The following is a 54,185-nucleotide window of genomic DNA, read 5'->3' on the forward strand; positions in this document are numbered from 1 at the left end:
GATAAGATCGATCGGATCCGTGGTCTGGATGTCACCATCACCACCACCGCCAAAACCGATGAAGAAGGTCGTGCGCTTCTGGGCGCGCTGAACTTCCCGTTCAAGCAATAAGGGTGGGATCATGGCAAAGAAAAGCATGGTAGAGCGCGAGCTCAAGCGCACCAAGATGGTGGAGAAGTACGCCACCAAGCGTGCCGAGCTCAAGGCGGTCATCCAGGACGTGAACGCTTCTGACGAAGAGCGCTTCGACGCGCAGCTCAAGCTGCAGCAGCTGCCGCGTGACTCAAGCCCGGTGCGTCAGCGCAACCGCTGCCGCATCACGGGTCGTCCGCACGGCTACTACAACAAGTTCGGCCTCGGCCGCAACAAGCTGCGTGAAGCCGCCATGCGTGGCGACGTGCCCGGACTCAAGAAGTCCAGCTGGTAACGCCACGTAGAATCATCAGGAGCGCAACGTAAATGAGCATGCAAGACACTCTGGCGGATATGTTCACCCGTATCCGCAATGCGCAGATGGCCACCAAGGAGACGGTTTCCATGCCGTCCTCCAACCTGAAGGTCGAGGTGGCCCGCGTGCTGAAAGAAGAGGGCTACATCGGCGATTTCGCCGTCAGCGAGTCCGCCAAGCCCGAACTGACCGTGACCCTCAGGTACTTCGAGGGCAAGCCGGTCATCGAGCACCTGCAGCGGGTTTCCAAGCCGTCCCTGCGCCAGTACAAGGGCAAGGACGCGCTGCCGAAGGTCGCCGAAGGTCTGGGCGTCGCCATCGTCACCACCTCCAAGGGGGTGATGACGGATCGCGCGGCTCGTCAGGCGGGTGTCGGTGGTGAAGTCATCTGCACCGTATTCTAGGAGTTTGGAATGTCCCGCGTAGCCAAATATCCGGTCAAATTGCCCGCAGGCGTCGAGATCAAGCTCGACGGTGACCAGCTGTCCGTCAAGGGCAGCCAGGGCACCCTGTCCATGACCGTTCACCAGGACGTGGTGATCGGTCAGGAAGAGGGACAGCTGACCTTCCAGCCGAGCGAAAGCGCGAAGAGCTGGGCAATGGTCGGTACCACCCGTGCCCTGGTTCAGAACCTGGTCACCGGTGTCAGCGAGGGCTTCACCAAGACCCTCGAAATCATCGGCGTCGGTTATCGTGCCCAGGCCAAGGGCCAGACGCTCAATCTTACACTGGGCTTCTCGCACCCGGTCGACTACCAGCTGCCTGAGGGTGTCACGGCGGAAACGCCGAAGAACACCGTGATCGTGCTGAAGAGCGCGGACAAGCAGGCGCTGGGCCAGTGCGCCGCGGAAATCCGCGCCTTCCGTCCGCCCGAGCCCTACAAGGGCAAGGGTGTCCGGTACGCCGACGAGCTGGTGCGTCGCAAAGAAGCCAAGAAGAAGTAAGGCAGGGTTATGAACGCGAAGAAAGAATCTCGTCTCCGTCGTGCCCGCCGTGCTCGCGCCAAGATCCGCGAGCTGGGCGTGTATCGCCTGTGCGTCAATCGTACCCCCCGCCACATCTACGCGCAGATCATCTCGCCGGATGGTGGCAAGGTCCTCGCCAGCGCTTCCACGCTGGACAAGGCCCTTCGCGAGGGTGCGACCGGCAACTCCGATGCCGCCTCCAAGGTGGGCGCGCTGATTGCCGAACGCGCCAAGCAGGCTGGCATCACCCAGGTGGCCTTCGATCGTGCCGGCTTCAAGTACCACGGTCGAGTGAAGGCCTTGGCTGACGCCGCTCGTGAAGGCGGCCTGGAATTCTAAAGGGTTTTACGATGGCGAAGAACGAACAGCAAAACGGCGATCTGCAGGAAAAGCTCGTGCAGATCAACCGTGTCGCCAAGGTGGTCAAGGGTGGCCGAATCTTCGGTTTCACCGCCCTGACCGTCGTGGGTGACGGTAACGGTCGTGTAGGCTTCGGTCGCGGCAAGGCACGTGAAGTGCCGGTCGCGATCCAGAAGGCCATGGACCAGGCCCGCCGCAACATGGTCAAGGTGAACCTCACCGGTGGCACCCTGCAGTACCCCGTCAAGGCCCGTCACGGCGCCTCCAAGGTGTACATGCAGCCGGCCTCCGAGGGTACCGGGATCATCGCCGGTGGTGCCATGCGCTCCGTGCTCGAGCTGGCCGGCGTGCACAACGTCCTGGCCAAGTGCTACGGCTCCACCAACCCGGTGAACGTGGTGCGGGCGACCGTCAATGGTCTGGCCTCCCTGCAGTCGCCGGAAGACGTGGCCGCCAAGCGCGGTCTGCCTGTCGAAGCGATCACGGGGTAAGCACGATGTCAGCAACGATCAAGGTTACCCAGACCCGCAGCACCATCGGCGTACTGGCCAAGCACAAGGCCACCATGAATGGCCTCGGCCTGCGTCGCATCGGTCACACGGTTGAACTGGAAGACACCCCTGCCGTCCGCGGCATGATCCACAAGGTCAACTACCTTGTGCGTGTTGAGGGAGAGTAATCCATGAAACTCAATAGCCTGAGCCCGGCACCGGGCTCCAAGCACGCCGAGAAGCGCGTCGGCCGTGGCATCGGCTCCGGTCTGGGCAAGACCGGTGGCCGCGGCCACAAGGGTCTGAAGTCGCGCAGCGGCGGCAGCGTGAAGCCCGGTTTCGAGGGCGGTCAGATGCCGCTGCAGCGGCGCCTGCCCAAGTTCGGCTTCACTTCGGCGAAGTCGCTGGTATCCGAGGAAGTCCGCCTGGCCGAGCTGGCCCGGGTCGCGGGTGACGAAGTCACCCTGGACACCCTCAAGGACGCCAACGTGCTCAAGGATGCCACCAAGCATGCGAAGGTCATCCTTTCCGGCGAACTGAACAAGGCGGTCACGGTCCGCGGCATCAAGGTCACCAAGGGTGCCCGCGCCGCGATCGAAGCCGCCGGCGGCAAGGTAGAGGACTAAATGGCCAAGTCAGGAAACATGCCGGCGATGGGCAGCGGTCTGGGTGAACTCTGGGCGCGTCTGCGCTTCGTGCTCCTCGCCATCGTGGTCTACCGTATCGGTGCCCACATCCCCGTTCCCGGTATCAATCCTGACCAGCTTGCTGCCTTGTTCAGGGAGCAGCAGGGTACCATCCTGGGCATGTTCAACATGTTCTCGGGGGGTGCCCTGGAGCGCATGAGTATCATGGCGCTGGGCATCATGCCCTACATCTCGGCGTCGATCATCATGCAGCTGATGACCGCGGTCTCGCCGCAGCTCGAGCAGCTGAAGAAGGAAGGTGAGGCCGGCCGTCGCAAGATCAGCCAGTACACGCGCTACGGCACGGTGCTGCTGGCCCTGGTCCAGGCCACCGGCATGTCGGTGGGCCTGGCCAGCCAGGGGATCGCCTACTCGGCCGACTTCAGCTTCTACTTCACCGCCATCGTGACCTTCGTCACCGGGGCGGTGTTCCTGATGTGGCTGGGCGAGCAGATCACCGAGAAGGGGATCGGCAACGGCATCTCGCTGCTGATCTTCTCCGGGATCGTCGCCGGCCTTCCGGGCGCCGTGGGGCAGGCCTTCGAGCTGGCCCGCAACGAGGGTGCCTGGAACGTCCTGCCGCTGCTGGCCCTGACCGTGCTGGGCATCGCCACCGTGGCCTTCGTGGTGTTCATCGAGCGCGGCCAGCGTCGCCTCACGGTGAACTATCCGCGTCGCCAGGTGGGCAACAAGATGTATGCCGGCCAGAGCAGCTACCTGCCGCTCAAGGTCAACATGGCGGGTGTGATCCCGGCGATCTTCGCCTCGAGCATCCTGCTGTTCCCGGCCTCGCTGGGTCAGTGGGTCGGGGCCGGCGACGGGATGGAATGGCTGCAGAGTGCCTCCCAGGCCCTCGGGCCGGGGCAGCCGCTCTACATCTTGCTTTTCGCCGCGGCGGTGGTATTCTTCTGCTTCTTTTACACAGCGCTGGTCTTCAACCCCAAGGATGTCGCTGACAACCTCAAGAAGTCAGGGGCCTTCCTGCCGGGCATCCGTCCCGGCGAGCAGACCGCTCGCTACATCGACAAGGTCATGACCCGTCTGACCCTGTTCGGCGCGCTTTACATCACTGCGGTTTCCCTGATGCCCCAGTTCCTGATCGTGGCCTGGAACGTGCCGTTCTTCTTCGGCGGTACCTCGCTGCTGATCGTGGTGGTGGTCATCATGGACTTCATGGCCCAGGTGCAGTCGCACCTCATGTCGCACCAGTACGAGTCGGTGATGAAGAAGTCCAACCTGAAAGGCTACGGTAGCGGCGGCATCATGCGCTGAGGCGCGCCGCTGGCGATTTGGAGAGAACGATGAAAGTTCGAGCTTCCGTGAAGAAAATGTGCCGCAACTGCAAGATCATTCGTCGCAATGGCGCCGTGCGCGTCATCTGCACCGAACCGCGGCACAAGCAGCGCCAGGGCTGAGACCTGTCGCTGCACTGAACCGGGTGCCGGCATGCCCCTTGTCCTCGAGCGAGGAAAGGGGTATGCTGTTGCGCCTTTTGTAGATGATTAATCGAGCAAGCCGCTCAAATTTCGGAGTAAGCTGATGGCCCGTATTGCAGGCGTCAATATCCCGGACAACAAGCATGCGGCGATCTCGCTGACCTATATCTTCGGGATTGGCCGTACTCGCGCGCAGGACATCTGTGCCGCGACCGGCATCGCGCCGACCACCAAGATCCAGGAGCTCTCCAGTGAAGATCTGGACAGCCTGCGGTCTGAAGTCGGCAAGTACACCGTGGAAGGCGACCTTCGCCGTGATGTCACGCTTAACATCAAGCGTCTCATGGACCTGGGTTGCTATCGTGGTCTGCGTCATCGTCGTGGTCTTCCGCTGCGTGGTCAGCGTACCAAGACCAATGCGCGTACCCGTAAGGGCCCGCGCAAGCCGATCCGCAAATAACACGCACGTTCTGGCGTAAAGACAGGAATAGACATCAACATGGCTAACCCGCGTAGCAACCGTAAAAAGGTTAAAAAGCAGGTAGTGGATGCCGTTGCGCATATCCACGCCTCTTTTAACAACACGATCATTACGATCACAGACCGCCAGGGCAATGCCCTTTCCTGGGCAACTGCCGGTGGTTCGGGTTTTCGTGGTTCTCGCAAGAGCACCCCGTTCGCTGCTCAAGTGGCAAGCGAGCGTGCAGCGACCGCTGCAGCCGAGTATGGTGTGAAAAACGTCGACGTGCTGGTCAAGGGCCCCGGTCCTGGCCGTGAATCCGCCGTGCGCGCGCTCAATGCCGCCGGCTTCCGCGTGCAGAGCATCACCGACGCGACGCCCATTCCCCACAATGGCTGCCGTCCGCCGAAGAAACGCCGCGTTTAAGGAGACAGATTCATGGCTCGTTACATTGGACCGAAGTGCAAACTGTCTCGTCGTGAGGGGACCGATCTCTTCCTCAAGAGCGGTGTCACTCCCTTCGAGAAGAAGTGCAAATCCGAGCAGATCCCGGGTGTGCACGGCCAGCGCCGTCAGCGTCTTTCCGACTACGGCTTGCAGCTTCGCGAGAAGCAGAAAGTACGTCGCATGTACGGCGTGCTCGAGAAGCAGTTCCGCAACTACTACAAGGAAGCGGCCCGCCTGAAGGGCGCGACCGGTGAGCTGTTGCTGCAGCTTCTCGAATCCCGACTGGACAACGTCGTCTACCGCATGGGCTTCGGCTCCACGCGTTCCGAGGCACGTCAGCTGGTCAGCCACAAGGCGATCGCCGTCAACGGCAAGACCGTCAACGTGGCGTCCTACCAGGTCAAGCCCGGTGACGTGGTCTCCATTCGCGAGAAGGCGAAGAACCAGGCGCGCATCCAGACCTCCCTGGCCATCGCCGCCAACCGCGGCGACGTGGTCTGGGTCGAGACAGATGCCAAGAAGATGGAAGGCACTTTCAAGGCCCTGCCTGAACGCGGTGACCTGTCTGCCGACATCAACGAAAACCTGATCGTCGAGCTGTACTCCAAGTAAGCGGCGCCCGCGTCGTGCCGCTCCCCGCCCGCGGGGAGCGGCCTGGAGTACCGACAATCCGTTTGGCAGCCTGATAGGTGTTCATATGCAGCGTTCAGTGACAGAGTTTCTCCGTCCTCGCGACATCAAGGTCGAAGAGATCAGCGCACATCACGCGAAGATCGTGCTCGAGCCCTTCGAGCGTGGCTTCGGCCACACGCTGGGGAATGCCCTGCGTCGCATCCTGCTCTCGTCCATGCCCGGCTGTGCCGTGGTGGAAGCCGAGATCGCGGGTGTGGAGCATGAGTACAGCGCGATCGAGGGCGTCCAGGAAGATGTCATCGAAATCCTCCTGAACCTCAAGGACGTGGCACTCCGGATGCATAGCCGCGACGAGGCAGTGCTCTCGCTGAACAAGCAGGGGCCGGCCGTCGTGACTGCGGGGGATATCGCGCTCGACCATGATGTCGAGATCGTCAACCCCGAGCATGTCATCGCCCACGTCAATGAGGGATCCGAGCTGAAGATGCAGCTCAAGGTCGCTCGCGGCCGCGGCTATGAGCCGGCGGACGTCCGTGGCGAGGCCGACGACGAGTCCCGCGCCATCGGTCGCCTGCAGCTGGATGCTACCTTCAGCCCCGTGCGCCGGGTTTCCTACTCGGTCGAGGCCGCGCGTGTGGAACAGCGTACCGACCTCGACAAGTTGATCATCAACCTGGAAACCGACGGCACCCTGGATCCGGAAGAGGCGATCCGTCGCAGCGCCACCATCCTGCAGGAGCAGCTGGCCGCGTTCGTCGACCTGGAAGCCGACAAGGAACAGGAAGTGGTGGAGGAAGAGGATCACATCGATCCGATCCTGCTGCGCCCCGTAGACGATCTCGAGTTGACCGTTCGCAGCGCCAACTGCCTGAAGGCCGAGAACATCTACTACATCGGGGATCTGATCCAGCGCACCGAGGTGGAGCTGCTGAAGACCCCCAATCTCGGCAAGAAGTCCCTGAATGAGATCAAGGACGTGTTGGCCGCCCGCGGGCTTTCCCTGGGCATGCGGCTGGAGAACTGGCCGCCGGCAAGCCTGAAGGACGACAAGGCCTCCGCGTGAGCCTCGACTCGAGTCCCAGTTTGGTAAGGAATCACAACCATGCGTCATCGTAAGAGTGGTCGTCACCTGAATCGCAACAGCTCGCACCGCCAGGCCATGTTCAAGAACATGTCCGTCTCGCTGGTCGAGCATGAAGTGATCAAGACAACCCTGCCCAAGGCCAAGGAGCTGCGTCGCGTCATCGAGCCGCTGATCACCCTGGCCAAGCAGGACAGCGTCGCCAATCGTCGTCTGGCCTTCAGCCGCACCCGCTCCAAGGAAGCGGTCGGCAAGCTCTTCAATGAGCTGGGTCCGCGTTACGCCGAGCGTCCGGGCGGTTACGTCCGTATCCTCAAGTGCGGTTACCGCACCGGCGACAACGCCCCCATGGCCTTCGTCGAACTGGTCGACCGTCCGGTCGTCGAGGAGACCGCCGCCGAGGAGTGATCCTCGTCCGGTGACCCTCGCGTCGCGACACCCAAGCCGGCTCCCTCAGGGAGCCGGTTTTTTTTCGTCTGTGGGGGACGGGTCTTGTGCTGGCGGGCCGTTCCGCGGCTGTCCCGGCGACACCTCTCCCCTACGCGGGGCCGCGTGCCAGGCGGGCGCTGTGGCCCGGTTCAGGGGGCGAGCGATGCCTTCCCTGGCATCGGCCTCGCCGCGAGCGGTCACCGGCGACGCTCGCCCTCTCGTCGGCCTTCGGCGTAGCGGTTCAACGCAAGGTCAGGCCGTGGTCTCCGGCTCGTCCTGCCGGGCCCTGGGGCGTTCCAGCAGCGGCTTGAGGAAGCGACCGGTATGCGACGCCTCGAGGCGCGCCACCTGTTCCGGCGTGCCCTCGGCGATGATCCGCCCGCCGCCGGAGCCGCCCTCGGGGCCGAGGTCGATCAGCCAGTCGGCGGTCTTGATCACGTCGAGGTTGTGCTCGATCACCACGATGGTGTTGCCGTGGTCGCGCAGCCGGTGCAGGACCGTGAGCAGCTGGCGGATGTCCTCGAAGTGCAGGCCGGTGGTCGGCTCGTCGAGGATGTAGAGGGTCTTGCCGGTGTCGCGCTTGGCCAGCTCCCGAGCCAGCTTGACCCGCTGGGCCTCGCCGCCGGAGAGCGTCGTGGCGCTCTGGCCCAGGCGGATGTAGGAGAGCCCCACGTCCAGCAGGGTCTGCAGGCGCCGGGCGATGGCCGGCACCGGGGAGAAGAACGCCAGCGCCTCCTCGACGGTCATCTCCAGCACCTCGTGGATGCTCTTGCCCTTGTAGGCGATCTCCAGGGTCTCCCGGTTGTAGCGCTTGCCCTTGCAGACGTCACAGGGCACATAGATGTCCGGCAGGAAGTGCATCTCCACCTTGATCATCCCCTCGCCCTGGCAGGCCTCGCAGCGCCCGCCCTTGACGTTGAAGGAGAAGCGGCCCGGCTTGTAGCCCCGGGAGCGCGCCTCCTGGGTCCCGGCGAAGAGCTCGCGGATCGGCGTGAAGATGCCGGTGTAGGTGGCCGGGTTCGAGCGCGGCGTGCGCCCGATGGGGCTCTGGTCGATGTCGATGACCTTGTCGAGATGATCGAGCCCCTCGATGCGGTCATGGGCCTCGGGCGTCAGGCTGGTGGCGCGGTTGAGCTCCCGGGCGGCGATGGGCATCAGGGTGGCGTTGATCAACGTCGACTTGCCGGAGCCGGAGACGCCGGTGATGCAGACGAAGAGGCCCAGCGGCAGCTCCAGGGTGACGTCCTGGAGGTTGTTGCCACGGGCGCCGGTGAGGCGCACTACCTTCTCGGGGTTGCCGGGAATGCGCCATGGCGGCACCTCGATGCGACGGGTGCCGGACAGGTACTGGCCGGTGAGGGAGTCGGGCGTCGCCATGATGTCCTGGGGCGTGCCCTGGGCGACGACCCTGCCGCCGTGGACGCCGGCGCCGGGGCCGATGTCGAGCACGTGGTCGGCGGCGCGGATGGCGTCCTCGTCGTGCTCGACCACGATCACGGTGTTGCCCAGGTCGCGCAGGCGCTCCAGGGTCTGCAGCAGGCGGTCGTTGTCGCGCTGGTGCAGGCCAATGGAGGGTTCGTCGAGGATGTACATCACGCCGACCAGGCCGGCGCCGATCTGGCTGGCCAGGCGGATGCGTTGGGCCTCCCCGCCGGAGAGGGTCTCGGCGCTGCGCTCCAGGTTGAGGTAGTCGAGCCCCACGTTGACCAGGAACTCCAGGCGCGCGTGGATCTCGTTGACGATCTTCACGGCGATCTCGCCGCGACGGCCCGGCAGGGTGAGATCGCCAAAGTAGGCCAGGGCCTCGCCGATGGGCAGGTGGACGAGCTGGGGCAGGGTGTTGTCGTCGATGTAGACGTGCCGCGATTCCCGGCGCAGCCGCGAGCCGTGGCAGGTCGGGCAGGGCTGTACGGCGATGTGGCGGGCCAGGTCCTCGCGCACCATGCTCGACTCGGTCTCGCGGTAGCGGCGCTGCATGTTGGGCAGCACGCCCTCGAAGGGGTGCTCCCGGGTGACCTTGCGGCCGCGGTCGTTGACGTAGTGGAAGGCGATGTGGTCGTTGCCGGTGCCGTACAGGATGATCTCGCGCTCGTGGCGCGCCAGGTCCTGCCAGGGCGTCTCCAGGGTGAAGCGGTAGTGGTCGGCGACGGCCTGGAGCTGGTTGAAGTAGTAGACGCTGCGACGGTCCCAGCCCTTGATCACCCCCTCGGCCAGGGACAGCTCGGGATGGCTGATCAGCTTGTCGGGGTCGAAGAACTGCTGCACGCCCAGGCCGTCGCAGGTGGGGCAGGCGCCGGCCGGGTTGTTGAAGGAGAACATGCGCGGTTCGAGCTCGGCGATGGAGTAGCCGCACACCGGGCAGGCGAAGCGCGACGAGAAGGCCAGGTCCTCCGCTTCGCCGTCCATGAAGTGGATCATGGCGGTGCCGTCGGCCAGGTTGAGGGCCGTCTCGAAGGACTCCGCCAGGCGCTGCTGGAGCCCCTCGCGGACCTTGATGCGGTCGACCACCACGCTGATGTCGTGCTTCTTGTTCTTGTCCAGCGGGGCGATGTCGTCGAGCTCCAGCACCTGGCCGTCGACCATGGCGCGCACGAAGCCCTGGGCCCGCAGCTCGGCGAGCAGCTGCAGGTGCTCGCCCTTGCGTCCCTTGACCACCGGCGCCAGCAGCATCAGCTTGCTGCCCTCGGGCAGGGTCAGCACCTGGTCGACCATCTGCGAGACGGTCTGGGCCTCCAGGTCCTCGCCGTGCTCGGGGCAGCGCGGGGTGCCGGCCCGGGCGAACAGCAGGCGCAGGTAGTCGTAGATCTCGGTGATGGTGCCCACGGTGGAGCGCGGGTTGTGCGAGGTGGACTTCTGCTCGATGGAGATCGCCGGCGACAGGCCCTCGATGTGGTCGACGTCGGGCTTCTCCATCATCGACAGGAACTGCCGCGCGTAGGTGGACAGCGACTCCACGTAACGCCGCTGCCCCTCGGCATAGAGGGTGTCGAAGGCCAGCGACGACTTGCCCGAGCCGGAAAGCCCCGTGACCACGATCAGCTTGTCACGGGGCAGCTCGACGTCGATGTTCTTCAGGTTGTGGGTGCGGGCACCCCTGACCAGAATTGTGTCCATTCCCACCTCGCCGGACGCGGCAAAACCTCGATTATACGGGGCGGGCCGCGCCGGCGGCAAAGCGCCGCCCCCATCGGCTTTCCCTGCAGGGTGGCGAGCCGCTAGAATATGCGGTCCACCTCCGGGCTCGAGGGCCCCCGCCCACGGAATGTCGAATCGCTATGCGAAAGGTCTCAGGACTGCTGTTAGCCACCGAGCGTCGTGCCATCACCGGGCTGGCCGGGCTCTACGCCACGCGCATGCTCGGGCTGTTCATGGTGCTGCCGGTGCTGGCCCTGTATGCCGACGACCTGAAGGGTGCCACGCCGCTGCTGGTCGGTCTGGCGCTGGGCATCTACGGGCTCACCCAGGCGGTGCTGCAGATCCCCTTCGGGCTGCTCTCTGACCGCATCGGGCGCAAGCCGGTGATCGCCGCCGGTCTCCTGCTGTTCATGCTCGGCAGCCTGGTGGCCGCCCAGTCCGATTCCATCGCCGGGGTGATCCTGGGGCGTTGCCTGCAGGGCAGCGGCGCCGTGGCCGCGGCCATCATGGCGCTGCTCGCCGACCAGACCCGCGAGCAGGTGCGCACCGCCGCCATGGCCACCATCGGGCTCTCCATTGGCGTGGCCTTCGCCGTGGCCATGGTGCTGGGCCCCTGGCTCGCCGCGGATCACGGCCTGTCGGGCGTCTTCTGGTTCACCGCCGCCCTGGCCGCCCTGGGCCTGGTGGTGCTGTGGAAGCTGGTGCCGCCGGCGCCGCGCCGCGTGCGCCATCGCGACGTGGGCATGGACCGCGACCAGCTGCGCGGCATCCTCACGCGCAGAGACCTGTGGCGCATGGACCTCTCGATCTTTTCACTGCACCTGGTGCTGATGGCGATCTTCGTCGCCGTGCCCTTCCGGCTGGTGGACGCGGGCATCCCCGTCGAGCGCCATGGGCTGACCTATCTCGCCGTCATGCTGCTGGCCTTCGTGGCCATGGTGCCGCTGGTGATCATTGCCGAGAAGCGGCGTCGCATGAAGACCATGTGCCTGTCCGCGATCACCGGCATCACCCTGAGCCTGTTCGGGCTCGCCGGCCTGGGTGAAGGCATATGGGGGCTGTTCGGCTGGCTGCTGCTGTTCTTCATCGCCTTCAACCTGCTCGAGGCCACGCTGCCCTCGATGCTCAGCAAGCTGGCCCCGGCCGGCGCCAAGGGCACCGCCATGGGCATCTATTCCACGAGCCAGTTCATGGGCGCCTTCCTGGGCGGCGTGCTGGGCGGCTGGCTCTCCCAGCAGTGGGGGCTCTCCGCGGTCTTCATCGGCTGCGGACTGCTGGGCCTGGCCTGGCTCGCGGGGATGGCCGGCATGGTGCCCCCCCGCCACCTGTCCAGCGAGGTGGTGGCGCTCGACGACAGTGAACAGGATGATGCCCTGGAGTCCCTGATGGCGCGTTTCGCCGATGTGGCCGGGGTGGAGGATGTGCTGGTCGTTCCCGAGGAACGCCTGGCCTATCTGAAGGTGGACCGCCAGCGCCTCGATGAGCAGGCCCTGTCGCGTCTCACCGGTGCCGGTAATCCCCACAGCGGCGCCTGAGCCGGGTATGATCCGGTTAGGGCGCCGCCGGTGCCGCTCGATCGCCGTACAACGCATTTCATGACAGCAAGGAGTTCCTCATGGCCCGTGGCATCAACAAGGTCATCCTCATCGGCAACCTCGGCCAGGATCCCGAGGTGCGCTTCACCCCCTCCGGCACCGCCGTGGCCAACCTCAACCTGGCCACCAGCGACACCTGGATGGACAAGCAGAGTGGCCAGCGCCAGGAGCGCACCGAATGGCACCGGGTCGTGCTGTTCAACAAGACCGCCGAGATCGCCCAGCAGTACCTCAAGAAGGGCAGCAAGGTGTACATCGAGGGTCGCCTGCAGACCCGCAAGTGGCAGGACCAGAACGGCCAGGACAAGTACAGCACCGAGATCGTCGCCAACGACATGCAGATGCTCGACTCCCGCGGCGGTGACGCCGGCGGCCCCCAGGGCGGCATGCCCCCGCAGGGTGGCCAGTATGGCGGCCAGCCCCAGCAGGGCGGAGGCTTCGGCGGCAACCAGCCGCCCCAGCAGGGCGGCCAGTATGGGGGTGGCCAGCCCCGTCGTCCGGCACCACAGCCGGCGCCCCCGCAGCAGGGTGGCGGCCAGCAGCAGGGCGGCAACTATGGCGCGCCGGACCCGGGCAGCTTCGACGATTTCGACGACGAGATCCCCTTCTGAGCAGGAGGACAGCCGAGGAGAAGTCGTGAAGCTGCTGATTCTGGAGGCCGGGCACTGCCTGAGCCTGGCGATGGCCCGCGAGGCCAACCGGCGCAGCGATACCGAGCTCATCATCGAGCCGTCGCTGAAGACCACGCCGTCGCTGCTCGATGAGCTGCGCCCGGATGCGCTGGTGATCCCGCCCCTGTCCCGGCCGATCAGTGCCGAGCCGGCGGCCGTCTCGGCGCATGCCGAGGCGGTCGAGGCCTGCATGGAGGCCTGCCACGAGGCGGGGATCCCGCTGGTGTGGTGCGTCTCCGACCAGCTCTACGAGGACGGTTTCGGCGTGCCCATCGAGGAGCACGTGATCCCCGAGCCACGGGATGACAGCCTCCGGCGACTGGTGCGCACCGGCGACCGGATCCGTGCCGAGTGTCCCCATCACCTGATCGTGCGCCTCGGGCCGCTGTTCGCCCTGGAGGGCAGCCACGCCTGGCTCGGCGAGCTGCTCGACACCTTCATGGATGGCGGCGAGGTGCGGGCGGCTTCCGACGTCATCTTCTGCCCGACCTCGGCGGATGCCGTGGCCATGGCGCTGATCGGCATGCTCCAGCAGCAGCACTGCGGCGCCGATGCCTGGGGCAGCTATCACCTGGCCGGCACCGAGCCGGTGAGCGCCTATACCTTCGTCTCGATGGTGCGCACCCAGCTCGCCACGCGGCTCGAGGGCCGCGGCGAACGGGTCACGCTGGGCAACGTCAAGGCGCTCAATCACCACCACGACCAGCCGCTGCGCCGGGTGCTGAACTGCCGGCGGGTGCTGGAGGTGTTCGGGGTCCACCAGAAGCCCTGGCGCCTGGAGGTCGGGCGCATGCTGGATACCTGGTGCCTGGTGAGGGAAGAGGAGTCGGTGCAACGATGAACGTGATTCGCAGCCTGATCTTCTACGTCGGCTATGTCCTGGCCATGCTGGTCTGCGGGGTGCTCTTCCTGCCCCCGGCGCCCTTCCTGCCGCTGACCTCCCGCTATCGCCTGCTCAACCTCTACAACCACTTCATCATCGCCTGGTTCCGCCTGGTCTGTGGCGTGCGCTACGACTTCCGCGGCCATGAGAGGCTGCCGGACGGCCCCTGCGTCATCCTGGCCAACCACCAGTCCGAATGGGAGACGGTCTACCTGCAGCTGCTCCACCCGCCGGTGTGCACGGTGCTCAAGCGCGAGCTCCTGAACATCCCGATCTTCGGCTGGGCGCTGCGACTGCTGCACCCCATCGCCCTGGACCGCTCCCGGCCCGCCCGGGCCATGAAGCAGGTGCTCATCCAGGGGCGGACCCGCCTCGAGGAAGGGCTCTCGGTGCTGATCTTTCCCGAGGGGACGAGGGTCAAGCCGGGGCATCGCGTGCGCTACAACAAGAGCGGTGCGGTGATCGCCTGTCGGGCCGGGATGCCGGTGGTGCCGGTGGCCCACAATGCCGGCGAGCGCTGGCCCGGGCGCCACTGGGTCAAGAACCCGGGGCGCCTGTCGCTCGTGGTCGGTGAGCCGATCGCCACCGAGGGGCGCACGCCCGAGGACGTGATGCGCGAGGCGGAGGCCTGGATCGAGGCGCGCCTGGCGGAGATCTCGGAGGTGCCGCGGCCCGAGGTGCCCGCCGAGACGGCGAAGCACCCGGCCTGATCGCCCCGACGACGACCACGTCGAGTCCAACGCAAGAAGGCGCCCCGCGGGGCGCCTTCTTGCATGGGCTTTCGGCCGGAGCCTGGCACGGCAGGCGGCGTCAGCCGCTGAACTTCTCCAGCACCAGGCAGGCATTGGTACCGCCGAAGCCGAAGCTGTTGGACAGCACGCGCCTGACCTCGGCGTCGTCGCGACGCTCGGTGACGATATCGAAGCCGGCCGCCTGCTCGTCCAGGTGCTCGATGTTGGCCGAGGCGGCGATGAAGCGGTGCTCCATCATCATCAGCGAGTAGATGGCCTCCTGCACGCCGGTGGCCCCCAGCGAGTGGCCGGTCAGCGACTTGGTCGAGCTCATCGGCGGGGTCCGGTCGCCGAACACCTCGCGGATCGCCTTCAGCTCGGCGACATCGCCCACCGGGGTGGAAGTGCCGTGGGTGTTGACGTAGTCGATGTCGCCATCGACCGTGGCCATGGCCTGGCGCATGCAGCGGGCCGCGCCTTCGCCGGACGGGGCGACCATGTCGTAGCCGTCGGAGGTGGCGCCGTAGCCGACCACTTCGGCATAGATCTTCGCGCCGCGGGCGCGGGCGTGCTCGAGGTCCTCGAGCACCAGCATGCCGCCGCCGCCGGCGATGACGAAGCCGTCGCGGGCCTGGTCATAGGGGCGCGAGGCCTTCTCCGGCGTCTCGTTGTAGTGGGTCGACAGCGCGCCCATGGCATCGAACAGGCAGGACAGGGTCCAGTGCTCCTCCTCGCCGCCACCGGCGAACACCACGTCCTGCTTGCCGAGCTGGATCTGCTCGACGGCACTGCCGATGCAGTGGGCCGAGGTGGCACAGGCCGAGGAGATCGAGTAGTTGACCCCCTTGATCTTGAACGGCGTCGCCAGGCAGGCCGATACGGTGCTGCCCATGGTGCGGGTGACCCGGTAGGGGCCCACGCGGCGCAGGCCCTTCTCGCGCATGACGTCGGCGGCCTCGACCTGGTTGGCGCTGGACGCGCCGCCGGAGCCCGCGATCAGGCCGGTGCGCTCGTTCGACACCTGTTCCGGGGTGAGGCCCGAGTCCTCGATGGCCTGGGCCATGCTCACGTAGGCATAGGCGGCGGCATCCCCCATGAAGCGGCGCAGCTTGCGGTCGACCAGGGCGTCGAGGTCGATATCGACGCTGCCGGCCACCTGGCTGCGGAACCCGCGCTCGGCGTACTCTTCCTTGAAGCGAATGCCCGAGCGCCCGTTCCTGAGCGCCTCCAGAACCTGTTGTGCGTCGTTGCCCAGGCAGGACACGATGCCCAGGCCGGTGACTACCACTCGTCGCATGGGAGCCTCCTGATCAGAAATTCGCGGTGGAGGTGAACAGGCCGACGCGAAGGTCATTGGCCTGATAGATGTCGCGGCCGTCGACGGACACGGTGCCGTCGGCGATGCCCAGGATCAGGCGCCGGGTGATGATGCGCTTGATGTTGATGCGGTAGGTGACCTTCTCGGCCTCGGGCAGGATCTGCCCGGAGAACTTGACCTCGCCGCAGCCCAGGGCGCGGCCACGACCGGGGTGTCCGAGCCAGCCCAGGTAGAAGCCGACCAGCTGCCACATGGCGTCCAGGCCCAGACAGCCGGGCATCACCGGGTCCCCGGGGAAGTGGCAGTCGAAGAACCACAGGTCGGGGTGGATATCCAGCTCGGCGATCAACTCGCCCTTGCCGTGATCCCCGCCTTCCTCATGGATGTGCATGATGCGATCGAGCATCAGCATGTTGGGGGCCGGCAACTGAGCATTGCCCGGACCGAACAGCTCGCCGCGCGAGCAGGCCAGCAGTTCTTCGCGATCAAAGGAGTGTTGCTTGGTCACTGAATCGTTCCGAGTGTCGAGATTATTGTGTGCCGAAAGCGGCCTGGGGCCGCCGGGCGGCTACGCCTAGTCTACTGTCCACACTCGATGAATGCACGCCGAGGGCAGGAGAGGGCGTCGGGATCAGCGGACCTGGACCGCGGCGGCCCTGGGGCCACCGAGCCGGCGGGCGAGCACCAGGCAGATCAGCGCCCAGGTCATCGCCTCGGCGGGCAGCAGCCAGGGGGCCAGCTCGACCCCGGCGAGGCGGGCGCCGGCATAGTAGGAGAGCGGGCCGCTGGTGGCGCCGCCGAGCACGGCCAGCCAGGGATACTGCCAGAGCCAGGCCAGCGAGTGGTGGACCAGGGTGGCGAACAGCGGCCAGAGCAGCCACAGCCAGGGTGGCATCCCCCCCAGCACGGGCACCCCGTCGGCGAAGTCGAAGCCGCCGGCCAGGGTCAGGCCGCCGTCCACCACCAGGCCCAGCGCGGCGAAGCCCGCCACCCAGCGCCACTCCCCGGGGCGGGCCAGCCAGGCGAGGTGCAGGGCGAGGATGAGGCCGACGGTCACCAGCCCGATCAGCGAGCCCCCCATCACGCAGGCGAACCAGCCCGCCTGGAAGGCGGCCAGGTTGGCCAGCATCTTCACGGGACCGTCGGGCAGGGTGGCCATCGCGGGTCACACCTCCCCGGTGAGCGGTGCCGGCCGGGCGCCGGGCTTGGCCAGCAGCAGCTGGCAGGTGCCGATGGTGCGCTCCATGAAGCCGCCCTCGCAGTAGCAGAGGTAGTAGCGCCACATGCGGATGAAGCGCTCGTCGTAGCCTAGCTTGCGCACCGTCTCGAGGCTCGCCTCGAAGCGGTGGCGCCACTCGCGCAGGGTCCGGGCGTAGTGCAGGCCGATCTCGTCCAGGTCGGTCAGGTTGAGCGAGGTGTGGCGGGTCACGCCGTCGAGGATGGCACGATGCGACGGCAGGAAGCCCCCCGGGAAGATGTAGCGCTTGATGAAGTCCATCTCGCGCTTGGCCTCCTCGTAGCGCTGGTCGCGGATGGTGATCGCCTGCAGCATCGCCTGGCCGTCGTCGGTCAGCAGCCGGTCCAGGGTCGCCAGGTAGGTGCCCAGGTACTGGTGCCCCACCGCCTCGATCATCTCCACCGAGATCAGCCGGTCGAAGCGTCCCTCCAGTTCGCGGTAGTCCTGCTGGAGCAGGGTGATGCGATCGCCGAGCCCCTCCTCCTCGATGCGCCGGGCGGTGAAGGCGTACTGCTCCGCGGAGATGGTGGTGGTGGTGACGCGACAGCCGCGGGTCTTCGCCGCATGGATGGCGAGCCCTCCCCAGCCGGTCCCGATCTCCAGCAGGTGGTGGTGGGGCTGGACGTCGAGCTTCTCCAGCATCAGGTCGAGCTTGTGGGTCGAGGCCTCCTCCAGGCTCGCCTCGGCGTGGGGGAAGACCGCGCTGGAGTACATGCGGTGCTCGCGGTCGAGGAAGGTGGAGAACAGCGCGTTGCCGATGTCGTAGTGGGCGGCGATATTGCGCCGCGACCCGCTCATGCTGTTGCGCTGCAGGCGGTAGAGGGCGCCGAGCAGCCAGCGGCCGAGGCGGGCGGTGCCGTTCTCGATCTCGCCGTTGACCCGCTCCAGGTTGGCGGCGAACAGCCTCACCAGGGCCACCGGGTCGTCGGCATCCCAGTCCCCGTCCATGTAGGCCTCGGCGGCGCCCACGGTGCCGCCCAGGGCCAGGCGCTTCCAGGCCCGGTGGTGACGGACCACCAGGGTCACGTGCAGCGGCCCTCCCTGGCCCAGGCGATGGTGCTGGTGGCCGTCGATCAGGGTGATGTCACCGCCCTCCAGGCGGTCGAGCTGGGCCAGCACCCGCGGCTTGAGCCAGCGAGTCAGTCGGTCGCCCTCGGCGGGCATGGGGCGGGTGGTGGCGGAGCGAAGCGTAGTCACGACGAGCTCTCCTCACTGGAAGGGTGATCTTGTGCGGGGTGGTCATGGACCGGGATGCGCTTGAGCCACAGCCGCAGCGCCTCGAAGTGGATGCCGGCCAGCGTCTTCAGGCTCATCCAGGGCTGGCGCGCCAGGGTGGCGAGCAGCACGCCGCGGGTCGCCGGGCGTCCCTCCAGGGTCAGGGTGGCATCGAAGTGGCGCTCGCCGTCCTTCCAGTTCTCCATGTGCATCGTCAGCGACTCGCCGGGGGTATCGAAGCGCCAGCGGTAGGTCATGTCCATGGGATTGAAGGGCGAGACATGCATGGTCTTGTCGAACTCGGCCGTGTGGCCATGCGGCCCGGGCGCCACGGCGCAGGCATAGCGGGTCCGCTCTCCCCAGGGGGTGTTGCTCACCTCGCCGAGCAGGGCCCGCAGCTCGCCGCGGGCATCGAAGGCGTAGTAGAACGAGACCGGGTTGAAGCCGAGCCCCAGGGTGCGCAGCTGGGTCAGCACGCAGATGCGCCCGTCCGGGGCGCAGCCCAGCTGGCGCTCGAGCTCCTCGCGCACGGCCTGCTTCAGGGGTCGGTCGTGGGGGGCGAGGTAGTCCTCGCGGCGAAAGCGCGCCAGGGCCGGTCGTCGGGCGCTGAAGGCGGGCACGCCGTCGAACAGCTCGGGCAGCTCGTCCAGGTCCAGCCAGGCCATCCACACGTTGTACTCGAAGGCGTGCGGACGCGGCAGGAAGCGGCGGTGGCGCAGGCTGCCCCGGTAGATCCGCGAGCGCGGTGCACGCCTCATGCCGCGCTCTCCTCGGTCGCCCGCGAGCGGACCACCGGGCGGGCGTCGCGGGGGGTGTCCTCGTCGCAGCCCAGGCCACGGGCCACGCGCAGGGCGCTCCAGACCCCGTCCTCGTGGAAGCCGTTGCGCCAGTAGGCCCCGCAGAAGTGGGTGCGGTGTCCCGGTCCCGAGATCTCGTCGTGGCGAGCCTGGGCCGCCTGGCCCTCCAGGGTGAACTGGGGATGGGCATAGGTGAAGCGGCCCAGCACCTTGGCGGGATCGATGGCGGCACTGTCGTTGAGGGTCACGCAGAAGGTGTGCGGGGCAATGAGGCGCTGCAGGATGTTCATGTCGTAGGTGACCGAGACCCTGGCCTCGTCGCCGCGGCCGTCGAGCCGGTAGTTCCAGCTCGCCCAGGCGCGACGACGGCGCGGTAGCAGGCGGGTGTCGGTGTGCAGCACCACCTCGTTGTCCTGGTAGGGCAGGGCACCGAGGACCTCGCGCTCGGCGTCGCTCGGGTCCTCCAGCACCGCCAGGGCCTGGTCGGCGTGGCAGGCCAGCACCACCTGGTCGAAGGTCTCCACCCCGGTCTCGCTGCGGATCTCGACGCGGTCGGCGTGGCGGCGGATCCCGCGCACCGGAGTCGCCAGCCGGATGCGCTCGGCATAGGGCGCGGTCAGCGCCGGGATGTAGGCGCGTGAGCCGCCCACCAGGGTGTACCACTGGGGACGGTCATTGACGGACAGCAGGCCGTGATGGCGGAAGAAGCGCACGAAGAACAGCAGCGGGAAGTCGCGCAGGTCGCGGATGCTCGCCGACCAGATGGCAGCGCCCATGGGCAGCAGGTAGCGGTGCTGGAAATCGGCGTCGTAGCCGCCGGCATCGAGCCAGGCCCCCAGGGTCATGGCCGGGTCGAGTTGGCCGTCCTCCAGCGATCGGGTCGCCTCGCGGTTGAAGCGCAGGATCTCGCGCAGCAGGCGGTGGAAGCGGGGGCGCAGCAGGTTGCGACGCTGGGCGAAGAGGCTCGTCAGTGTGTGGCCGTTGTACTCGAAGTCGCGGGCCGTCTCGTGGACCGAGAAGCTCATCTCGGTGGGCTGGGCGGCGACATCGAGGCGCCCCAGAAGGCGCTGGAAGTGCGGGTAGGTCCAGTCGTTGAAGACGATGAAGCCGGTGTCGATGGCGTAGTCCCGGCCCTCCAGCGTGACGTCCACGGTGGCGGTGTGGCCGCCGAGGCGGTCCTCGGCCTCGAAGAGCGTCACCTCGTGGCGGCTCGACAGGTACCAGGCGGCGGCCATGCCGCCGATGCCGCTGCCGATCACGGCAATGCGCTGGGCGGCATCCCGCTGGGCGGCACCCTGGGCATCATGGGGGGGGCGGAACGAGGCGGTCATCGGCGGGTCTCCACGGGCGTGTCCTGTCGTGTCATGCGCAGGCCCAGGCGATGGCGCAGGCCCGGGGGCAGGATGCCCATCAGGCGGACCAGCAGCGTGAATCGGCGCGGGAAGTGGATGTCCAGGCGGCGCCGCTCCAGGCCGCCGAGGATCGTCTCGGCGGCCTCGTCGACGGTGACGCGCATGGGCATGGGGAAGTCGTTGAGGTCGGTGAGCGGGGTCTTCACGAAGCCGGGATGGATCAGACTGACCCCGATGCCCTCGCTCGTCAGGTCCAGGCGCAGCGACTCCAGGAAGTGGCTCAGGGCCGCCTTGGAGGCCCCGTAGGCCTCGGCCCGGGGCAGGGGCAGGTAGGCCGCGGCGCTGGAGGTGGCGGCAAGCAGGGGGTGGCCACCCTCCGCCCGGGCACGACGCAGCAGCGGCAGGGCGGCATCGATGCAGTAGACGGCGCCGAAGAAGTTGGGTGCGAAGACTCGCTCGACGAGGTCGACATCGAAGTCGCGGACGTCCAGATACTCGCAGGTGCCGGCATTGAGGATCGCCAGGTCCAGCCCGCCGAAGGCCTCGCCCAGGCGTTCGCCGGCCTGGCGCACGGCCTGTCGATCCGCCACGTCCAGGGGCAGCAGCAGGGCATTGTCGTGACCGGCGGCGAGCTCGCCCAGGGCCGACTCGCTGCGGGCGCTGAGCGCGACCCGGTGCCCCTGCTCGAGCAGGCGTTCGGCGAGGGCGCGGCCGATACCCGAAGTGGCCCCGGTCAACCAGATGCGCTGCCTGTCGCTCGCGTTCGTCATGCGTTGTCCCCGTCCTCGGTGGCCGTCACCGGCCCAGTTGTCGCTTTACCAGTCGCACCGCCCCGCCCAGCAGGGGCAGGCGCTCATAGAGCAGGGCCCCCACGTCGAAGTAGTCCCGGTGCCTGGCCACCCTACCGTCCGATGCGAAGGTCAGGTGCGAGCAGCCCTCCACGTCGATCCGGCGTCCGCCGGCGAGCCGCGGGTGCACCAGCTGCATGGTCCAGGTGACGAAGGCCGTGTCCTCCTGCTGCAGGGTCTCGTGGAAGACGAAGCTGCATGATGTCACGTTGTCGTACAGGTTCTGGAAGTAGACCTCCAGCGCCTCGATGCCCTGGATGTGGTGCAGCGGGTCGGTGAAGCTCACGTCGTCATTGTATACCTCGTATAGCCTTTTTGTACAGGTTTTGTCTAGCTTGTTGAAGAAGGCACAGAAGCCCTCCAGGTCCGGTGTCTGGTGCATCCAGGGCCTCCTGCTGTGAATGGGTGGGGAATCAGTCCGTCTTCAGGGCCTTGAAGGCCTCGAGGGCACGCGCCCGGGCGGCCCGGTGGTCGACGATGGGGGCCGGGTAGTCGACCCCGCCGATCAGGTCGTTCGAGGGCGCGTGGCGGGCCTTGCCGGGCAGCCCGGCCAGCTCGGGCAGCCATTCCGCCAGGAAGGTGCCGTCAGGGTCGAAACGCGTGGACTGGGTCGTCGGGTTGAAGATGCGGAAGTAGGGCGCGGCGTCGGTGCCGGTGGAGGCCGCCCACTGCCAGCCGCCGTTGTTGGCGCAGAACTCCCCGTCCACCAGGTGGCGCAGGAAGAAGACCTCGCCCCGCCGCCAGTCGATCAGCAGGTGCTTGGAGAGGAACATGGCGGTGACCATGCGCAGGCGGTTGTGCATCCAGCCGGTGGCGACCAGCTGTCGCATGGCGGCATCGACGATGGGATAGCCGGTACGCCCCTCGCACCAGGCCCGGAAGTCCGCCTCGTCATCGCGCCAGGCCAGGGCCTCGGTATGCCGCTGGAAGGCGCGATGGCGGCAGACGCGCGGGAAGCCGACGGCCACGTGACGGTAGAACTCCCGCCACACCAGCTCGTTGACCCAAGCCGTGAGGCCGGCGTCCCCCTCGGCCAGCGCGCCGTCGTTCTCGGCGAGCACCGCCTGCAGGCACTGGCGGTGGGAGATCATGCCCAGCGCCAGGTAGGGCGACAGCTCGCTGGTGCCGCGGATCGCCGGGAAGTCGCGCTGGCGCTGGTAGTGACGTCCCCGGAAGCGCAGGAAGCGCTCCAGGCGGTCGGCGGCGGCATCCTCGCCGGCGGGCCACAGCCGGCCGTCGACCGGGGTGTCCTCGAGGGTGGGCAGGTCCGGCAGTGGGTCGGGGTCGATGGCCAGGCGCGGCTGGGGCGCCGGGGTGTCGTGCAGGGCGATGCGCTCCGGGGTCAGCTGGCGGTGCCAGGCCTTGGCGAAGGGGGTGAAGACCCCATAGTAGTCGCCCTTGCCAGTGAGCAGCTCCCCGGGGGCGAAGGCCACGGCGTCGTGGTGGCCGGTGGCCGCGAGGCCCGCCTCCCCGAAGGCGGCGATCACGGCGGCGTCGCGGCGTTGTTCGTCCAGCGGGTATTCGCGGTTGAAGTGCAGGGCACGGGCGCCGACCCGCTGCGCGATCTCCAGCAGCGTGGCCGGGGCCTCGGCGAAGTCGTCGATCTCGCGGTGCAACATCGGGATGCCGAGGCCCGTCAGGCCGTCGCGCAGGGCGGCCACGCCGCGGCCCCAGAAATCCAGCTTGTTGGCGCCATGGCCGTGGCGCTGCCACTGGGGGAGGCAGCGCAGGAAGACGGCCACCACCGGCCCCTGCCGGGCGGCCGCGGCCAGCGCGGCGTTGTCCTGGAGGCGCAGGTCGCTGCGGAACCAGACGATCACGGGGGTGGTCATGGGCGGCTCCGGTTCAGCGGACGGGCAGTCTGGCCTGGAGGCGCTGCATGGCCTCGTCGAGGTCCTCCCCCAGCAGCTCCACCCGGGTATCCTCCAGGTCGCTCTCGCGGATGCGGGCCATGGGGCCGCAGGCCATCAGCGGAACCTCGAGCTGCTCGGCCAGTCGCGGCAGCTGGCGCCGCACCAGTTCGGCCTTCTCGGCCTTGCCGCTGGCCAGCAGCAGGCCGGCCGCCTGGAAGCGCTCCACCGCCAGGGGCACCTCGCTGGAGGGCAAGGGGGCATCGAAGAGCTGGATGCGATAGCCGCGGTCGCTGGCGGCGAGTGCCGCGAGCAGCACCCAGAGCGGTGAGGGGTCGTCCGGCAGGGGCGCGACCAGCAGGACCGGCCCCCTGGCCAGCCGGTTGGCATGCAGCAGCCGGGTCCCGATGCGGGTGCGCAGGAAGGCCTCCAGCGTGCGGCGCTGCAGGATGTCCCCCAGCTGCTCGCCCCAGCCCTCCTCGAGCTGGAGAACCACCGGCTGCCACAGCTCGGCCAGGCAGGTCGGCACCGGGTAGAGGGCCAGCGACTGGTTGAACAGCTCCTCCAGCCGGGCGAGGTCCAGGGCCTGGAGGGCGCTGACCAGCTGGCGACGCTGACCCGGCCAGTCGCCTGCCGCCGGCGCCGGGGTCTCCGCCGTCTCCGGCTGGTCGAGCAGTTCACGGACCTGGCTGACCGGCACGCCGCGGTTGAGCCATTGCAGGATGCGCTCGACCCGCTCGATGTCCTCCCGGGCATAGAGGCGATGGCCCTTCGGGGTCCGCTGCGGCTTGATCAGGCCGTAGCGGCGCTCCCAGGCGCGCAGGGTGACGGAGTTCACCCCGGTCAGCCGGGAGACCTCGCGGATCGGGTAGAGCGGGGTGTCGGCCGGGCGCCTTGCCTCGTCATTCATGAGCGTGCCGACTCCCCTGCCTGTTCGGCGACCACGGCCGCCAGCGCCTCGACGAAGGCCGGATGCTGGCCGACCGGCGGCAGCAGGGTCAGGTCGATGCCCGGGTGGGCGGAGTTCAGCGCCTCGACCTGGCCGGGCACGTCCTTCCTGAGATGGCGTCCGGCGGCGAAGAACAGCGGCAGGATCTCGGCCCGCTCGACCCCGGCGTCGGCGAGTTCGGCCACCGTGGACTCGAGCGAGGGTTCGCTGAGCTCCATGTAGGCCAGGTGCAGCGGGGTCGACAGCCGGCCGGTCAGGGCCTCGGCGAAGTGTTCGAAGGGCGCTCGCCAGTTCGGGTCGCTGGAGCCGTGGGCGAGCAGGATCAGGGCGTAGGACATGGAAGTCTCCGGTCGCGAAGAAGGGTCAGGGGGCGTCGGCCGCCAGGGCCTCGCCGAGGTGGTGGCCGGAGAGCCAGGCATCCTCGACCCGCGGTCCGCGCCAGCCGTCTCCGCACAGCGCCAGGCCCGCGGGCGACCGGCGGTGGTCGAGGTTGACCGCCTCGCCGCCGGCGAAGACGTCCGGCTGGGCGTAGCGCCAGCGATGGGCGCCCAGGGAGGTCGGCTCGGGCAGCTCGACGCTCGACGGCAGGTGCTCGCGGAAGGCCTCGAGCAGCCGTCGGGCCGCGGTCTCGTCATCTAGGTCCAGGTGTTCCTCGCTCCACTCCAGCCGCGCCATCAGGCTCAGGCTCTCGCCCTGGCCGTGGCGGCCGGGCTTGCTGTCGTTGCGGCTGACGAAGCGCAGTGGGTCACGGGTCGCCGGCTGGCCCGTCGCGGCCGCCAGGCGCACGGCCTGCCAGTCGTCGTCGACGCCCGGCAGCGAGGGCAGCGGGGCGTCGAAGCAGGCCCAGGCGGCCCAGCAGGGACGCTGGATGATCGCCTTGCACTCGTCCGCGAGTGACGGCTCATGGCCCTGCAGTAGCGTGCGGGCCTGGGGGGAGGGCATGGCGAGGACCACCCGATCGAAGGGACCGTGGCGCTCCTCGTGCTGGTCCACCAGCCACCACCGTTGTTCCTCGGGCTCGAGGCATTCGATCCGGGTGTCGGTGACCACCTCGAGCTCCTCGGCCATGTGGCGGGTCACGGCGCTCATGCGGGGCACGCCGGTCCAGCGCTCGACGCCGTCCTGGTGGCGCTGCCAGCCCGATGTGCTCGCCTCCCAGAGGGCCTCCGGCCAGGTAGCGACGACCCCCGCCTGGCGCCAGGCCTTCACCTCGCGGCGGAAGGCCGGGTCGCGCACGCTGAAGAACTGGGCACCCAGGTCGACCGTGGCCTCCGTCAGGCGACGGCTCGACATCCGCCCCCCGGGGCCTCGAGCCTTGTCGAACAGGCGTACCGGCAGGCCATGCGCCTGCAGGGCTCGTGCACAGGCGATGCCGGCGATGCCGGCACCGATGATGGCGGTGGAAACGGGGGTGTGGGGCATGGGCTTCTCGTGCAGTCAACGGCGTTCATCGCTAGACTAGCAGAAGTGTACAACGGCTGTATAACTCATGGTGGCTTGTCTTAATGGCATGGGGAGGGATTCCGGATGCGAGTGCTGATCACGGGCGGCAGCGGTTTTGTTGGACAGCGGCTCTGTCGACGGCTGAAGGAGGCCGGGCATCGCCTGCTGGTGGTGTCGCGGGAGCCTGACGCGGTGCGTGGCCGGCTGCCGGAGGGCACCGACATCCGGCGTTCTGTTCTGGATTTCGTCGACACCCCGCCGGATGCGATCGTCAACCTGGCCGGCGAATCGATCGCCGACCGCCGCTGGAGCGATGAGCAGAAGGAGCGACTGATCGACTCCCGGGTCAACATCACCGGCGACCTGGTGATGCTCTGCGAGCAGCTCCAGGCCAGTCAGGGGCGGACGCCCAAGGTGATGGTCTCGGCTTCGGCCATGGGCTACTACGGCGACCAGGGGGATCGCGAGGTCACCGAACAGACCCCGCCCCACGACGAGTTCGCCCACCGCCTCTGCAAGCGCTGGGAGGAGGCCGCCAGCGAGGCCGCGGACTTCGGCGTCCGGGTGGTCCTGCTGCGCATCGGCCTGGTGCTCGACGCCGGCGGCGGCAGCCTCAAGAAGATGCTACCCCCCTTCAAGCTGGGGCTGGGGGGGCGCTTCGGCGATGGCAAGCAGTTCATGCCCTGGATCCATCGCGAGGACCTGGTCAGCGCGATCCTCTTCCTGCTCGAGCGCCACGAACTGGAGGGCCCCTTCAACGGCAGCGCCCCCCACCCGGTCACCAATGCCGAGTTCACCCGCCTCCTGTCGAAGCAGCTGGGCCGTCCGGCGCTGATGCCGGTGCCGGCCATCGTGCTGGAGACCGCCTTCGGGGAGATGGCGCGGCTGCTGCTGACCGGCGCCGACATGCGCCCCGCGCGGTTGCAGGAGGCCGGCTTCGAGTTCCGCTTCCCGACCCTGGAGGCGGCCCTGGCCGACATCCTCGGCTGAGGGCCTCCCGCGTTACCCAACGGGCCCCGTCGGCGTCGCCGGCGGGGCCCGTTGGGTCTTGCGGGGCGGCTGTCGAGGGGCCGTCTGCGATCAGCGGGCGTCCTCGCCCACCGTGACGACCAGCCGCACCGCGTCCAGGCGCAGTCGCGTGCCCTCGATGGCGGCGTCCAGTTCGGCGCGCTCCTGGCGTAGCCCCTCGAGCTCATCCGTGCGCACCGCGGGGTTGAGCCGCGAGAGGGCCTCGAGGCGGGCGAGCTCGGCGTCGAGCTCGGCCCGCATGCGCCCCTGGGCGGCCTCGACGATGCTCGGCAGCTCCCGCTCGGCCTCCGCCTCGGCGCCGTCGAGCAGCTCGCGCAGCTGGTCGTGGCGGCTCTTGATCAGGTCCCGGGCGACCGCCTTCTTGACCTTCTGCACCGCCTTGGAGAGGCCGCTGAAGGAGATCTTATCGGTCAGGTTGGCGCCGGACTCGTCGAGCAGGACCCGCACCGCCGTCGGCGGCAGGAAGCGGTTGAGGTGCAGGCGCCGGGGGGCCGGGCAGTGGGTGCGGAAGACCAGCTCGACCATCAGCCGGCCGGCGGGGATGGCGGGGTGCTTCAGCAGGGCCAGCGCCGTGTTGCCCATGGCGCCGTCGAGGATCCGGCCCATCATCTCGCGCAGCAGCGGATGCTCCCAGGAGAGGCGCTGGACGTCGTCCCGGGCCAGAGCGCGCTCCCGGGAGTAGGTGGCCGAGAAGCCCTCCTCGCCCTTCACCAGGCCCGGCAGGCCGTCGAGCATCTGCGGACTCGGCTGCAGGTGCTGGATGCCGCCGCCCAGCTCCTGGCTGTCGACGCCGAAGATGTCCAGCGCCTGGTCCAGGTAGCGGCCCAGCGCCCGGTCGGCGTCGAGCTCGCGGATCGATTCGATGACCGCCTCGGCGCGCTCGTGGCGGCAGGCATTGAGCTCGAGCAGGCGGTTGCGGCCGGCGTCGCGCTCGGCCAGGCGGGCCTCGAAGAGGGCGCGGGTCTCCTCGATCACCTCGTCGAGGCTCTCGTCGTCGAGCAGGCTGTCGGCCAGGGTGTCGCCGAAGGCGGCATGGATCTCGCTACCCAGGCCATGGGGGGCGCTGAAGGCGTCCATGCCCCGGTGGTACCAGCGCAGCAGCTTCTCGCCGGGGCTGCTGGCGAAGACCGGAGCATGGATCTCGATGGCATGTCGCTGGCCGATGCGATCGAGTCGGCCGATGCGCTGCTCGAGCTGGTCCGGGTGCAGCGGCAGGTCGAACATCACCAGGTGACGGCAGAACTGGAAGTTGCGTCCCTCGGAGCCGATCTCCGAGCACACCAGCACCTGGCAGCCCTCCTCCTCGTCGGCGAAGGCCGCCGCGGCCCGGTCGCGCTCTACCAGCGAGAGCCCCTCATGGAACACCGGGGCGTGGTAGCCGCCGAGCACCCGGAGGCCCTCGGCGAGCCCCTGGGCGGTCTCGCGATCATGGGCGATCACCAGCACCTTGTCGTCGGCGAAGCCCGTCTCGCCGTCGTCGGCGAGGCGTTCCAGCAGCCAGGTCACGCGCGGGTCGAACTGCCACCAGGGCTCGGTGTTGAGCGGGTCGTGGGTGAGCGCCCGGTACATGGTGTCGGGGTAGATCAGGACCTCGGGGTGATCGAGGCCGGTCTCGATCAGCAGCTCGTCCAGGTAGTCCTCGTCCCTGGCCAGGCGACGCAGGACCCGACGGTAGGCGGAGGGGGCCTCGAGTTCGGTGACATGCAGGCGGCGCTCCGGGAAGCCGCCCACATGGCGGCGACTGTTGCGGAACATCACCCGGCCGGTGCCGTGGCGGTCCAGCAGCTGGTCGCGCAGCTGGTTCCGGGCCGAGGCCCGCTGGTCGTCGCTGCGCTCCGGGTCGGCCAGGGTGTCGAGCAGGGCCAGGCTGTCCGCGTCATGGATCACCGCGGCGACCCGTTCGCGGTCGGCCGCCTCGCCCGGCAGCCGGTCGAGCGCATCGATGGCCTCGGCCACCTCCACATAGTGGGCCTCCTCCTCGCGGAAGGCCTCGAGGCTGTGGTAGCGGTCCGGGTCGAGCAGGCGCAGCCGGGCGAAATGGCTTTCGAGGCCCATCTGCTCCGGGGTAGCCGTGAGCAGCAGCATGCCGGGCACCTGCGCTGCCAGCCTCCCCACGCAGGCGTAGCCGGGCCCGCTCTGCTCCGGGCTCCAGTCCAGGTGGTGGGCCTCGTCGACGATCAGCATGTCCCAGTCGCAGGCCAGCGCCTGCTGCTGGCGGTGAGGGTTGGCGAACAGCCAGTCCTGACTGGCCAGCACCAGCTGGCCGGTCTCGAAGGGGTTGGCGTCGCCGTGGGCCTGGCTCTGCTGCTCGTCGAGCAGGGTGACCTCCAGGGCGAAACGGCGCAGAAGCTCCACCAGCCACTGGTGGGTCAGGCTCGCCGGCACCAGGATCAGCGCCCGCTCGGCGCGACCGGTGAGCAGCAGGCGGTGGAGGATCAGCCCGGCCTCGATGGTCTTGCCCAGGCCCACCTCGTCGGCCAGCAGCACCCGCGGGGCATGGCGGCGTGCCACCTCGTCCGCGATGTAGAGCTGGTGGGGGATCAGGTCGATGCGCGGGCCGGCCAGGCCCAGGGCCGGGTTCTGCTCGATGCGCTGGTAGTGGTGCAGGGTGCGAAAGCGCAGGTCGAACCAGTCGTTGCGGTCGACCTGGCCGGTGAGCAGGCGATCGCGGGCCTGATCGAACTGCATGGTGTCGGCGAGCCGCGCCTCGGGCAGCTCGCAGGGCTCGCCGGCGCTGTCCTCGCCGATGTAGACGATCAGGCCGCCGACCTCCTTGCTGTCGTCGACGATCATCTGCCAGCCCTCGGTGGACTGGATACGGTCGCCGCTGCCGAAGGCCACGCGGGTCAGGGGGGCGTTGCGGCTGCTGTAGGTGCGGGTTTCCTGGCTGGCGCCGAAGAGCACGGTGACGCTGCGGGCGTCGACGTTGAGGATGGTGCCCAGGCCGAGTTCGGCCTCGCCGTCGCTGATCCAGCGCTGGCCGGGAGAGAAGTCGCTCATGGTGCCTCGGGGATGCTTGGGATCGGTTCGGTGCCGCTGGCCACACCCGGCCCGGCGGCGACAGGGCGCGGTATCTTACAGCAAAGCCTGTCGCGGCTTAAGCACCCCGGTGCCGATCAGCGATCTTCCAGCCATTCCGCCAGCCGTGCGCGAGTGAGCTCGCCGACGTGCTGCTCGAGGGCGCGGCCCTCGGCATCGAACAGCAGGGTGGTGGGCAGGCCCGGGGATTCGGTCAGCACCATCAGCTGCTGTCGCGGGTCGAGCAGGGCGTGACGGAAGTCGAACCCCTGCTCGTCCAGGTAGCGCACCGCCTGCAGCAGGTCCTCGCCCTGGTTGACGATCACCACGCGCACGCCCTCCAGGGCATCGGCTTCGGCGAGCATTGGCATCTCGCGTCGGCAGGGCGGGCACCAGGTGGCCCAGAGATTGACGATCACCGTCTCGCCCTCGAGCGAGGCCAGGCTCACCGTCTCGCCCTCGAGGTTTTCCAGGGCGAGGTCGGGCAGCGCACGAAGGGCCATGCCGCCGCCCAGGGGCGCCAGGGTCACCAGCGTCAGCCACATCAGCGAGGCGCCCAGCGCCAGGCCCATGCCCCCCAGCATTGCCCCCAGCCGGTCGCGCAGCGACCAGGCGGTCCAGGCCAATGCGGCCAGGAGCCCCCAGAGGCCCTGGTAGCCGGGCTGCCAGAACTTGAGGATATCCAGCGGGGCCTGGGCATAGGCCCCGGCGTTCATCAGCACATGGCCCAGGCGGGCGCCGACGAGCCAGGCCACGAGCAGGCCGTTGAACCAGCGCGCATGGCGCCCTCTCGGCAGGCCCAGGAGGAAGGCGCTGGCCCCCAGCAGCGCCAGGGCGGCGAGGAAGGCATAAAGACGCGGCAGCGCGATCAGGACGGGCCCCAGGGCGATGGCATCCATGTCGTGGCGGTGACTCCCGAGAGGTCGGCGGCTGGTGCCGGAGCGGTTACACTTGGCGGATTCGTTTCGCCAAGCCTACTGCCGGCGGGCAGGGCTGTCATCCAGCGGGAGCACTCATGACACGACCGGCCTTCGATACGCTGCGCGCCCTGGCCATAGCCAGCCAGGCGTTGGGGCTTACCCTGATCATCACCCTCGAGACCCTGATGGGCGATGCCGCCCGACCCTGGCAGGGCTGGACCCTGGCGGCCATGGTGGCGGCCGCCCTGTGGATCGCCCTGGTACGCCTCTACCGCCGCAACAAGGCGCGCAAGGCGATGGCACGCCAGCCTGGCGATGACTAGGAGACCCTGCCTGCGGGCACTGGCCGTCTGGCTGGTGCTGGCCCTGCTGGCGGGCTGTGCCGGCACGCCCGTGCCCCGTGAGCACGGGCTGGCGCTGCGGGAGGCCGAGATCCGCGGCACCTGGCTGGGCCAGTGGGCCCGGCAGGCCGCCGCCGCCCATGAGGGGCGGAGCGGCTTCGCCCTGCTGGCCAGGGGGGAGGAGGCCTTTGTCCTGCGGGCCAACCTGGCCGAGCAGGCCACCAGGCGCCTGGACGTCCAGACCTACCTGCTGGGGGAGGGCCAGACGGTGCAGGTCCTGCTGCATCGCCTGATCGGGGCGGCCGAGCGCGGGGTCGAGGTGCGGCTGCTGCTCGATGACCTCACCGCGACGGGGCAGGGCGATCGACTGGCGGCGCTGGACCGCCATCCGAACATCCAGGTGCGGGTCTTCAACCCCTGGCCCCTGGGCCGCAATCACCTGGTCACCCGGGTGCTCTTCGCGCTGCCTGCCATGCGGCGCCAGCACCGGCGCATGCACAACAAGACCTGGATCGTCGACAACGCCGTGGCCATCACCGGCGGGCGCAACCTCGGGGACGAGTACTTCAACGCCGGCGAACCCCGCAACTTCGCCGATATCGACCTCCTGGCCGTGGGGGAGGTGGTCGATGACCTCTCGCTGAGCTTCGACCTCTACTGGAACCACTTCCTGAGCCAGCCTCTCGCCCGCTACCACATCGCCGAGCCGGAGGCCTGGCGTGGCCTGTTCGTCGAGCTGTCACGCCACCTGGCCGAGCAGCGCGACAGCGACTCCCCCTACTTCGTGGCCCTGCGCGCACGCTACGGGGCGGCCGCCGCGGACACGCTGTTCCGCGAGCTTCACTGGGCCGAGGGGCAGGCCCTCTGGGACCCGCCGGGGAAGGCCGCCGGCCGGCAGCGATCGCCGCTGGAAGAGACCCTCTTCGGAGTCCTGCTCGATCAGCTGCCCGAGCTGGAGTCGCGGTTGGTGATCGTCTCGGCCTACTTCGTACCCGCCGAGCAGGGCACGGCCCTGCTGGCGAGGCTGGCCGAGTCGGGCATCCGCGTTGAGGTGATCACCAACTCCCTGGAGGCCACCGACAATGCCTGGGTGCACGGCGCCTATGCCACGCGTCGCCGGGCCCTGCTCGAGAACGGCGTGCGACTGCACGAGCTGCGAAGCCGCCAGCCGAACGGCGAGAACGCGGGGATTGGCATTACCGGCAGCTCGCTCTCCTCGCTGCACAGCAAGGCCGTGAGCTTCGATGAGGACCTGGTGTTCATCGGCTCCTTCAACGCCGACCCGCGATCGGTCATCTGGAACACCGAGGTCGGGGTGCTGGTCGAGAGCGAGCCGCTGGTGACCGAGTTCCTGGCGTTCGTCGAGGCGGGCATGACGCCCTCCCTGAGCTACCTGCCCGGTCTCGACGGCGCGGGGCGGCTCTACTGGCTGACGGAGCTCGACGGGCGCCTGGCCAGGCTGGCGCGAGAGCCGGGGTCGGTGAGGGCGCGGTTTCTCGCTTGGCTCAGCGGGGTGCTGGGGCTGGAGCCCTGGCTCTAGGCCGGAGGCTCCTGGCGTCAGGCCGGCGGGGCGATGCGCGGCAGTGATTTCCCGTGCCCCTGGGTATATCGGTATTTGCCGAAATGCTGGTAGCGTCTAGTCTTGAAGATAAAGGGCCGGCCGTGGCCCCTTTCCCACCCGCACAGGACCGAGACCCATCATGTACCAGTCAATCCTTGTCCCGCTCGATGGCTCCTCCCATTCCGAGAAGGCACTCGCTGTGGCGGCGCAGCTGGCCCGTGGCACGGGTGCTTCGCTCCACCTGATGACCGTGGCCGAGTTCCCGCCCGACAACATCGGCCTGTTCACCGGCGGCACCCCCGAGCCCTTCTCCGAGGAGGATCGCGAGAAGCTGGCGGCCGGCATGAAGGAAGAGGCCCACAAGGTCATCGACCAGGCCCGCGCCGCGGTGGACCTCGATGGCCTCGAGGTAAAGGACGTGGTGCGTCAGGGGCGCCCGGCCGATCTGATCAACGAGGAGGCCCAGAGCCTCGGCGTCGATGCCATCGTCATGGGCAGCCGCGGGGTGAGCGACATGCGCGGCATGGTTTTCGGCAGCGTCTCCCACAAGGTCAGCCATACCGCCGGCTGCACCGTCATCACCGTGACCTGAGGGGCCATCGCCCCTGCTCCGCTCGGTCCTCGGACAGGGCTTCCCGCCTGCCAGGTGGCAGGCGCTTGCCGCCGTATTCTTCCCTGAGCCCCTCCGTCCGCCATCCGGCCGGAGGGGCGTCGTGGCGCAGTCATGCTACCCTCGGTGACTGGCACCCCCTTCCCTTCGGCAGTATGTGATCCTGCCGTCGACAAATCCCCAAGGAGTCTCCGCGTTGGCCGGCAGCAGTCTACTGACCCTGATCGATGACATCGCCACCCTCCTCGATGACGTCTCGCTGATGACGAAGGTGGCGGCGAAGAAGACCACCGGCCTGCTGGGCGACGACCTGGCGCTCAACGCCGAGCAGGTCACCGGCGTGAGGGCCGACCGGGAACTGCCGGTGGTCTGGGCGGTGGCCCGCGGGTCGCTGGTCAACAAGCTGATCCTCATCCCTGCGGCGCTGCTGATCAGCGCCTTCGTTCCCTGGGCGGTCACCCTGTTGCTGATGCTCGGCGGCGCCTACCTCTGTTACGAGGGCGTCGAGAAGCTGGCACACAAGTTCCTGCATGCGGAGGAGGAGCAGGAGGCCCATCGACAGCGTCTCGCGGCCATGGCCGACGAGAAGGTCGACATGCGCGCCTTCGAGAAGAGGAAGATCAAGGGGGCGATACGCACCGACTTCATCCTCTCCGCGGAGATCATCGTGATCACCCTGGGGACGGTGGCCGGTGTGGCATTGGGCAAGCAGGTCGCCGTGCTGGTCGGGATCGGGCTGCTGATGACCGTCGGCGTATACGGGCTGGTCGCGGGGATCGTCAAGGTCGACGACCTGGGGCTCTACCTGAGCCGACGCGAGGGGTTTTCCAGCCAAGTGGGCCGTGGCCTGCTGGCCGGGGCCCCCTTCCTGATGAAGGGTCTCTCGGTAGTGGGCACCCTGGCGATGTTCCTGGTCGGCGGCGGTATCCTCACCCACGGTATCCCGGCGGTCCACCACCTGGTCCAGGGCGTGGCCGAGGCGCAGTTCGATACGCCGGGGCTCGATGCCATCATCCAGGGCCTGGGGCCCTCGTTGCTCAACATGCTCTTCGGCCTGCTGGTCGGCGCGGTGGTGCTGGGGGCGGTGAGCCTCGGTCAGCGGCTGTGGTCGGGCAAAGGGAAGTAGGGGGCGGGGTGTCCGCTGCTGCTGGGCATGATCAAGACCGATGCATGGTGCGGCTGCGGACCTGGTGCCCCCGCCAGGCGTTTACCGGGGCCTGAAGCATTATTTCGCCCGGTACCACATGGACCGTCCCCACCAGGGCCAGTCGATGCGACACCCGGTGAGGTGTACCTCGATCAATCACTGACCCTGGCGGCCTGACGCCTGATGAAAAGCCGGTCAGAGCCGAAAGTGCCTGTCAGGAAAACCGACGGGTGGGGACCACGTCCCCCGGCGACTGGAAGACCCTCGATAACAGGATACACTTTCGATAAGCCCCCTGGCCCGTCCCCTACGAGGTCGAGAATGATCGGGGCGGTCCGACAATCGGTAGCATCGCGAAGCGCAGAGTTTCGCAGCGCAACCGCGACATCGTTGCCGTGAAAGACGCGCTTGAACGGATCAACCCCACGTCGTTCAAAAACGACTCACCTTGAACTTATGGGGAAGTGTATTGTTGGCAGGGCGGGCCAGCCCCAGCATTCTTCCAACACGCTGATTGGACAGTAGGGATGCTGGGTCGCAGAGGTAAACTCAGGGAGGTCAATCAAGTGCCCCCAGGACTGTCCGTCGAACATCTTGTTTTCGGTTATGGCCGAAGACAGGTGCTGGATGACGTGAGTTTTTCTGTCGGCAACGGGCGTTTCTGCGCGCTGCTTGGACCGAATGGTGCTGGCAAGACAACGCTTTTCTCACTCCTTACGGGGTTGATCCGAACCAGGGTCGGGCAGATCGAGGTCTGTGGCGTCGACATGACCCGCTCGCCGCGCGACGCGCTCGCACACATGGGTATCGTATTCCAGCAGACGACGCTCGATCTCGATCTCTCGGTACGCCGCAACCTGTCCTACTACGCTGCGCTCAGGGGGCTTCACGGGCGTGACGCAAACCGCAGGATCGACGTTGCGCTCGAACGGATGGGACTTGCCGATCGGGCCAAGGACCGGGCGCGCGACCTGAACGGGGGGCACCGTAGGCGGACTGAAATCGCGAGGGCTCTGATGCATCAACCCGATATCCTGCTTCTTGACGAGCCTACCGTGGGTCTCGATCCGCAGAGCCGCGCGGGCATCACCGACTACGTGCACGACCTCTGCTCCGACGAAGGGCTGACAGTGCTCTGGGCCACGCATCTCGTGGATGAGGTGCGACCGGACGACGATCTTGTCGTTCTCCACCATGGCCGCGTCCTGGCAAACGGTACCGCGGCAGACGTCATGCAAGGACAGCCATTGAACGAGGTCTTTCTCACTATGACAGGGCAACCCGCTTGATGCGCTATGCGGTCGCCCTTGCCGCCATCGTGCTTCGCGAGATGCTGCGTTTCGTGGCGCAGCGCGGTCGGTTCCTGTCCGCGCTGGTCAGGCCCCTGATCTGGCTTCTGGTGTTTGCAGCCGGCTTTCGCTCGGCGCTTGGGCTGTCGATCATCCCGCCCTACTCGACCTATGTTACCTACGAGGTCTACATCGTTCCGGGGCTCTGCGGTATGGTGCAACTGTTCAACGGCATGCAGTCCTCGCTTAGCCTCGTTTATGATCGCGAAATGGGCTCGATGCGCCTGCTCCTGACCAGCCCTTTGCCACGCTGGTGGCTTCTCTTCTCGAAACTCCTTGCCGGCACGGCTGTCTCGATCCTTCAAGTTTACGCCTTTCTCGCGATCGCAGCGCTTTTCGGGATAAGCATGCCTCTCTTTGGTTATGTTGCCATCTTTCCGATCCTTATCCTTACGGGCCTCATGCTGGGCGCGCTTGGCCTGGCGCTGTCCTCGACCATCCGGCAACTGGAGAACTTCGCGGGAGTAATGAACTTCGTCATCTTCCCGGCCTTCTTTCTTTCCTCGGCGCTTTACCCGCTGTGGAAGATGGCGGAAAGCTCGACACTGCTCTACTGGATCTGTGCGGTGAACCCCTTCACCCAGGTCGTCGAGGCGATCCGGTTCGGGCTGTATGGCGAGGTCAACCTGACTGCAATCGGCTGGACGACCCTTGCACTGGCCATCTTCATGGCACTTGGGCTTTACGGCTACGACCCCGCGCGAGACATGTCCCACCGTCGCTTCAAGGGCAGCTGATCTTCCAGGTCAGGACGCATCCTCGACAATCGTCGCGGGATGCCCCTCCAGCCGGACGATCCGCGTGGCAAGACGTGCAGCTTCGTCCATCGCGTGGGTGACGAAGATCGTTGCGATGGGGCGGCTTGCAAGCAACCGCTCGGTCAGGCGAAGCATCTCTTCCACCAGCGCCGGATCGAGCGACACGAAAGGCTCGTCCATCAGCAGCAGGTCGGGCTTCGCCGACAGGGCCCGGGCCAGGGACAGCCGCCGACGCTGACCGAGAGAGAGCTGCATCGGGAAGCGGTCGGCGAGTCGGTCAAGTCCGATTTCGGCAAGTGCCGCGCTCGCCTCGTCCTTGCCGATCCCCGTGACCAGGGTGATGTTATCGAGAGTGCTCCGCCACGGCAGCAGTGTTGGCTCCTGGAAGACCATGGCACGGCGCAGGGGCAGATCGACAGTTCCAGTGAAATCGGTGTCTAGGCCGGCTAGCACGCGTAACAGCGTACTCTTGCCGATTCCTGACGGGCCGACCACGGCAAACGTTTCGCCCGGGGCCACGGTGAAGGCAATATGCCCGAGAACCGGTGTGTCACCGAAGGACTTGGATACAATGTCGATCGAGTTCATGCCCGGCGCCACTTCGTTGCCCGCGCTTCCCACGGCCGCAGTAACGCCCCCTCGATGGCTAGCATCACAACGACAAAGCTGAGCGCGTAGGCCAGCACCAAGCCTACATCGAAGAGCTGGAAGTAGAGGTGGATCTTGAAGCCAATCCCGTCACTTCGGCCGAGAAACTCGACGACCAGAACAATTTTCCAGATCAGCGAAATGCCAGATCGCCCAGCCGATGCGATGTATGGTCCGAGTTGAGGAAGAATGATATGGCGGAGCCTGGCACTGCGGCTCATTCGGAACACAAGCGCCATGTCGTCGAGCTGTCGGTCGAGCGCGCGGGTTCCCTCGCGGATCGTGACGACCACGGTCGGAATCTTGTTGATGGCGACCGCCGTCACCGCAGCGACCTCGTTCAGGCCAATCCAGAGGTAGCAGAGGACGATCGTGACCAGGGCCGGCAGGTTCAGAAAGACGATCAGCCAGGGGTCGAGCCAGCGGTCCGTGGTGCGGCTGCGGCCCATGAGAAGACCGATGGCCATACCGATGGTCATCGCCACTACGAAGGCGAGTGCCACACGGCGAAGGGTGACGGCAAGGTGCCCTGGAAGTTCGCCAGAAGCGATTTCGCTCGCTGCCAGCGGCAGGACCCTCCAGGGTCCCGGCAGTTCTGTCGGATCGGCGGCAATAACGGCCAACAGCGACCAGGCCGCGATCATCCCGAGGATCGATAGCGTCGCTACGAATACCGATCCGCGCGTGTCAGCGGCCAACGTCAAGGAACACACCTTCCGGCATTTCCGTCGCAGTGCCGACCAACTCTCTGCCGCCCAGCTTTGCCATCAGCGCGAAGACCGCGCGGGCACTGTCGAGATCGACGGAGGCTGTGCCGGGGATACCCGCCCGGTATCCCTCCTTAAGCGCCTCGAACTCTGCTTCGGTATTTGCTGGCATCATCGGACGAAGCCGCTCCCAAGCCGCGTCGTCCGTTGCAAGAAGATCCTTGGATGCGCGAGATGCCTTTGCGAATGCCCTGATCAGTTCGGGACTGTCCCTCAGCATGTCGCCCTTGAAGACATATCCGAGAAGCGGTGTTTCGGGATCAAGTCCCAGCGCGCCGGCCGCGTCAGCGACCGAGATCAACTCCACCATGCCGGCAGCCTTCATGCGGGCCATGAAGTGCCAGTAGTTCACGGCGCCGTCGACTTCGCCATCGAGCGCGGCCTTGAAGATCAGGGGAGGTGCCCCGAAGACCTGCTCCGTCTCCTTCGCCAGGTCCATGCCAAAGGTCTTTTCGGCATAAGCACGCAGGATGATCCAGCTCTTGTCCAGCGGCCCGCCCGCAATTCCGATCTTCGAGTTGCGAAAATCGGCAAGGGATTCTCGTGGGTTGTCGTCCCGTACCATCAGTCCACCCACGGCTTTCGAGTATGGCAGGAACACGAAGTCGTTCCCTGCCGCTCGCTGGCGTGCGACCCAGATCCAGTCAGAGACGATCACGTCGGCCTCGCCCCCCTGGAACGCCACCTGTGACGCGGGACCTCCCGCCATGGCCTGGACCTGCATCTCGAAACCGTTGGCTGTGTCAAAACCGTGGTGGTCGATCGTGTCGATCTCCCAGTTTACGGTTCCGGTTTCTTGAACGGCCACGCGCAGGACCGGCGTTTCGGCCGAGATCGGAGCAGAAAACACCAGAAGCGCTGCGAAAAACGCACGGATCAAAAGCGGCTTCGGCATCATTCCCTCTCTTTAGAGGCCCCCGTTATCCCCGGGCTTCCTGTCACTCTAGGTCGTTCTTCCCGGGATGGGCAACGACCCAGTTTCAGCGATTGCACTGAGACTCGGTCCTGTCGGCGCCCAGGGTGTCGAGGGTATCGAACTGGTGCTCGAACCCCTCCAGCGGCGCGACAGCGATCACGGCGTTGTGGGTGGCAAGAAGAATGGGTTGTCGTAATTGCCCGTCCCAGCCCCGGAAATTACCGCGGACGCCCTTGTAGAGATCGACGGAGAGTTCATCGGACACAAGGGTCGTGTCGACCGCGGTCGGATCGGTGCCTCCGACGGCGCTGACCGCGTCCATCACCGCACGCACCGCCACCCAGCCGGCCCAATCCTCGGAGCTCATGTCGCGATCAGCGAATTTTCGGAAGCGCTGATTAAGTTGGGGAGCCCCGTAGCGCTCAAAGGTCCAGTGCCAGGCCATTGGCGTCAGACCCTCCGAACCGACAACCGGACGCGGATCGTATGTGGCAAATGGGAGGTAGCGGCCAAAATCACCCTGCTCGTCGATCAGCCAGACCACATCGTGCCGCACCCCTCCTGTCAACAGCGCCATGTTGCTTCGGTCCCGGCGGCGTGGGTCGTTCGTCAGCTCGAAGACTCGCTCGTCCACCATGTCCAGTCCGAATTTTTCGGCCGACGTCCTTGCCGCATCGGCCTGCTCGACGTCGCCCTCGGCCGGCCCGTGCAGCAGTAGCACCTTTTCCCAGCCTTGCGCCCGGAGATGCTGTGCCAGTGCATCCGACAGCATTGTGTATGACGGAACCGCGTGAAGAAGGGCCGGCGCGCAATCGGCCCCGCGCCAATGGTTGGATCGGTCGCGGATGTTGATGAAAAGGTCGCTCTCGACACGAGTGGCCAGCACAGCCCGCATCTCATCTGGCGGGAGGTCGAGAAGGATGGCGAGAGGGCGCGGGGCACGCAGGTTCTCCAGCGCCGCCGAAGCTCCACCGGCCGGCACGAGAACCTCCTCCAGATCGAAGGCGACCCCCAGCGCTCGCCCCAGCACCCTTGCGTCGCGCAGAGCCATTCGGGCGCCCTCGACCGGACGGTGCCTGTCCTTGAGTGACAGGCCGGTGTAGAGCGGTTCAGGCTCATAGTAGGGGTCTGCCTCGATCCCGAGGTAGACGAGGCGTGCGACATCATCTGCCGAAACCGGCAGTGCGAAGAACGCGAGGATGACGACCAGTTTAGCGATCATCGATCAGGATATCGTAAGGTACGCGACCGACCGCGACCGATGTGATGGCTCTGAACGTGTCGGTGTCGATAATCGTGACGTCATCGGACAACCCGTTCGCCACATAGAGCCGCTTTTCATCGGCACTAAGCGCCAGCCCCCAGGCTCGCTTGCCGACGAGGACGTAGTCGATCACCTCGCGTTTCGGCACGTCGACCACCGCAACATGGTTTGCCCGCCCCAGTGCGACATAGGCCCGCTGGCCATCTTCGCTGATGATCAGATCCACGGGCGTGACCTGTTCCGGCCGGAAGCCGGTCGGCAGAAACTGGATGTCGTCCACGAGCTTCAGCGTCTCGATGTCGATGATATTGACAATCCCGGCAAGCTCTGCCGATACCCAAAGTTCACGCTCGTCTGGGGTCAGTGCAAAGCGTCTCGGGCGGGTATCCACGAGAATGTCGCGGATCACATCCCCCGCGTCGAGGTCGATGACATGAACGAGGTTTGCCGCCTCGGAGGCTACGAAGACCAGACGGCCGTCCGCGGTGACCTGCACTCCCTCCGGTTCTTCCCCAGTCAGGAACTCTGCCAGAAACTCGCCGGTTGTGACGTCATAAACCGTCGCCGCTGCATCCTCCTCGTTCGATACGATCAGCCTCTTCCCGTCGGGATGAAGGTCGAAGGTCTCGGGTGCAGGCACCCCGGTGATACGGCCCAAGAGTTCGTGGGTGCTGGTATCGTAGATGGCGATCAGATCATCATCGGCACACCCCACAAAGAACTGTGATCGATCGGCGCTGAAATGAATGCCACGCGGGCGAGCGCAGGTCTCGATCGTGCCAACGACCTCGAATTCAGGCGAGAGGATGCTGAGGGTGTTCGACCGCTCGTTGGTGACGATCGCAAGTCCTGATGCGGCCTCAGCCGCTGATGCGGGCAGCAACAGCAGAGGCAAGAGACTCAGCCTTTTCAACGTCCACACGAAAATGTTTCTCCAGCGGCAACCAGTTGTCATCTGTGAAGTGGCCCCATGCTCTGGACCACGTGAAAGGTCATCCAAGCTCTGACCGGCGGATCATGGGCTTCAGGCCGCCTGGGTCGGTGGTTGATTGAAGTACAGCTCATCGGGTGTCACATCGTCCAGTCCCTGGTGCGAACGTCCCTCTGGTTTGTACCAAGCGAAGTAGTGTCCTTGCTCTCGCTTCAGGTGGGGCGCCATCCTTGAACGCCTTCTGGTATACGCGGTCGCCCTTCACCCTGCGCCATAGCCGTTCCATGAAGATGGTGTCCCGGTAGCACTTGCAGTCCATGCCGATCTGCACCCTGTGGGCCTTCAGGACGGCCGTAAGGGCCTGGCCGGCGCGTGATCGGAGCTTAAGCTCCCGGGTGGCCCATGGTGCGCCAGGGCCTTATCCAGGGCGTCGATGCAGAAGTCTGTATCCAGGGTATTGGAGACCCGCCCGGCCAGCAGACGGCGGCTATGCCAGTCCATCACGGTTACCAGTTACATAAACGCGCGCTGGCGGCAGTAGCGGGCGTTCGTTGCCCGGACCTTGTTCGGCCTCTCGGTGGCCAGCCCCCGCAGTCGGTAGGAGTAGCTCCGGTGCCCCTTGCCCGGCAGGCTGGTCCGTGGCCTCGGTTAGGCCATCTGGCACCCCATCTGACAAATCAGGGGAAGACCTGCTTGGGAATGACCCCACGGCCGAACCGGTGTGGGCGTGCGGTCATCCGGCATGACCCATAGAGCCCCTCCCCCTCAGGGCGGCAAGGGCCTGGATTGTTTTGTAACCATCTGAATCTTCGGTTTTTTTGCTCATTATCAGGCTCTATTGGTCGGCCTGATGACAGCTTGGCGCCTGGTCCTGGTTTCGGTGTCCACTTTCTAGTGCGCAGAAAATAATCAACTACTATGAGAGGGCAATAACTACAATACACGCCATGCGAGGAAGCCATCATGAAAAGCCGTGTATTATCCATTGCTGTCGCAATGGTGCTTTGTATCGGGGCATCGGGCGCGAGCGCCCAGGAGGAGACCTCGACAAGTACGCTTTACGGGGACCTGCAGTCGGTCACCCAGAACATGCTCACGCGGGCGTCGGGTGACGGGAACAACTTTCTCCACACCAACGGTAACTACGCACAGACCCGCTACTACCCGGCCAGTCAAATCAACACGGGCAATGTCAGAAATCTGCGTCCCGCCTGGATCTTCCAGACCGAGATCGTGGATACCATGGAAACGTCACCGATCGTCGTAAATGGCATCATGTATGTCACGACGGCGTTCAACCACGTCTACGCACTCGACGCTCGAACCGGCAAGCAGATCTGGCATCACAAGCATGCCATGGGTCCGGTCACAACCTATTGCTGCGGCCCAAACAATCGCGGCGTGGCCGTCTCGGGTGACAAGGTCTTCATGGGCACGCTCGACGCCAAGCTCGTTGCGCTGGACGCAAAAACCGGCAAGCAGCTCTGGGAAACCCAGATCGCCGAGCCCGAGCTCGGCTATTCCGAGACCATGGCGCCCAGCGTGGTAGAAAACATGGTGCTGATCGGCACGAACGGCGGTGAGTACGGTATCCGTGGATTCGTCAAGGCGTTTGATACCGAGACCGGCGAGGAAATCTGGACCTTCCACACCATCCCCGAAGATTCCGTCGGCGTCTGGGCGACGCATGACGCCACTGGCCGCGACATGCACCGTGACATCGAGGCCGAGAAGGCGGCGCTGGCCAGCATGGGCGACCCCTTCGAGACCCTCGGGGGCGGCGTCTGGCAAAATCCGGCTGTCGATCTCGAAACCCGGCGTATCTACTTCGTGGTGGGTAACCCTTCTCCAGACCTCGATGGATCCCTGCGTCCGGGGGATAACCTCTACACCGACAGCCTTGTCGCGGTGGACATGGATACCGGCGAGTATGTCTGCCATTTCCAGTACATCGCTCATGACGTCTGGGATCTTGATGCAGTCTCGCCTCCGATCATCACAACGGTTGCGGACGAGAACGGTAATGACGTAAAGGGTGTGCTCCATGCCGGCAAGACGGGTCATGTCTATGTCCATCATGCCGACGACTGCTCGATGATCCGCTTCTCTGAAGCCATGGTGCCGCAAGAGAACATGTGGACGCTGCCGACTGCCGATGGTGCGCGGATGCTTCCTGGTGCGAACGGCGGGGTCGAATGGTCGCCGATGGCGATCGACCCGAACCATAGGCTTAGCTATGCGATCAACTTACATCAGCCAATGACCTACACGGTCCGCTCTACTCCTTATCCGGAGGGCAAGCTCTGGCTCGGCGGCTCGTTTGACGTAATCCCGGAAGAAGAGCAGTGGGGCAACGTCACCGCGGTCGACTACGACACAGGCGACATTGCCTGGCAGGTCCGGACCGCCGAACCGATGATCGGCGGCGTCCTGGCCACGGCTGGCGGTCTGGTGTTCACTGGCGAAGGCAATGGGCTCTTCAAGGCCTATGATAGCTCTAATGGTGGAGAGCTTTGGCGCTTTCAGGCAGGCGCTGGTGTCAATGCGCCACCCTCCAGCTACACGGTAGAGGGCCAGCAATACATCGTGGTCGCCGCGGGTGGCAACGCTCAGCTAAACTTCAAGCGTGGCAACAACATCATCGCCTTCACGCTTGCAGACTGAGATTTCTCAAAGATGATGGGAAGGGCGGGCTTAACAGTCTGCCCTTGCCTTTTGGGGAGACGGAATAATGAGATTGCCCTTTGCTGCATTGACGCTGACACTTGCCGCATTGCCAGCGATGGCCATGGAAAACTTTGTACTCGAAGATGAAGTCGCGGTCTGCATGAGTTGTCATGGAGAAGAGGGTGTGCCGATAGCACAAGACTATCCCGTCATCTGGGGGCAGCAGTATTTCTATATCTACACCCAGCTTCGTGATTATGGCGCCGGGCGAAGGGACAATGAAATAATGTCCCCTATCGCGGCCAAGTATGACCGGGATCAGGTCAAACTTCTGGCCGAACATTTCGCCGCGCTGACCTGGCCGGATATCCCGGCCGCGATGGAGGATGGCGATCAGCAGGTAGCCCAGAAAGGCGTCACGGGTGGGCAGTGCAGCGCGTGCCATGGAAAGTGGCAGGGCGACAGCCGGATCCCTCGTCTGGCGGGACAGCAGGCCGGATATCTCAAGAAGACGATGCTGGACTTCAAGAACGAGATCCGGATGAACGCGCCCGACAAGATCAGCACGATGAAACAACTCGATGACGCGACGATCGATGCGCTTTCACGCTACCTCGCTACGGTCGACGTCCAGTAGGTTCTCAGGGTCTAAAAAGTGATCGGATCTCGTCGCTGACGGCGAGGTCCGGTGCAGTCATGCCCATGTTGTCGCGAATACCTGGGTCGGCGCCGGCATCCAGCAGATACTCCACCATCTGGGCATGGCCGCGCTCGGCAGCGATCATCAACGCCGTCCTGCCTCGGTCGTCCTGGAGGTCGATCCTGGCCCCGGCGTCCAGCAACGCCGCGGCGACAGCCAGACCATCCGCGGCGGGAGCATCGTTCGAGTGTCCGGCGACCCACATCAGCGCCGTGAGTTTGTGGCCCCAGACCCGGTCCGGATCGGCATCTGCCTCGAGCAGGAGTTCGACACTTGCCGGAAAGGCTCTTCCAGCCGCATAGACCAATGCACCCTTACCGTGACGGTCCTCGGCGTCCGGATCTGCACCTGCTTCCAGCAGCGCCGTGAGCATTCGCCGGTCGCCCTCGAAGGCGGCGGCCATGACGGGGGTTACCCCTTCGCGGTTAGCGAGATTCACGTCCGCGCCCGCGGCGATCAAATAGGACGCCATGCGTCGGCGTCCCTCCTGAACGGCAGCCAGCAGCGGTGACGTGCCCGCCAGGTTGGGGTGATCCAGGGAAGCTCCCCGTTCAAGCAGCGCCGCAACGATCTCATGAGCCCCGTGCGCCGCCGCCACGTTCAGCGGGGTGCCACCGAAGCGGTTCCTCGCTTCGACCGATGCGCCATTCTCGAGAAGACCGAGCGCGGTCTGGGGACAATCCAGTGCCGCCGCTTCGAACAAGGCCTCATTCAGCACTCTGCCCTCAAGGTTCGCGGGCGATTGGGCGATACGAGTGTCGAGCGCTTCGCAGACTCGCGTGACCGGCTGGGCGCTCGCAGCCCCGGCTGCGATGACGAGGAGCGTCACTGCGAGACTCTTCATCCTCATCATTTTACGACAAACACTCCGCTGAACCCCTGCGTTTCCAACCCTTCGACGTAATAGGAATACTCGCCGGGTCGCTGTGGGATAAACCAGATGTCGATTTCACCCTCGTCGTCGAATTCGACGGCGTGGAGCCCGAATGGCTTGACCTCCTTTTCCTCGATGACAACCTGGTCGATCCAGCTTTCTTTGAAGAGCTCCGGGGCAAGCAGCTTGTATTCCTCGAGGCCGTCGCTTGCGATCCTCCAGCGATAGTAGACTCCGGTCTCCACCTCGTAGCGGGTCACCGAGAAGCCTGACACCGCATCCAGAACCAACGGCTCCAATCTGTCCGCCCGGCGTGTTGGATCGCCCTCGGCGGAAGCAGTCGTTGCGAGAGAAACAAGGAGCAACGCAACAGAGATCGATCTGGCAATTTCTGGCATGAGTTTCGCGGTCCCGGCTTTTAACGTCGCGCTGTGACTGAGACGTTAGCACTCGGCCGTGATCTTGCCCAGCCTTTGTGGACACCGGTCAGCGCAAGAAGATGGGGTGGGTGAAGCGCCCTCGAGATGCCGGTGGTCCGGGAAGCTCCCCTTCCGTGAGTGATGGTCTGCAACACGACGGCCCCGCGATCCATCGCGGGGCCGTTCCTCCACAGCGTCGTCCCGATAGATCAGCGTGACAGGGCGGCCACCACGGAAATCTCGACCAGCAGCTCCGGGCTTGCCATGCGGGCCTCCACGCAGGCCCGTGCCGGGGCCTTGTCCTCCGGCACCCAGGCGTCCCAGACGCGATTCATGCCGTCGAAGTGCGCCATGTCCTTGAGGTAGAGGGTCGCGGAGAGCAGGTGCTCCCGGTCGCTGCCGACGCTCTCCAGCAGGGCGTCGACCTTGGCCAGCATGGTCTCGGTCTGGCCGGTGATGTCGGCGTGACGGTCCTCGGCCACCTGGCCGCACAAGTAGACGGTGTCGTGGTGGACGACGGCGCGGCTCATGCGCACGCCGGTCTCGAAGCGTTGCAGGGTCATCTCAATTCCTCGTCAAAGTATCGGGTTCGCTCAGGCTGGCCAGTTCCCCCAGGCTGAGCGGCTTGATCGGGGGGCGGATGTGGTAGTAGCCGACCGCATCGACCGTCTCGCTGCACTGGTCGGCGATGACCTGGGAGACGGTCAGTCCGCACAGCCGTCCCTGACAGGGGCCCATGCCGGCACGGCAGAAGGCCTTGGCCTGGTTGGGGCCTCGGCAGCCGGCATCGGCGATGCGGCGCAGCTCCCCCGCCGTGACTTCCTCGCAGCGGCAGACGATGGTGTCGTCCTCGGGGACCAGGTAGCGCCGAGCCGGCTGGTAGAGCACGTCCAGGAAGGGGCGGATGGCCAGCTGGGGTGCCAGGCGAGTGCGCAGGGGGGAGGCCAGCCGGTCTCTCGCCTCGGCCTCGAGGTGACCCAGCTGTTCGGCGATTGCCAGGGCCGCCAGGCGGCCCGCTTCCTCGGCGGCCTGGGCGCCGGCGATGCCGCCGGAATCGCCGGCCACGAAGACCCCCGGGCGAGACGTCTCGCCCCAGGCATCGAGCCGTGGCCGCCAGCACTGTTGGGTCTCGTCCCAGTCGTGCGCCAGCTCGAGTGCGCGGGTCAGCTGGACGTTGGGTACCACGCCCTGGTGCACCAGCAGGGTCCGGCACTCGCGCTCCTGCGAGCGGCCCGCCTGCCGATAGCGCAGGTGCGTCATGCGCTCCCCGTCGCGGGACAGGGCCTCGAGGTCATCGACCCCCTTGAGGTGGGGGATGCCGGCGCGGTGAATCTCCCGGAGCAGCCCTAGGCCCTTGGCCAGCAGCCGCGGGTTGCGCAGCGCGCCGGCGAGATGTCGCGCCGCGCGACGCCAGTTGCCGCGCGGTGTGGTATCGAGGAGCGCCTCGACGGTCACGCCGGCCCGCGCCAGCTGGGCGGCGATCAGCAGCAGCAGGGGGCCGCTGCCGGCCAGCACGATGGGCCCGGGCGGGACCATGGCGCTGCTCTTGAGCAGGGTCTGGGCGGCCCCGCCGGTCATCACCCCCGGCAGGGTCCAGCCCGGGAAGGGGACCGGCCGTTCCTGAGCGCCGGTGGCCACCAGCAGCCGCCGGGTGCGCAGCCGCTGGCTGCGGCCCTCTCGGGAGACGTCGAGGCTCAGGTCGTCTTCGACGCCCCACACGGTCGTGCCCGGCCAGTAGTCCGTGCCGGCGTCCTCGAAGGCGTGGAGCAGGTCGCGGCCGTGATAGTAGTCCTCGCCGAGGATGCGTTCATCCTCCAGGGGGGTGCGCCCGATGGCCCGGTAGATCTGGCCACCGGCCTCCTCCTGCTCGTCGAGCAGGGCGCAGCGCAGCCCCTGCCGGCCGGCTTCCGCGGCGGCGGCCATGCCGGCGGGGCCGGCGCCGATGATGATCAGGTCGTAGTCAGGCGTCGCCATGAGGGCCCTCCCCGTGCATGTCTCGCGCCCCGTGCTGCCGTCGAATCCGCATGCCGTCGCGGACGGCAATCATGCAGCCCTGCTGGTTGGGTGTGCCGTCGATCTCGACCAGGCACTCGAAGCACGCGCCCATCAGGCAGTAGGGCGCACGCGGCGAGCCGCCTGCCGGGGTGGTGCGCGAGGGCAGGAGCCCCGCGGCCAACACCGCGGCGGCGGCGCTGTCGTGCGCCTGCATCTCGACGGGGTCGCCCTCCACGAACACCGTCACCCTGGCCTGGGGGCGGCAGGGCAGGCGTTCAAAGGCTGAAGCGTTGGGCATGGAACACCTCCAGAGGCAGGTCGGTTTCATCGCTGGCGATCCAGTCTGCAAGAGGGCCTTCGTGCAGGGCACCCAGGGTCACGCCGCTGTGGCAGGTCACCAGGTAGGCCCCGGGGCACTCCCGTGACGCCTCGTAGATCGGATAGCCATCCGGTGTCATCACGCGCAACGCCCCCCAGGCGCGCACCATCTTGACGTCGCGCAGCAGCGGGAAGAGACGCACGGCGCGGTGGGCGATCTGGGCCATGACGTCCGTGGTGGTGCCGCTGTCGAAGCCGACGTCCTCCTTGGAGTCGCCGATCTGGACGGTGCCCTCGCCGGTCTGCCGGACGTGGCCGGTGGGGTAGTCGAGGAAGTGACGCACGCGCTCGGCGACCAGCACCTGCCCCCGGTTGGGGAACACCGGCGCCGACAGGCCGACCTTGGGGGCGAGGTCGCGATTGCCCAGGCCTGCGGCCAGCACGACCTTGGCGCATGACCAGACGCCGGCCGGCGTGGTGATCCGGAAGGACTCGCCCCGACGGTCGATGTCCTGGACCCGGCCGCCGTTGTCGATCACGCCGCCCTGGGCTAGGAAGCGCTCAGTCATGGCGCGCAGCAGCAGCAGGGGGTTTAAGTGACCATCCTCGGGGCCCCAGGTGGCGCCGGCGACCTCGTCACCGATGTCGGGGAAGTAGTCGCGCACCTGGTCGAGATCCAGGGTCTCGAAGGGGTAGTCGCCGCCGGCCGCGTCGCGCATGCGGGTCAGCATGTCTGTCCTGGCCTCCAGCTCCTCCTGGGTGAGGCACAGGTAGAGGCCGCCGCGCTGCTCCAGCTGCACGTCGATGCCGGTGGTTTCCCGGAGGCGGCGCGCCAGATCCGGCCAGAGACTCGCCGACAGGCGAGTGACCCGGGCATATTCCGGCATGGTGTCACCCTTGCCCTGGACCCAGACTAGGCCGAAGTTGCCGCGCGAGGCGCGCAGGGCGACGTCCCCCTCGTCGAGCACCGCGACCTTCAGGTCATGGCGCTGCAGGCCCAGAGCGATGGCCATGCCGACCAGCCCGCCACCCACCAGGCACACGTCGGCCGTACGCGAGTCGCTTGTCGTCGCTTGCGTCATCGTGGATTCCTGCGTGATTTGCGTGTGTCGTGACAGGCCCGGCCGGACGGCCGGGCCCAGGCAGGTCAGGGAGTGGCGCGTTCGAGCACGTCGCTGGCCCAGTCGGCACCGATGTCCTCGATGATCTCGGGCCAGACCTGCTCGCGAGCGATCTCCGCGTGGGCGGCAATCTGTTCCTCGCTGACCGGCAGGATGGTGGCCCCGGATTCCTCCAGCAGGCCCTCGTTGCGAGCCTGGTCGGCCTGGGCCGCCTCCCAGCGGGCTGCCTCGAAACTCTCGGCGGCGGTATCGAGCGCCGCCTGCTGGTCCGACTCGAGTTCCTCGTAGATGTCGTTGTTGATCAGCAGGTACCACATCTCGAAGTGGGTGTTGAGCGGCAGGTAGTAGTTGGTGACGTCCCGGAAGGAGGCGTAGTAGCCCTCGGCACCCGAACCCATGATCCCGTCGACCACGCCGGTCTGGATCGCCGTGAAGGCGTCGGAGAACGGCAGGGGCGAGCCGATGTAGCCGGTGTTATCGGCCAGCAACTGGAAGGACTTCATGGGCGGTACCCGCAGTTTCGCGCCCTTGTCGACCGTGGGGTCGGCCGCATTCTCCACCTCGCTGTTGAGGGCGATGCCGCCGAAGTAGACCGGCCAGCCCGCGAGCACGTGGATGTTCTGTTCGGCGTAGAGCGATTCGACCTCGTCACGCATCACGGCGCCGTCCGAGAACATCTGCTTCGCGTCCGACCAGTTCTGCACGAGGTAGGGCAGGTAGGCGAGCTGGAAGCGGGGGTCGGCACCCGATGCCGGCGGCTGCACCGCCATATCGATAGCGCCGAGGCCGACACGCTCCTGCACCACGGTGTAGTCGCCCAGGGCGCTGGCAGGGAACAGCCGGACGTTCAGCTCGCCATCGGTGGCGGCGGCGACGTCTTCGGCGAGCGCCGTGGCGGCCTTGTCGATGGCCGTGTCCTGGGGACGCACGTGGGAGAGCTTGAGGGTCGCGGCTTCTGCCACGCCGACCAGGGTCGAGAGGGCGATGGCGCTGACAAGCAGCTTGGGGGTTGGCATTTTCATTGTTTTCTCCAGGTGTTGTTGCGGGTACTGCATGGGTTACGGGTTTAGTAGCCAAACAGGCCGGGCAGGAACTCGGACAGGTCAGGCCAGGCGGATACCAGCACCACGACCGGGATGTAGCCGAACAGGATGAGCACCATGGCGGGTTTCACCACCTCGGTGAACTTCACCTTGCCGATTCGGGCGCCCAGGTAGAGGATGCTGGCGTAGGGGGGCGTCACCCCGCCCATGGCGGTGTTGACGCCCATGATGGCGGCGAACTGCACCGGGGTGACGCCAAGGGCGTTCATCAGGGGCAGCAGCAACGGGGCAGTGAGGATGATGGCCGTGATGTCGTTGACCACCATGCCGATGCCGAAGAGCAGCAGGTTGATCAACAGCAGCAGGACGAACTTGTTGTCGGTGATCTGGAAGATCAGGTCGACCAGCTGCTGCGGGATCCCTTCCATCACGTAGATCTGGCTGAGCATCAGGCTGAACAGGATCATGATCAGGATGGCGCCGATCGAGGTGGCCGACTCCTTGCCGGCTTCCAGCAGGGTGCGCCAGGTCAGGCCGCGATAGATCATGAAACCGACGGGCAGGGCATAGATGACGGCCACTGCTGCCGCCTCGGTGGGCGTCATGATGCCGCCGTAGATGCCGCCGAGGATGATGACCGGCATCATCAGGGCGGGAATGGCGTGGACGGTGCGTCGGCTTGCCTCTCTCAGGTGCTCGCTCAGCACCATGGGCTCATCCAGGACCAGGTCGAACTTGCGCGACATGAACATGTTGACGAGGCAGAAGTTGAACATGATCAAGAGGCCCGGCCCCAGCGTGGCGAGAAAGCTGGCCAGGATGGAGGTGTCGGTGACCCAGCCGTAGACGATCATGGTCACGCTGGGGGGAATCAGCAGCCCCAGGATGGAAGAGTTGGCGATCAGTGCCGTGGAGTAGGCGCGGGGATAGCCCTTGCGCTCCATCTCGGGGATGAGCAGCGGCCCTACCGCCGCGATGCCGGTCAAGCCGCTGCCGGAGATGGCGCCGATGATGGCGCAGCTGACCGTGGCCACGGCGCCCAGGCCGCCGCGGACCCGGCCGACGAAGATATTGACGAACTTCAGCAGGCTCGAGGCGATGCCGCTGATGCTCATCAGGGTGCCGGCAAACACGAACAGCGGGATCGCCAGGAGGATCGGGTTGGTCAGCTGGCTCACCCCCCACATCGTCAGCCCGCGCATGGTGGCGTCGCCGACGGTGGTCATCACCATCAGGGCCGCACCGAAGCAGTAGGGAAGCGGGACGCCCAGCGTCAGCAGCAGGATCAGGGCCGCGAAGGCCAGCAGCGCGACTTCAATCATTGGGCTTGTCCTTGTTGGCGTCAGTCAGGATCTGGAACTCGTGGACCTCGGCGGTCTCGGGGAAGTCGGGATCTCCGGCGGCCTGGTCGGGTTCGGAGCGCAGGCCGAAGACGTAGCCGAGGTTGCGCACCAGGTGCCAGATGGTGAAGACGATCATCAGCACGAGCCCGATGAACACCGCAGACTCGTAGATAAAGGTCGGCAGGTAGAGCGTCGGGGTCCCCTTGCCCACTCGCCAGGAGTAGGTGAAGAAGTCCCAGGCCCAGGTGGCGAGCCAGATCGAGATGGCAACGCTGAGGCCATCGGCGATGGCCTTGAGGGCGGCCCGGGCGCGCTCGGTCTTGAGGAAGATGTCGAGGACGTTGGCGCGGATCTGGGTGTCTTCGCGGGAGGCGTTGACGCTGCCGAGCAGGTAGAGCCACAGGGTCGGGATCAGCGCCATCTCCTCGAGACCCATGATCGGTGTCTCCAGGATGTAGCGGGTGATGACCTGAATGAACTGACTGCCGGCAACGATGGTGATCAGCAGGGTCAGTGTGTAGCGAAAGAGTCGTTCCATAAGGCCTGTCTCGCTTGTTGTGGTTGTCAGCCAGGGCCGTGGCTTGTGGGTAATCTTGGAAGCGGCGGTATATAACATCAAATCGTTTGTTTGTATGATTTGATAATACAATGTTGTTAACTTGGGGGTGCCATGGCCAAACTGACCTACCGTCAGATCGAGGCCTTCCGGGCGGTGATGATCAGCGGCACGACCAGCGGGGCGGCCGATATCCTCTGCGTGTCCCAGCCGGCCATCAGCCGCCTGCTGGCGGATTTCGAGGACACGGTCGGCGTGACGATGTTCGAGCGCCGCCGGCGTCGTCTACATCCGACGCCCGAGGCCAGGTTCTTCTTCGAGGAGGTCGAGCGCGCCTTCGTCTCGCTGGAGCACCTCTCTCGCGCCGCCGAGGAGTTGCGAGAGTTTCATCTGGGGGCGCTGAGGATCGCCTCCATGCCGGCGGCCTCGGTCGAGTTTCTGCCGGCCCTCGCGGATCGCTTCGGCCAGGCGCATCCGGGGGTCTCGGTCACCCTTCAGGTACGCAGCACCCAGCAGGTGGTCGATCTGGTGGCCAGTCAGCAATTCGACTTGGGCGTGATTTCCGGGATTGCCCTCGACGACCCCGCGGTGGAGGAGCGTACCCTGGCCGACAGTCGGCTGGTCTGCGCGCTGCCGCCGGGGCACCCCTTGTCGGAGCACGAGGTGGTGAGGCCGGGTGACCTGGAAGGGGAGGTGTTCGTCTCGCTGGGGTCAGAGCAGAGCATCCGTCACACCATCGACGGGGTGTTCAATAACGCCGGCGTCAAGCGGCAGCTGCTGATCGATACCCAGCTGCATTACGCCGCCTGTGCCTTCGTGCTGGCAGGCAGCGGGGTGTCGCTGGTCGATCCGCTCACCGCCTGGCACTATCGGCGCCTTGGCCTGGTGGTCAAGCGCTTCGAGCCCCGGGTGGCCTACCGCTACAGCGTGATCTTCCCCAGGCAGCGGGGTCAGTCCGGCTTGACCCGGTCCTTCCTGAAGTCATTGGACAAGGCGCTGGACGACCTGCAGTCGGAGTCCCAGGGGCTCTTCGAGCGACGGCGGCCCTGATGGGCGACAGTGACGGCAAGGGAGAGGGGACTTGTCGGGCTCGTCGTGGACGCCACCAACAAAAAACGGCCACCGCTCCGAGGAGCTAGGTGGCCGTTTCTACTGAATTCTGTGGTCGGAGTAGCAGGATTCGAACCTACGACCTCTGCCTCCCGAAGGCAGCGCTCTACCAAGCTGAGCTATACTCCGATGTTTTCACTGTCGGGCCTGTGGCGACCGACGGAGCGCATTATACGCAAACTGCCCCGGCGTGCAAGCCCTCGGGGCGGCTTTGCGTCGCTCAGTTCTGGCGGTCCACCGCCAGGCGGGCGAGGTGGGCCATGCTGTCGCGGAAGGGGCTCTCGGGCAGGGCCTCGAGCTGTGCCAGGGCCTTGTCGGCCATCTCCACGGCGCGGGCCCGGGTGTAGTCCAGGGCGCCGGTGTCGCGCACGATGCCCAGCACCTCGTCCAGGTGGTCGAGGCCGCCCTGGCGAATCGCCCGCCGGATCAGCTTGCGCTGTTCCGGGGTGCCGGTGGCCATGGCCTGGATCAGGGGCAGGGTCGGCTTGCCCTCGGCCAGGTCGTCGCCGACGTTCTTGCCCATGGCCACGGCATCGCCCTGGTAGTCGAGCAGGTCGTCGACCAGTTGGAAGGCCAGGCCCAGGTAGCGGCCGTAATACTGCAGGGCGGCCTCCTGCTCGGGGCTCGCCTCGGCGAGGATGGCGCCGCTGTGGGAGGCCGCCTCGAAGAGCATGGCGGTCTTGCCCTGGATCGTCTCGAAGTAGGCGGCCTCGTCGGTGTCGGGGTTGCCGACGTTGGTGAGCTGCTGCACCTCGCCCTCGGCGATGGTGCAGGTCGCCCGCGAGAGCACGTCCATGATGCGCATGGAGCCGACCTCGACCATCATCTGGAACGAGCGGGAATAGAGGAAGTCACCCACCAGCACCGAGGGGGCGTTGCCCCAGGAGTCGTTGGCCGTGGCCTTGCCGCGTCGCATGTGCGACTCGTCGACCACGTCGTCGTGCAGCAGGGTCGAGGTGTGCATGAACTCGATCAGGGTGGCGAGGGTGACGTGCCGGTCGCCGGCGTAGCCCAGCGAGCGGGCCGCCAGCAGCACCAGCAGGGGGCGCAGCCGCTTGCCGCCGCTCTCGATGATGTACTGGCCGATGGTCTCCACCAGCGGGATGCGCGAGGCGAGCTGGTCCATGATCGTCTGATTCACGGCGGCGAAGTCGTCGGCGACGGCCGCGTGCAGCGGAGATTCGGGAGCAGGACGGGGCGACGGGGACGGCGGGACGTTGGCGGTCATGGAGGCGGTATCGACGAGTAGGTGGGGCCGGGGCACGCAGTCCCCTTGTGGCCTTGGGTTGCCGGTCATGCTATGGGGCCCCCATGGGGGCG

Annotated in this window: 59 protein-coding genes and 1 tRNA gene (1 of these 60 only partly in view); 29 read left to right on the plus strand and 31 right to left on the minus strand. The window is 66.6% G+C overall.

The features are described 5' to 3' along the window. The 15 genes from rplE to rplQ all read left to right on the plus strand — a co-directional run. A protein-coding gene (gene rplE, locus BOX17_RS09115; protein WP_071943816.1) for a 50S ribosomal protein L5 crosses the window boundary here: on the plus strand, window positions 1-111 show its 3' end. 429 nt of this gene lie to the left of the window's left edge; only the last 111 of its 540 coding nucleotides appear in the window; the start codon falls outside the window, past its left edge; the stop codon is at window positions 109-111. 10 nt (window positions 112-121) lie between these two features. Then, window positions 122-427: a 30S ribosomal protein S14 gene (gene rpsN, locus BOX17_RS09120; RefSeq protein WP_071943819.1), complete on the plus strand. Its 306-nt coding sequence runs from the start codon at window positions 122-124 to the stop codon at window positions 425-427. A 32-nt stretch (window positions 428-459) separates the two neighbouring features. Beyond that, window positions 460-852 carry a 30S ribosomal protein S8 gene (rpsH, locus tag BOX17_RS09125; RefSeq protein WP_071943822.1) on the plus strand — a complete coding sequence of 131 codons (393 nt, stop codon included), beginning with the start codon at window positions 460-462 and terminating at the stop codon, window positions 850-852. 9 nt (window positions 853-861) lie between these two features. Next, window positions 862-1,392: a 50S ribosomal protein L6 gene (gene rplF / locus BOX17_RS09130; RefSeq protein ID WP_071943825.1), complete on the plus strand. Its 531-nt coding sequence runs from the start codon at window positions 862-864 to the stop codon at window positions 1,390-1,392. A 9-nt stretch (window positions 1,393-1,401) separates the two neighbouring features. Continuing rightward, window positions 1,402-1,752 (plus strand): 50S ribosomal protein L18, encoded by a 351-nt coding sequence (rplR, locus tag BOX17_RS09135; protein ID WP_071943828.1) that lies wholly within the window; start codon window positions 1,402-1,404, stop codon window positions 1,750-1,752. A gap of 11 nt (window positions 1,753-1,763) precedes the next feature. Further along, on the plus strand, window positions 1,764-2,264 hold the full coding sequence (rpsE, locus tag BOX17_RS09140; protein ID WP_071943831.1) for a 30S ribosomal protein S5: 501 nt from the start codon (window positions 1,764-1,766) through the stop codon (window positions 2,262-2,264). A gap of 5 nt (window positions 2,265-2,269) precedes the next feature. Further along, entirely contained in the window at window positions 2,270-2,452 is a 183-nt protein-coding gene (gene rpmD, locus BOX17_RS09145) for a 50S ribosomal protein L30 (RefSeq protein ID WP_040183116.1), read from the plus strand. A 3-nt stretch (window positions 2,453-2,455) separates the two neighbouring features. Next, window positions 2,456-2,890 carry a 50S ribosomal protein L15 gene (gene rplO, locus BOX17_RS09150; protein WP_071943833.1) on the plus strand — a complete coding sequence of 145 codons (435 nt, stop codon included), beginning with the start codon at window positions 2,456-2,458 and terminating at the stop codon, window positions 2,888-2,890. Beyond that, window positions 2,891-4,222 (plus strand): preprotein translocase subunit SecY, encoded by a 1,332-nt coding sequence (gene secY / locus BOX17_RS09155; protein WP_071943836.1) that lies wholly within the window; start codon window positions 2,891-2,893, stop codon window positions 4,220-4,222. 29 nt (window positions 4,223-4,251) lie between these two features. After that, on the plus strand, window positions 4,252-4,365 hold the full coding sequence (gene rpmJ / locus BOX17_RS09160; protein ID WP_031384759.1) for a 50S ribosomal protein L36: 114 nt from the start codon (window positions 4,252-4,254) through the stop codon (window positions 4,363-4,365). Window positions 4,366-4,489: 124 nt separating this feature from the next. After that, a complete protein-coding gene (gene rpsM, locus BOX17_RS09165) occupies window positions 4,490-4,846 on the plus strand; it encodes a 30S ribosomal protein S13 (protein ID WP_071943838.1) in 357 nt (118 codons plus the stop codon). Window positions 4,847-4,885: 39 nt separating this feature from the next. Further along, entirely contained in the window at window positions 4,886-5,272 is a 387-nt protein-coding gene (gene rpsK / locus BOX17_RS09170; RefSeq protein WP_013331014.1) for a 30S ribosomal protein S11, read from the plus strand. 12 nt (window positions 5,273-5,284) lie between these two features. Beyond that, window positions 5,285-5,905 (plus strand): 30S ribosomal protein S4, encoded by a 621-nt coding sequence (gene rpsD / locus BOX17_RS09175; RefSeq protein WP_071943841.1) that lies wholly within the window; start codon window positions 5,285-5,287, stop codon window positions 5,903-5,905. 85 nt (window positions 5,906-5,990) lie between these two features. Continuing rightward, window positions 5,991-6,989 carry a DNA-directed RNA polymerase subunit alpha gene (locus tag BOX17_RS09180; protein WP_071943843.1) on the plus strand — a complete coding sequence of 333 codons (999 nt, stop codon included), beginning with the start codon at window positions 5,991-5,993 and terminating at the stop codon, window positions 6,987-6,989. A gap of 39 nt (window positions 6,990-7,028) precedes the next feature. After that, window positions 7,029-7,415: a 50S ribosomal protein L17 gene (gene rplQ, locus BOX17_RS09185; RefSeq protein ID WP_071943846.1), complete on the plus strand. Its 387-nt coding sequence runs from the start codon at window positions 7,029-7,031 to the stop codon at window positions 7,413-7,415. Between the two features lie 273 nt (window positions 7,416-7,688). Here rplQ and uvrA read toward each other — a convergent pair whose 3' ends face one another. Continuing rightward, window positions 7,689-10,550: an excinuclease ABC subunit UvrA gene (gene uvrA / locus BOX17_RS09190; RefSeq protein WP_071943849.1), complete on the minus strand. Its 2,862-nt coding sequence runs from the start codon at window positions 10,548-10,550 to the stop codon at window positions 7,689-7,691. A 161-nt stretch (window positions 10,551-10,711) separates the two neighbouring features. Between uvrA and BOX17_RS09195 the strand changes: the two genes are divergently transcribed. The 4 genes from BOX17_RS09195 to BOX17_RS09210 all read left to right on the plus strand — a co-directional run bounded on the left by BOX17_RS09195 (window position 10,712) and on the right by BOX17_RS09210 (window position 14,430). Next, entirely contained in the window at window positions 10,712-12,106 is a 1,395-nt protein-coding gene (locus BOX17_RS09195; protein WP_071943851.1) for an MFS transporter, read from the plus strand. A gap of 80 nt (window positions 12,107-12,186) precedes the next feature. Beyond that, window positions 12,187-12,777, plus strand: a complete 591-nt coding sequence (gene ssb / locus BOX17_RS09200) for a single-stranded DNA-binding protein (RefSeq protein WP_071943854.1) — start codon at window positions 12,187-12,189, stop codon at window positions 12,775-12,777. Window positions 12,778-12,802: 25 nt separating this feature from the next. Beyond that, a complete protein-coding gene (locus BOX17_RS09205; protein WP_071943858.1) occupies window positions 12,803-13,678 on the plus strand; it encodes a sugar nucleotide-binding protein in 876 nt (291 codons plus the stop codon). Then, complete coding sequence (locus tag BOX17_RS09210; RefSeq protein WP_071943861.1) at window positions 13,675-14,430, plus strand: lysophospholipid acyltransferase family protein; 756 nt, start codon at window positions 13,675-13,677, stop codon at window positions 14,428-14,430. The genes BOX17_RS09205 and BOX17_RS09210 overlap by 4 nt, the downstream gene beginning before the upstream one ends. Before the next feature lie 100 nt (window positions 14,431-14,530). Here the strand turns inward: BOX17_RS09210 and fabB are convergent, their stop codons facing one another. From fabB to BOX17_RS09270, 12 genes are all read right to left on the minus strand, one after another. Next, a complete protein-coding gene (gene fabB / locus BOX17_RS09215) occupies window positions 14,531-15,748 on the minus strand; it encodes a beta-ketoacyl-ACP synthase I (RefSeq protein ID WP_071943864.1) in 1,218 nt (405 codons plus the stop codon). 13 nt (window positions 15,749-15,761) lie between these two features. Next, on the minus strand, window positions 15,762-16,277 hold the full coding sequence (fabA, locus tag BOX17_RS09220; protein WP_071943867.1) for a 3-hydroxyacyl-[acyl-carrier-protein] dehydratase FabA: 516 nt from the start codon (window positions 16,275-16,277) through the stop codon (window positions 15,762-15,764). A gap of 123 nt (window positions 16,278-16,400) precedes the next feature. Next, on the minus strand, window positions 16,401-16,928 hold the full coding sequence (locus tag BOX17_RS09225; protein WP_071943870.1) for a DUF2878 domain-containing protein: 528 nt from the start codon (window positions 16,926-16,928) through the stop codon (window positions 16,401-16,403). A gap of 6 nt (window positions 16,929-16,934) precedes the next feature. Beyond that, the gene (locus BOX17_RS09230; RefSeq protein ID WP_071943873.1) at window positions 16,935-18,203 is read right to left on the minus strand and encodes an SAM-dependent methyltransferase; all 1,269 of its coding nucleotides are present in this window, start codon (window positions 18,201-18,203) and stop codon (window positions 16,935-16,937) included. Further along, window positions 18,200-18,979 (minus strand): DUF1365 domain-containing protein, encoded by a 780-nt coding sequence (locus tag BOX17_RS09235; RefSeq protein ID WP_071943875.1) that lies wholly within the window; start codon window positions 18,977-18,979, stop codon window positions 18,200-18,202. The genes BOX17_RS09230 and BOX17_RS09235 overlap by 4 nt, the downstream gene beginning before the upstream one ends. Continuing rightward, on the minus strand, window positions 18,976-20,349 hold the full coding sequence (locus BOX17_RS09240) for an NAD(P)/FAD-dependent oxidoreductase (RefSeq protein ID WP_071943878.1): 1,374 nt from the start codon (window positions 20,347-20,349) through the stop codon (window positions 18,976-18,978). The genes BOX17_RS09235 and BOX17_RS09240 overlap by 4 nt, the downstream gene beginning before the upstream one ends. Further along, the gene (locus BOX17_RS09245) at window positions 20,346-21,140 is read right to left on the minus strand and encodes an SDR family NAD(P)-dependent oxidoreductase (RefSeq protein ID WP_071943881.1); all 795 of its coding nucleotides are present in this window, start codon (window positions 21,138-21,140) and stop codon (window positions 20,346-20,348) included. Before BOX17_RS09245 ends, BOX17_RS09240 begins: the two co-directional genes overlap by 4 nt. A gap of 25 nt (window positions 21,141-21,165) precedes the next feature. After that, entirely contained in the window at window positions 21,166-21,600 is a 435-nt protein-coding gene (locus tag BOX17_RS09250; protein WP_071943883.1) for a nuclear transport factor 2 family protein, read from the minus strand. A 31-nt stretch (window positions 21,601-21,631) separates the two neighbouring features. Next, complete coding sequence (gene phrB / locus BOX17_RS09255; protein ID WP_071943886.1) at window positions 21,632-23,050, minus strand: deoxyribodipyrimidine photo-lyase; 1,419 nt, start codon at window positions 23,048-23,050, stop codon at window positions 21,632-21,634. 13 nt (window positions 23,051-23,063) lie between these two features. Then, a complete protein-coding gene (locus BOX17_RS09260) occupies window positions 23,064-23,978 on the minus strand; it encodes a MerR family transcriptional regulator (RefSeq protein ID WP_071943889.1) in 915 nt (304 codons plus the stop codon). Next, window positions 23,975-24,355 (minus strand): sirohydrochlorin chelatase, encoded by a 381-nt coding sequence (locus tag BOX17_RS09265; RefSeq protein ID WP_071943892.1) that lies wholly within the window; start codon window positions 24,353-24,355, stop codon window positions 23,975-23,977. Before BOX17_RS09265 ends, BOX17_RS09260 begins: the two co-directional genes overlap by 4 nt. Before the next feature lie 25 nt (window positions 24,356-24,380). Continuing rightward, on the minus strand, window positions 24,381-25,439 hold the full coding sequence (locus BOX17_RS09270; RefSeq protein ID WP_071943895.1) for an NAD(P)/FAD-dependent oxidoreductase: 1,059 nt from the start codon (window positions 25,437-25,439) through the stop codon (window positions 24,381-24,383). Window positions 25,440-25,544: 105 nt separating this feature from the next. Here BOX17_RS09270 and BOX17_RS09275 point away from each other — a divergent pair, with 105 nt between their 5' ends. Next, complete coding sequence (locus BOX17_RS09275) at window positions 25,545-26,450, plus strand: TIGR01777 family oxidoreductase (RefSeq protein WP_071943897.1); 906 nt, start codon at window positions 25,545-25,547, stop codon at window positions 26,448-26,450. Between the two features lie 90 nt (window positions 26,451-26,540). Here the strand turns inward: BOX17_RS09275 and rapA are convergent, their stop codons facing one another. Together rapA and BOX17_RS09285 are read right to left on the minus strand one after the other, a co-directional pair. After that, entirely contained in the window at window positions 26,541-29,489 is a 2,949-nt protein-coding gene (gene rapA / locus BOX17_RS09280) for an RNA polymerase-associated protein RapA (RefSeq protein ID WP_071943900.1), read from the minus strand. Between the two features lie 116 nt (window positions 29,490-29,605). Then, entirely contained in the window at window positions 29,606-30,406 is an 801-nt protein-coding gene (locus BOX17_RS09285) for a TlpA disulfide reductase family protein (protein ID WP_071943903.1), read from the minus strand. Between the two features lie 116 nt (window positions 30,407-30,522). Between BOX17_RS09285 and BOX17_RS09290 the strand changes: the two genes are divergently transcribed. The 6 genes from BOX17_RS09290 to BOX17_RS09315 all read left to right on the plus strand — a co-directional run bounded on the left by BOX17_RS09290 (window position 30,523) and on the right by BOX17_RS09315 (window position 36,172). After that, complete coding sequence (locus BOX17_RS09290) at window positions 30,523-30,750, plus strand: hypothetical protein (protein ID WP_071943905.1); 228 nt, start codon at window positions 30,523-30,525, stop codon at window positions 30,748-30,750. Then, entirely contained in the window at window positions 30,743-32,308 is a 1,566-nt protein-coding gene (locus BOX17_RS09295) for a phospholipase D family protein (protein ID WP_071943908.1), read from the plus strand. Before BOX17_RS09290 ends, BOX17_RS09295 begins: the two co-directional genes overlap by 8 nt. 160 nt (window positions 32,309-32,468) lie before the next feature. After that, entirely contained in the window at window positions 32,469-32,921 is a 453-nt protein-coding gene (locus tag BOX17_RS09300) for a universal stress protein (RefSeq protein ID WP_071943910.1), read from the plus strand. Between the two features lie 214 nt (window positions 32,922-33,135). Continuing rightward, the gene (locus BOX17_RS09305) at window positions 33,136-34,065 is read left to right on the plus strand and encodes a DUF808 domain-containing protein (RefSeq protein WP_071943912.1); all 930 of its coding nucleotides are present in this window, start codon (window positions 33,136-33,138) and stop codon (window positions 34,063-34,065) included. A gap of 548 nt (window positions 34,066-34,613) precedes the next feature. Then, a complete protein-coding gene (locus BOX17_RS09310; RefSeq protein WP_071943914.1) occupies window positions 34,614-35,375 on the plus strand; it encodes an ABC transporter ATP-binding protein in 762 nt (253 codons plus the stop codon). After that, window positions 35,375-36,172, plus strand: coding sequence for an ABC transporter permease (locus BOX17_RS09315; protein WP_071943917.1), 798 nt, complete (start codon window positions 35,375-35,377; stop codon window positions 36,170-36,172). Before BOX17_RS09310 ends, BOX17_RS09315 begins: the two co-directional genes overlap by 1 nt. A gap of 9 nt (window positions 36,173-36,181) precedes the next feature. Here BOX17_RS09315 and BOX17_RS09320 read toward each other — a convergent pair whose 3' ends face one another. The 5 genes from BOX17_RS09320 to BOX17_RS09340 all read right to left on the minus strand — a co-directional run bounded on the left by BOX17_RS09320 (window position 36,182) and on the right by BOX17_RS09340 (window position 40,710). After that, the gene (locus tag BOX17_RS09320; protein ID WP_071943920.1) at window positions 36,182-36,781 is read right to left on the minus strand and encodes an ABC transporter ATP-binding protein; all 600 of its coding nucleotides are present in this window, start codon (window positions 36,779-36,781) and stop codon (window positions 36,182-36,184) included. Beyond that, entirely contained in the window at window positions 36,778-37,545 is a 768-nt protein-coding gene (locus BOX17_RS09325; protein ID WP_244272123.1) for an ABC transporter permease, read from the minus strand. The genes BOX17_RS09320 and BOX17_RS09325 overlap by 4 nt, the downstream gene beginning before the upstream one ends. Next, window positions 37,529-38,506 (minus strand): ABC transporter substrate-binding protein, encoded by a 978-nt coding sequence (locus BOX17_RS09330; protein ID WP_208858056.1) that lies wholly within the window; start codon window positions 38,504-38,506, stop codon window positions 37,529-37,531. Before BOX17_RS09330 ends, BOX17_RS09325 begins: the two co-directional genes overlap by 17 nt. 82 nt (window positions 38,507-38,588) lie before the next feature. Next, on the minus strand, window positions 38,589-39,746 hold the full coding sequence (locus tag BOX17_RS09335; RefSeq protein WP_071943925.1) for a type 1 periplasmic-binding domain-containing protein: 1,158 nt from the start codon (window positions 39,744-39,746) through the stop codon (window positions 38,589-38,591). Continuing rightward, window positions 39,736-40,710 (minus strand): PQQ-dependent catabolism-associated beta-propeller protein, encoded by a 975-nt coding sequence (locus BOX17_RS09340; protein WP_164508632.1) that lies wholly within the window; start codon window positions 40,708-40,710, stop codon window positions 39,736-39,738. The genes BOX17_RS09335 and BOX17_RS09340 overlap by 11 nt, the downstream gene beginning before the upstream one ends. A 972-nt stretch (window positions 40,711-41,682) precedes the next feature. Between BOX17_RS09340 and BOX17_RS09345 the strand changes: the two genes are divergently transcribed. Then, window positions 41,683-43,383, plus strand: coding sequence for a pyrroloquinoline quinone-dependent dehydrogenase (locus tag BOX17_RS09345; RefSeq protein ID WP_071943931.1), 1,701 nt, complete (start codon window positions 41,683-41,685; stop codon window positions 43,381-43,383). A 67-nt stretch (window positions 43,384-43,450) separates the two neighbouring features. Continuing rightward, window positions 43,451-44,023 carry a c-type cytochrome gene (locus BOX17_RS09350; protein WP_125925538.1) on the plus strand — a complete coding sequence of 191 codons (573 nt, stop codon included), beginning with the start codon at window positions 43,451-43,453 and terminating at the stop codon, window positions 44,021-44,023. Window positions 44,024-44,027: 4 nt separating this feature from the next. On the opposite strand, the gene BOX17_RS09355 is transcribed toward BOX17_RS09350, so the two are convergent. From BOX17_RS09355 to BOX17_RS09395, 9 genes are all read right to left on the minus strand, one after another. After that, complete coding sequence (locus BOX17_RS09355; RefSeq protein ID WP_164508633.1) at window positions 44,028-44,915, minus strand: ankyrin repeat domain-containing protein; 888 nt, start codon at window positions 44,913-44,915, stop codon at window positions 44,028-44,030. 20 nt (window positions 44,916-44,935) lie between these two features. Beyond that, window positions 44,936-45,358 (minus strand): hypothetical protein, encoded by a 423-nt coding sequence (locus BOX17_RS09360; protein WP_071943940.1) that lies wholly within the window; start codon window positions 45,356-45,358, stop codon window positions 44,936-44,938. Between the two features lie 230 nt (window positions 45,359-45,588). Beyond that, entirely contained in the window at window positions 45,589-45,942 is a 354-nt protein-coding gene (locus BOX17_RS09365) for a RidA family protein (RefSeq protein WP_071943943.1), read from the minus strand. Window position 45,943: 1 nt separating this feature from the next. Continuing rightward, window positions 45,944-47,353: an FAD/NAD(P)-dependent oxidoreductase gene (locus tag BOX17_RS09370; protein ID WP_071943946.1), complete on the minus strand. Its 1,410-nt coding sequence runs from the start codon at window positions 47,351-47,353 to the stop codon at window positions 45,944-45,946. Continuing rightward, window positions 47,340-47,672: a (2Fe-2S)-binding protein gene (locus tag BOX17_RS09375; RefSeq protein WP_071943949.1), complete on the minus strand. Its 333-nt coding sequence runs from the start codon at window positions 47,670-47,672 to the stop codon at window positions 47,340-47,342. The genes BOX17_RS09370 and BOX17_RS09375 overlap by 14 nt, the downstream gene beginning before the upstream one ends. Next, entirely contained in the window at window positions 47,650-48,774 is a 1,125-nt protein-coding gene (locus tag BOX17_RS09380; protein WP_071943952.1) for an NAD(P)/FAD-dependent oxidoreductase, read from the minus strand. Before BOX17_RS09380 ends, BOX17_RS09375 begins: the two co-directional genes overlap by 23 nt. Before the next feature lie 65 nt (window positions 48,775-48,839). Then, window positions 48,840-49,835 (minus strand): TRAP transporter substrate-binding protein DctP, encoded by a 996-nt coding sequence (gene dctP, locus BOX17_RS09385; RefSeq protein WP_071943954.1) that lies wholly within the window; start codon window positions 49,833-49,835, stop codon window positions 48,840-48,842. Window positions 49,836-49,879: 44 nt separating this feature from the next. After that, entirely contained in the window at window positions 49,880-51,178 is a 1,299-nt protein-coding gene (locus tag BOX17_RS09390) for a TRAP transporter large permease (protein WP_071943957.1), read from the minus strand. Then, complete coding sequence (locus tag BOX17_RS09395) at window positions 51,171-51,737, minus strand: TRAP transporter small permease (RefSeq protein WP_071943960.1); 567 nt, start codon at window positions 51,735-51,737, stop codon at window positions 51,171-51,173. Before BOX17_RS09395 ends, BOX17_RS09390 begins: the two co-directional genes overlap by 8 nt. A gap of 132 nt (window positions 51,738-51,869) precedes the next feature. Here BOX17_RS09395 and BOX17_RS09400 point away from each other — a divergent pair, with 132 nt between their 5' ends. After that, window positions 51,870-52,805, plus strand: a complete 936-nt coding sequence (locus tag BOX17_RS09400; protein ID WP_071943964.1) for a LysR substrate-binding domain-containing protein — start codon at window positions 51,870-51,872, stop codon at window positions 52,803-52,805. Window positions 52,806-52,917: 112 nt separating this feature from the next. On the opposite strand, the gene BOX17_RS09405 is transcribed toward BOX17_RS09400, so the two are convergent. Together BOX17_RS09405 and ispB are read right to left on the minus strand one after the other, a co-directional pair. Next, window positions 52,918-52,994, minus strand: a tRNA-Pro gene (locus BOX17_RS09405). Window positions 52,995-53,085: 91 nt separating this feature from the next. Then, complete coding sequence (ispB, locus tag BOX17_RS09410; RefSeq protein WP_071943967.1) at window positions 53,086-54,093, minus strand: octaprenyl diphosphate synthase; 1,008 nt, start codon at window positions 54,091-54,093, stop codon at window positions 53,086-53,088. Window positions 54,094-54,185 lie beyond the last annotated feature (92 nt).

The organism is Halomonas aestuarii (assembly GCF_001886615.1).
In the GTDB taxonomy this organism is placed as follows: domain Bacteria; phylum Pseudomonadota; class Gammaproteobacteria; order Pseudomonadales; family Halomonadaceae; genus Halomonas; species Halomonas aestuarii.

Bases quoted from the DNA above. Each gene is read 5' to 3' on its own strand.
- fabB (WP_071943864.1), bottom strand. From the start codon at position 15,748: ATGCGACGAGTGGTAGTCACCGGCCTGGGCATCGTGTCCTGCCTGGGC.
- BOX17_RS09210 (WP_071943861.1), top strand. From the start codon at position 13,675: ATGAACGTGATTCGCAGCCTGATCTTCTACGTCGGCTATGTCCTGGCC.
- BOX17_RS09330 (WP_208858056.1), bottom strand. From the start codon at position 38,506: ATGATGCCGAAGCCGCTTTTGATCCGTGCGTTTTTCGCAGCGCTTCTG.
- BOX17_RS09390 (WP_071943957.1), bottom strand. From the start codon at position 51,178: ATGATTGAAGTCGCGCTGCTGGCCTTCGCGGCCCTGATCCTGCTGCTG.
- BOX17_RS09350 (WP_125925538.1), top strand. From the start codon at position 43,451: ATGAGATTGCCCTTTGCTGCATTGACGCTGACACTTGCCGCATTGCCA.
- BOX17_RS09235 (WP_071943875.1), bottom strand. From the start codon at position 18,979: ATGAGGCGTGCACCGCGCTCGCGGATCTACCGGGGCAGCCTGCGCCAC.
- phrB (WP_071943886.1), bottom strand. From the start codon at position 23,050: ATGACCACCCCCGTGATCGTCTGGTTCCGCAGCGACCTGCGCCTCCAG.
- BOX17_RS09290 (WP_071943905.1), top strand. From the start codon at position 30,523: ATGACACGACCGGCCTTCGATACGCTGCGCGCCCTGGCCATAGCCAGC.
- BOX17_RS09225 (WP_071943870.1), bottom strand. From the start codon at position 16,928: ATGGCCACCCTGCCCGACGGTCCCGTGAAGATGCTGGCCAACCTGGCC.
- BOX17_RS09320 (WP_071943920.1), bottom strand. From the start codon at position 36,781: ATGAACTCGATCGACATTGTATCCAAGTCCTTCGGTGACACACCGGTT.
- rpsH (WP_071943822.1), top strand. From the start codon at position 460: ATGAGCATGCAAGACACTCTGGCGGATATGTTCACCCGTATCCGCAAT.
- BOX17_RS09250 (WP_071943883.1), bottom strand. From the start codon at position 21,600: ATGCACCAGACACCGGACCTGGAGGGCTTCTGTGCCTTCTTCAACAAG.
- BOX17_RS09260 (WP_071943889.1), bottom strand. From the start codon at position 23,978: ATGAATGACGAGGCAAGGCGCCCGGCCGACACCCCGCTCTACCCGATC.
- rplQ (WP_071943846.1), top strand. From the start codon at position 7,029: ATGCGTCATCGTAAGAGTGGTCGTCACCTGAATCGCAACAGCTCGCAC.
- rpmD (WP_040183116.1), top strand. From the start codon at position 2,270: ATGTCAGCAACGATCAAGGTTACCCAGACCCGCAGCACCATCGGCGTA.
- rpmJ (WP_031384759.1), top strand. From the start codon at position 4,252: ATGAAAGTTCGAGCTTCCGTGAAGAAAATGTGCCGCAACTGCAAGATC.
- rpsE (WP_071943831.1), top strand. From the start codon at position 1,764: ATGGCGAAGAACGAACAGCAAAACGGCGATCTGCAGGAAAAGCTCGTG.
- BOX17_RS09395 (WP_071943960.1), bottom strand. From the start codon at position 51,737: ATGGAACGACTCTTTCGCTACACACTGACCCTGCTGATCACCATCGTT.
- rplF (WP_071943825.1), top strand. From the start codon at position 862: ATGTCCCGCGTAGCCAAATATCCGGTCAAATTGCCCGCAGGCGTCGAG.
- rapA (WP_071943900.1), bottom strand. From the start codon at position 29,489: ATGAGCGACTTCTCTCCCGGCCAGCGCTGGATCAGCGACGGCGAGGCC.
- rplR (WP_071943828.1), top strand. From the start codon at position 1,402: ATGAACGCGAAGAAAGAATCTCGTCTCCGTCGTGCCCGCCGTGCTCGC.
- BOX17_RS09380 (WP_071943952.1), bottom strand. From the start codon at position 48,774: ATGACGCAAGCGACGACAAGCGACTCGCGTACGGCCGACGTGTGCCTG.
- BOX17_RS09275 (WP_071943897.1), top strand. From the start codon at position 25,545: ATGCGAGTGCTGATCACGGGCGGCAGCGGTTTTGTTGGACAGCGGCTC.
- BOX17_RS09365 (WP_071943943.1), bottom strand. From the start codon at position 45,942: ATGACCCTGCAACGCTTCGAGACCGGCGTGCGCATGAGCCGCGCCGTC.
- BOX17_RS09300 (WP_071943910.1), top strand. From the start codon at position 32,469: ATGTACCAGTCAATCCTTGTCCCGCTCGATGGCTCCTCCCATTCCGAG.
- ssb (WP_071943854.1), top strand. From the start codon at position 12,187: ATGGCCCGTGGCATCAACAAGGTCATCCTCATCGGCAACCTCGGCCAG.
- rpsK (WP_013331014.1), top strand. From the start codon at position 4,886: ATGGCTAACCCGCGTAGCAACCGTAAAAAGGTTAAAAAGCAGGTAGTG.
- ispB (WP_071943967.1), bottom strand. From the start codon at position 54,093: ATGACCGCCAACGTCCCGCCGTCCCCGTCGCCCCGTCCTGCTCCCGAA.
- rplO (WP_071943833.1), top strand. From the start codon at position 2,456: ATGAAACTCAATAGCCTGAGCCCGGCACCGGGCTCCAAGCACGCCGAG.
- dctP (WP_071943954.1), bottom strand. From the start codon at position 49,835: ATGAAAATGCCAACCCCCAAGCTGCTTGTCAGCGCCATCGCCCTCTCG.
- uvrA (WP_071943849.1), bottom strand. From the start codon at position 10,550: ATGGACACAATTCTGGTCAGGGGTGCCCGCACCCACAACCTGAAGAAC.
- rpsM (WP_071943838.1), top strand. From the start codon at position 4,490: ATGGCCCGTATTGCAGGCGTCAATATCCCGGACAACAAGCATGCGGCG.
- BOX17_RS09345 (WP_071943931.1), top strand. From the start codon at position 41,683: ATGAAAAGCCGTGTATTATCCATTGCTGTCGCAATGGTGCTTTGTATC.
- BOX17_RS09370 (WP_071943946.1), bottom strand. From the start codon at position 47,353: ATGGCGACGCCTGACTACGACCTGATCATCATCGGCGCCGGCCCCGCC.
- BOX17_RS09285 (WP_071943903.1), bottom strand. From the start codon at position 30,406: ATGGATGCCATCGCCCTGGGGCCCGTCCTGATCGCGCTGCCGCGTCTT.
- BOX17_RS09335 (WP_071943925.1), bottom strand. From the start codon at position 39,746: ATGATCGCTAAACTGGTCGTCATCCTCGCGTTCTTCGCACTGCCGGTT.
- BOX17_RS09240 (WP_071943878.1), bottom strand. From the start codon at position 20,349: ATGACCGCCTCGTTCCGCCCCCCCCATGATGCCCAGGGTGCCGCCCAG.
- rpsD (WP_071943841.1), top strand. From the start codon at position 5,285: ATGGCTCGTTACATTGGACCGAAGTGCAAACTGTCTCGTCGTGAGGGG.
- BOX17_RS09375 (WP_071943949.1), bottom strand. From the start codon at position 47,672: ATGCCCAACGCTTCAGCCTTTGAACGCCTGCCCTGCCGCCCCCAGGCC.
- BOX17_RS09180 (WP_071943843.1), top strand. From the start codon at position 5,991: ATGCAGCGTTCAGTGACAGAGTTTCTCCGTCCTCGCGACATCAAGGTC.
- secY (WP_071943836.1), top strand. From the start codon at position 2,891: ATGGCCAAGTCAGGAAACATGCCGGCGATGGGCAGCGGTCTGGGTGAA.
- BOX17_RS09400 (WP_071943964.1), top strand. From the start codon at position 51,870: ATGGCCAAACTGACCTACCGTCAGATCGAGGCCTTCCGGGCGGTGATG.
- BOX17_RS09295 (WP_071943908.1), top strand. From the start codon at position 30,743: ATGACTAGGAGACCCTGCCTGCGGGCACTGGCCGTCTGGCTGGTGCTG.
- rpsN (WP_071943819.1), top strand. From the start codon at position 122: ATGGCAAAGAAAAGCATGGTAGAGCGCGAGCTCAAGCGCACCAAGATG.
- BOX17_RS09245 (WP_071943881.1), bottom strand. From the start codon at position 21,140: ATGACGAACGCGAGCGACAGGCAGCGCATCTGGTTGACCGGGGCCACT.
- BOX17_RS09265 (WP_071943892.1), bottom strand. From the start codon at position 24,355: ATGTCCTACGCCCTGATCCTGCTCGCCCACGGCTCCAGCGACCCGAAC.
- BOX17_RS09315 (WP_071943917.1), top strand. From the start codon at position 35,375: ATGCGCTATGCGGTCGCCCTTGCCGCCATCGTGCTTCGCGAGATGCTG.
- BOX17_RS09310 (WP_071943914.1), top strand. From the start codon at position 34,614: ATGCTGGGTCGCAGAGGTAAACTCAGGGAGGTCAATCAAGTGCCCCCA.
- BOX17_RS09270 (WP_071943895.1), bottom strand. From the start codon at position 25,439: ATGCCCCACACCCCCGTTTCCACCGCCATCATCGGTGCCGGCATCGCC.
- BOX17_RS09360 (WP_071943940.1), bottom strand. From the start codon at position 45,358: ATGCCAGAAATTGCCAGATCGATCTCTGTTGCGTTGCTCCTTGTTTCT.
- BOX17_RS09195 (WP_071943851.1), top strand. From the start codon at position 10,712: ATGCGAAAGGTCTCAGGACTGCTGTTAGCCACCGAGCGTCGTGCCATC.